We start from the raw sequence: 56,138 nt of genomic DNA on the forward strand, positions 1-56,138 counted from the left end.
GGTGCGCCGGGTGCTGGCGATCATCGCCATCACCATCTGCCTGGTCTTCGCCTTCCTGCTGCTGAAGGGCGCCTGGGACTACTGGGCCAACTTCGCCAACCTGCCGCAGACCGAGGGTCGCTGGTTCCCAACCGGTTTCGAGGAGAGCTTTCGCCCGAAATCCTGGTACGAGGTGAACGACATTCCCATGCCCGAATGGCTGCGCTTCCTGGAGGGCGCGATGAACGAGGGCGAGGAATACGAGAAGCTGCCGCGCTTCATCCCCTATGCCATCCTGCCGGCGTCCATGGCGCTGCTTCTGTTCCGTTTCGCCCAGGTCGCCGTCGGCATCTGGAAAGGCAAGTTCGACCGCATCGTGGCCAGCCACGAGGTCGAGGACGACATCGCGGAAGTCCGCGAACAGCGCGGGGAGTTCTGATCCATGTCCGTCGCCATTCTCTTCGGCCTCGTCGTGGGCTTCATGCTAATCGGCGTGCCGATCGCGGTTTCGCTGGGCATGAGCTCGGTCCTGTTCCTGCTGTTCTACTCCGACACCTCGCTGGCCTCGATTGCCCAGACCCTGATGGGCGCCTTCGTCGGCCATTTCACCCTGCTGGCGATCCCCTTCTTCATCCTGGCGTCGTCCTTCATGTCGACGGGGGGCGTGGCGAAACGGATCATCCGCTTCTCCATCGCCTGCGTCGGCCACCTGCAGGGCGGTCTGGCCATCGCGGGCGTCTTCGCCTGCATGATCTTCGCTGCCCTCTCGGGCAGTTCTCCCGCCACCGTGGTCGCCATCGGCTCCATCGTCATCGGGGCGATGACCAAGGCGGGCTATTCCAAGGACTTCGCCGCCGGGGTTATCTGTAACGCGGGCACCCTGGGCATCCTGATCCCGCCGTCGATCGTGATGGTGGTCTACGCGACCGCCACCGATGTCTCGGTCGGGCGCATGTTCCTGGGCGGCGTGATCCCGGGCATCATGGCGGGCCTGATGCTGATGATCGCGATCTGGGTCATGGCGCGGATCAAGAACATGCCCAAGGGCGAGTTCGCGGGCATGGGCGAGGTGCTGTCGTCCTTCCGCGAGGCCTTCTGGGGCCTGATGCTGATCGTCATCATCATGGTGGGCATCTACGGCATCCCGGGCGTCACCGGCGCGATCTTCACGCCGACCGAAGCCGCCGCCGTGGCCTCCGTCTATGCCTTCATCGCGGCCAACTTCATCTACCGCGACATGGGCCCGCTGGCGACCGAAGGGGAGGGGCGCAACAAGTCCCTGCTGCAGAAACCCATGGCCCTGGTCACCGCCTGGTTCCACCGCGACACCCAGAAGACCCTGTTCGAGGCGGGCAGGCTGACCATCACGCTGATGTTCGTGATCGCCAATGCGCTGATCCTGAAGCACGTGCTGACGGATGAGCAGATCCCGCAGATGGTGGCAGAGGCCATGCTCTCGGCCGGGTTCGGCAAGATCATGTTCCTGGTTGTCGTCAACGTCATCCTGCTGATCGGCGGGCAGTTCATGGAACCCTCGGGCCTGCTGGTCATCGTGGCACCCCTGGTCTTCCCGATCGCCATCGAGCTGGGGGTCGATCCGATCCATCTGGGTATCATCATGGTGGTCAACATGGAGATCGGCATGATCACCCCGCCCGTGGGCCTGAACCTCTTCGTCACCTCGGGCGTGGCGGGGATGCCGATGATGCGCGTGGTCAAGGCCGCGGCGCCCTTCCTGGCGGTGCTCTTCGTCTTCCTGATCCTGGTGACCTATGTGCCCGCGATCTCCACAGCCCTGCCGAACGCGGTGATGGGACCGGAGATCGTGACGAACTGAGCGTTTCAAAGGTGAGATGTTGTGTGGAAGCGGCGGTCCTTCGGGGCCGCCGTTTTTACATTCGCCGGGCGGGGGGGATCGGCCTTCGGCCGATGCCTCCGGCGGGAGTATTTGTGCCTCGGTGAAGGAGCGGGACAGCGCCCGGTGAGGCGGCCGACTTTCGCAGGAGGAGCGTGCCACGCGCCTCTTGCAAACGTCCGCCGCCCGGAGAGGCAGTTGCTGTGCCTGTCCGGGCGGGGAATACTGGTGGGGGGACGCGCGGCGGGGGCAAGGCCCCCCTTTGCGTCAGGCGTTTTCCAGCGCGGTGATGATCGGGGCAAAATCCGCGGCCTTCAGCGAGGCGCCGCCCACCAGGGCGCCGTCGACGTTGGAGATGGCGAAGATCTCATCGGCATTCGAGGCCTTCACCGAGCCGCCGTAGAGCAGGCGCACGGATTTGCCGACACCATAGCCGAAGCGGTTCTCCAGCCGGTCGCGCATGAAGTCATGCACCTCGCCGATCTGGTCGCTGGTGGGGACCTGGCCGGTGCCGATGGCCCAGACGGGTTCATAGGCCACCACCAGGTTTTCGCCGTTGGATCCGTCGGGGATCGACAGCGACAGCTGGCCGCCGATGATGTCCAGGGTGTTGGTCGCCTCGCGCTGGAACTCGCTTTCGCCGACGCAGATGATGGTGGTCAGCCCGACCTCCTGCGCGGCCTGGGCCAGCAGGCGCACCTCTTCCGAGGTCTCGCCATGATCGGCGCGGCGTTCGGAATGGCCCAGGATGACGGCGGTGGCGCCCACATCCTTCAGCATCTCGGCGGAGATGTCGCCGGTGTGCGGACCGGCCAGCTTGTGGTGACAGGTCTGACCGCCGACGAAGAGCGGGCTGGACCAGCACATGTCGACGGCCGGGGCCAGCAGCGTGGCGGGCGGGCAGATCAGGATGTCGCAGCCCGGATCGGGGTGTTCATCCTTGAGCTTCTCCAGCTCCTTCAGTGAGGCGCGGAGCCCGTTCATCTTCCAGTTGCCGGCGGCGAGTTTTCTGCGCATTCCCTGTTCCCTCTTCCGGGCGATTTCCACGGTCTCCCGGGGGCTTAGCCCGGGGCGCCGCGGGTCCGGGACGTGGCGCCCCGGTATCCTTGTCCGCATTCTTGCCCTTGGGAGGGCAAGGTCAAGGGGACGGTAGCGCTCACAGCCGGGCAATCCACCCCGGAGGCCGGCATGCGCCGATCGCGGCCGGCGATCAGCCCTTTTGACTGGCCGCCCTGCGCGCCTTGGCGGCCCGTTTCGCCAGTGCCGCCGCCCGCGCCGGACCAAGCGACAGCCGGGCCCAGTGCAGCGCCTCTTCGGGATCGTCGAGGGCGCTTTCGGGCAGGGACATCAGGCTTGGAACCACCCGCGGACCCGTCTTGCGGGCGTAGGTGAAGGGCTCAGATCCGGCGGTGCGGAAGGCGGCCTCGGTCGTGGCGTCGGATTTCATGTAGATCGTGCCGGAGGCGGAGATCATAGCGATCGTCACGTCCTCCTCGACGTAAAGTGCCGCGCCCGAGAACATGCGCCCGACCCGCAGCGGGCCGAGGTCGGCGAAAAGATCACGCAGGTGTTCGAGGAAGTCGGGATCGACGGCCATTGTGCCCTCCGGGATGCGGGCAGACTGGCCGGAGGGGGCGCGGCGCGCAAGAGGCGCGGCGCCCGGGGGTCACATATCGGCGAACTTGATCGACTCGCCGCAGCCGCAGGCCTCGGTGACGTTCGGGTTGTTGAACTTGAATCCGGATTCCAGCAGCGCGACCTCGTAGTCGATCTCGGTGCCGAAGAGGAACATCTGCGCCATGGGGGCGATCATCACCCGCGCGCCATCCTGTTCGACGACCTCATCGTTCGGATCGACGCTGTCCACGTAGTCCATGGTGTATTCCATGCCCGCGCAGCCGCCTTTCTTCACGCCGATGCGCAGGCCCTCGTGGCCGTCCTTCTTCATCAGCTTGACGATCTGCTGTGCCGCGCGCGGGGTCATGGTGACCGCCTGTTTGCCGGGAATGCTGAACATGGTGTCTCCTTTGGCGCCCGTTGGGGCGGGGCGCTTTGACCCCAAGATAAGGGGAGCGGGCGGCGATTCCAAGGGACCCTGGCGGGGGCGGGGCGTGCCTAGGCGCGCAACGGTCTGTGACCGGCCAGCAGATCCGCGTTGTCCCGGTAGAGCGCGGCGAGACGGGTGATCAGCCGCCGCAGGGGCGGGCGGTGGCGGTCGTCGGCGTGAAAGACGAGGTGCTGGGTTTCCTCCAGCGCCTCGATGGGCGGGCCGGCGCGGGTCAGGGCCGGATCGCGGTCGCCGGTCATGCAGGGCATGACGCCGATGCCGGCGCCGGCGCGGACCAGTTCGTGCACCGTTGCGACCGAATTGGCAAGCACGGCGACCGGCAGGTCCTGCTCGTGCAGCCAGCGGGCGGCGGGATGGCGGGCGTGGTCGGGATCCATGGCGACCCAGCCCAGCCCTTCCGCACCGGGCAGGGAGTGGCTGCGGTAGGGGGCGAAGCGCAGGCGACCCAGGGGGCGGGAGGCGAGGTTGCCGGCCTCCGGCGCGCGGTTGCGGATGCCCGCGTCGATCTCGCGGTGCGCGATGTCCAGCGTGGCCTCGGTAGTGATGAAATGCAGGCGGAAGTCGTCACCGGGGCGACAGATCTCGGCCACCCGGTCGGCCAGGAAATGCGCGGTGGCAGTCCCGGCGGAGAGGCGCAGGAACGGCGCCTCGGACGCGTCACCGAAAAGCGCCGCGACAGGCCGTGCCGCGGCCTGCATGGCGCGGACCCGCTCGTGCAGGGCGCGTCCCGCCGGTGTCAGCTCGTAGCCCGTGGGGCCGCGCCGAAAGAGGCTCTGGCCCGCCATCTCCTCCAGCGCCAGCATGCGACGCCCGATGGTGGGCGCGCTGAGACCGCAGCGTCGGGCGGCGCCGCTGAGGCCACCGGCCTCGGCCACGTGATAGAAGACATGCAGGTCGTCCCACTTCAAGTCTTTCATCAGTGAAAATCCTATTGCTGGATTAGGCGCAGAAAACCCTCTTTTGGCAGGCTACCTTTCCGCATGCGAAAAGGAAAGGACGGCCAATGCTACCACTCCTTCCACCCTCGCCGCGGCGTCTGCTGTCGGAACAGGAGGTCTGGGATCTGGGCGCGCGGACCCCGCGCAACCGGCTGCGCGCCCTGTACGCCTGGCTGCGCCGCAACGCGAAAAGGGCGACGCCGTGGCGCCGCCCTTCGCATACGTCAACCGATACGGTCGGTCAGGCCACGGCGCCCACGCGCTGCGGCGCCACCGGGGTCCCTTCGACCTCGGCCAGCGCCTCGGACAGGGCGGGGTAGCCCGCGCCCATCAGGGCCTGGCGCACGGCCTGGCGGGTGATCCCGAGGCTTTCGGCCACGGTGGAATGGGTTGGTGCGTCCTGCGACAGCATCGGCAGGACGGCCTTGGCCTGGGCCGCGGTCCAGCGGGCCGAGACATGGTCCACGAGCCGCGCCACGGCGGCCAGTTCAGATCCGTCGCCATGTCCGAAGCGCGCGCCGCGCAGACCGTCGAGGATGCCCAGCGAGGTCAGGAAGGCCAGCCCCTCGGCCTGGCCGAGGTCGCGGCTGGCCGGGATCTCGCCGGGGCCGCTGACCATGGCGATGGCGGTGTCGAATTGCCGGCCCTTCTGGCGGATGCCGGCGCGCATGGCCAGCGCCTCGCGCAGGGCAGGGCGAGCGGGACTGAGCACGAGTTGCCAGCCGTATTGACCGATGCGCGTGAAACAGACCGGCATGTCCTGCCAGGATCGGATCAGCCGGGCCGCCTGGCCCAGACCTTCGTAGCACTCCGCTAGGGCGGACTCGTCCATCTTCGCCCCGGCCTCGATGGTGCCGGAGAGGACGGTGATTTTCTGTGACATACTGCTCTACCTTGCCCGTTTTATATCTTGGTTGCCTGTTTGATTTTTTGGGGAAAGGTTAACCCCTTTCGCAGGATCTGGGAAGCCCGAAAGCTTCCTGTCAGGATCTGTGGCCCTGCCGCTACATCTCGCGTGGGCGCCAAAAGGCGCCGCAATGGATGGGCCCGGAGAGGCTGATTTTCAGGGGAAAGGCGCGATCACCGGGCGCAGAAACGCATCGTCGACCAGGGTCGGCGGTTGGGATCAGGGTGCGCGGGACGGGCGAATGGGCGCCCAAAAGAAAAGGCCCCGGGTCTGCCGGGGCCTTCGGATCACATGAAGCCCAGTTCCAGCCGGGCCTCGTCGCTCATCATGTCCATGCCCCAGGGCGGTTCCCAGGTCAGCTGCACATCCACCGTCTTGACCCCGTCCAGCGGCTCGACCGCATCGGCGATCCAGCCCGGCATGTCGCCGGCCACCGGGCAGCCAGGGGCGGTCAGGGTCATGATGATGCGGACGTCGTTCTCGTCCGTGATGTCGATGGTGTAGATCAGCCCCAGGTCGAAGATGTTCACCGGGATCTCCGGGTCGTAGACCGTGCGACAGGCCTCGGCCACCTTGTCGTAAAGCGGGTGGTCGGTCGAGGAGGGCGCGATCAGCGGGGCGCCTTCGAGGGGCTCTGATTGCTCGGTCATGGTGTCTCCGTCCTATTCCTGACCCGCCATATAAGGATTGCGCGGCGCGAGGTCCAGTGCCGCGCAGGCGTTCGGGCATGCTCAGAGCCGCTCGATGTCGCCCAGGGCGCGTGTGGCGTGGAAATCCTCTTCCCAGGCCTCGAAGCGGCCTGCGGCAATGGCATCGCGCATGCCCTGCATCAACTCCTGGAAGTAATGCAGGTTATGCCAGGTCAGCAGCATGCCGGAAATCATCTCGCCCGCGCGGTAGACGTGGTGCAGGTAGGCGCGCGAGTAGTGGCGGCAGGTCGGGCAGGTGCAGTGTTCGTCCAGGGGGCGGGGGTCGTCGGCGTGGCGGGCGTTCTTCAGGTTGACCTGACCGCGCCGTGTCCAGGCCTGGCCGGTGCGGCCGGACCGCGAGGGCAGCACGCAATCCATCATGTCGACGCCCCGTTTCACCGCGCCCACGATGTCGTCGGGCTTGCCCACGCCCATCAGGTAGCGCGGCTTGTCGACGGGCAATTGGCCGGGCGCGTAGTCCAGAACCTGGAACATGATTTCCTGGCCTTCGCCGACGGCCAGGCCGCCGATGGCGTAGCCGTCGAACTCGATACCCTTCAGCGCCTCGGCGCTTTCCGCACGCAGCTCTTCCACGTCACCGCCCTGTTGGATGCCGAACAGCGCATGGCCGGGCCGGTCGCCGAAGGCATCGCGCGAGCGCTGCGCCCATCTCATTGACAAGCGCATGCTCTCGGCGATGCGCTTGTGATCCGCCGGCAGGGCGGGGCATTCGTCGAAACACATGACGATGTCCGATCCCAAGAGCTTCTGGATCTCCATCGACCGTTCCGGCGTCAGCTTGTGCTTCGAGCCGTCCACATGGCTGCGGAAGGTCACGCCTTCCTCGGTCAGCTTGCGCAGCTCCGCCAGGCTCATCACCTGGAACCCGCCGCTGTCGGTCAGGATCGGCTTCTGCCAGTTCATGAACTGGTGCAGCCCGCCCAGGCGCGCGATGCGTTCCGCCGTGGGCCGCAGCATCAGGTGATAGGTGTTGCCCAGCAGGATGTCGGCGCCGGTGGCCGCCACGCTTTCGGGCATCATCGCCTTCACGGTCGCCGCTGTGCCCACGGGCATGAAGGCAGGGGTGCGGATCTCGCCCCTAGGGGTGGAGATCACGCCACTACGGGCGCGGCCATCGGTGGCCTGCAGGGAAAAGGAGAAACGCGTGCTCATGACGGGGCCATAGCGCGCGCTGCGGCGCTTGGCTAGAGGGAGGGGCGCTGCCCGACGGATCCTCATACCGCCCCCCCCTCTTCATACGTTGGCCGAAAATACTCCGGGGGAGTCTTCGCCTCGCGAAGACGGGGGGCAGCGCCCCCGCATCCGGCGCGCAGCCAGCGCGCCCTGTGGACAACTCGCTCCGGGCTGGTTTTTCCCCTGTGGCGCCTTATATCCCGCTTGCTGCCGCCTCGCCCCACGGGCAGGATGGCCGGAACCACGGTTGAAGATCGCGGGCCTCGCGCCCAGATTAAGAGACTGTAAACCGGAGAAGGCCATGGTTGCCGCCGCGCGGGGCCGGTGCCTTCTGCCCAAGATCAAGGATAGAGCATGCAAGAGCCTCTCAACCCGTCCTACGCCGTCCTGCCCCTGCGTGACATCGCGGTCTTCCCGCACATGATCGTGCCCCTCTTCGTGGGGCGCGACAAATCCGTGCGGGCGCTGGAAGAGGTGATGACGGAGAACAAGCAGATCCTGCTGGCCAGCCAGAAGGATCCGGCGGAGGACGATCCCACCGCCGAGGGCATCCACCGCACCGGCGTGCTGGCCAACGTGCTGCAGCTGTTGAAACTGCCCGACGGCACCGTGAAGGTGCTGGTCGAAGGCTCGATCCGCGTGCGGATCGCAGAATATCTGGACAACGACGACTTCTTCGAGGCCCGTGCCGAGCTGCTGGAAGAGGAGCCGGGCGACGAGGCGACCACCGAGGCGCTGCTGCGCACCGTGGCCGAGGAGTTCGAACGTTACGCCAAGGTGAAGAAGAACATCCCCGAGGAGGCGCTGACCGCCGTGGCCGAAAGCCATGAGCCCTCGCGCCTGGCCGACCTGGTTGCCGGCCATCTCGGCATCGAGGTGGAGCAGAAGCAGGAGCTTCTGGAGACCCTGTCGATCTCCGACCGGCTGGAGAAGGTCTATGGTCTGATGCAGGGGGAGATGTCCGTCCTGCAGGTCGAGAAGAAGATCAAGACCCGCGTCAAATCCCAGATGGAGCGGACGCAGCGCGAGTACTATCTGAATGAGCAGATGAAGGCCATTCAGAAGGAGCTGGGCGACGGCGAGGACGGCGAGGGCGAAATCGCCGAGCTGGAGCAGCGCATCAGCGAGACCAAGCTGTCGAAGGAAGCCCGCGAGAAGGCCGAGGCCGAGATCAAGAAGCTGAAGTCGATGTCGCCGATGTCGGCCGAGGCCACCGTCGTGCGCAATTACCTCGACTGGATGCTGTCGATCCCGTGGGGCACCAAGAGCCGCGTGAAGAAGGACCTCGGCCTGGCCGAACGGACCCTCGATTCCGATCACTACGGGCTGGAGAAGGTCAAGGAACGCATCGTCGAATACCTCGCGGTGCAGCAGCGTTCGAAAAAGCTGAAGGGGCCGATCCTGTGCCTCGTCGGCCCCCCGGGCGTGGGTAAGACCTCCCTGGGCAAATCGGTCGCCAAGGCCACGGGGCGCGAGTTCATCCGCATCAGCCTCGGCGGTGTGCGTGATGAAAGCGAGATCCGCGGCCACCGGCGGACCTACATCGGCTCGATGCCTGGCAAGATCATCCAGGCGCTGAAGAAGGCGAAGACGACGAACCCGCTGATCCTGCTCGATGAGATCGACAAGATGGGCCAGGACTTCCGCGGTGACCCGTCCAGCGCCATGCTGGAGGTGCTCGACCCGGAACAGAACGGCACCTTCGTCGACCACTACCTCGAGGTGGAATACGACCTCAGCAACGTGATGTTCCTGACCACGGCGAACTCCTACAACATGCCGGGCCCGCTTCTGGACCGGATGGAGATCATCAGCCTCGCGGGCTACACCGAGGACGAAAAGCGCGAGATCGCGCGGCAGCACCTGGTCGACCAGGAGGTCAAGAACCACGGCCTGAAGAAGGACGAGTTCGAGATCACCGACGGCGCGCTGACCGAGATGATCCAGCGCTACACCCGCGAGGCGGGTGTGCGGAACCTCAAGCGCGAGATCGCCAAGCTGGCGCGGAAGGCCGTGACGCAGATCGTCAAGAAGGAGACCGACAAGGTTGTCGTCACCGAGGAGAACCTCGATGACTTCCTGGGCGTGAAGAAGTACCGCTACGGCCTGGCCGAGAAGGAAGACCAGATCGGCGTCGTCACCGGGCTGGCCTGGACCAGCGTGGGCGGCGACCTGCTGTCCATCGAGGCGCTGCGCCTGCCGGGCAAGGGCCGGATGAAGACCACCGGCAAGCTGGGCGACGTGATGAAGGAGTCGATCGACGCTGCCTCCAGCTACGTCCGTTCGGTCGCGCCCGAGATCGGCGTCAAGCCGCCGCGCTTTGATCACTGGGACATCCACGTCCACGTGCCTGATGGCGCCACGCCTAAGGACGGCCCCTCGGCCGGCCTGGCAATGGTGACCTCCATCGTTTCCGTGCTGACGCAGATCCCGGTGCGCAAGGATGTCGCCATGACCGGCGAGGTCTCCCTGCGCGGCAACGCCATGCCGATTGGCGGGCTGAAGGAGAAGCTGCTGGCCGCGCTGCGGGGGGGCATCAAGACCGTCTTCATCCCCGAGGAGAACGAGAAGGATCTGGCCGACATTCCCGACAACGTGAAGGAAGGGCTGAAGATCATTCCCGTGACCCACGTGAAGGAGGTTCTGGAACAGGCGCTGGTGCGCCAGCCGGAGCCCGTGGAATGGGACGAGGAGGCCGAGGAAGCCGCCGCGGCGGCCCGCACCAAGGCCGCCGAGGAAGCCGCCCGCCAGGCGGTTGCCCACTGATCCAAGGGTCGGCGCCCCTGTGGCGGGCGCCGGCACCCCCGGGCATTTGATCAGGCCGCGCCTTCCCACCGGAGGGCGCGGCCTTTCTTATGGGCATCTGCCAAAGCGCCGCCACGGCAGGCGGGCGGGCAGGCATGAGGTGTTGGCCGCGCGGCATGTGGCTTGCTAGGCTGACAGGGAGCGAAGCCGGGAAATCGAGGGGGACAAACCATGGCCACCAAACCGACCAGCACCAGCGGCAAGACCGCCGCCAGCCGCGCGGCCACCGCCAGCCGGCGCGCCGCGCAGAGCAGCCGGGCCCCCCGGACCGATGCGCCCGACGGGGAAACGCCACTGGAGGACACGCCAATGGAGGCGGGGGCCGCGGAAGACGACATGAGTTCGGACAAGGGCGCTGAACAGACGCCTCTGAAGAAGAAAGAGCTGATCGACCGCGTCGTGGCTCGCTCCGGCATGAAGAAGAAGGACGCCAAGCCGGTGGTCGAGGCGCTGCTGACGGTTCTGGGCGAAACCCTGTCCGAGGGGCGCGAGGCGAACCTGCAACCGCTGGGCAAGATCAAGGTCACCCGGACCAAGGATCTGGCCAATGGCCGGGTCATGACTGCCCGGGTTCGGCAAAGCGGCCCGGCCCTGGCGGAGCTGGATCAGGCCGCGGCGACCGAGGGTGAAATTTTGTCGAATTCGCCTCTTGCAGACGGCGAAGAGTGACGGTAGAGAACGCGGCACGGCGGGTGATTAGCTCAGTGGTAGAGCGCTTCGTTCACATCGAAGATGTCAGGAGTTCAAATCTCTTATCACCCACCATCTAAAACGCTGCAGAGCCTCGGGTCCGCCCGGGGCTCTTCGCGTTTCAGGGAGCAAGTCGTGACGCATGCGTCCGGCAGCCCCTGAACACTGACTCCCGGCGTGGTGTCGGCAGTGCAGTGCACCTCCGCTCTTCTCCCTGCCGCGTCATCTGTGGTCTTCGATCCTATCAAGAACGGCGACCCGGCTCATTTCTGCTGTCTTCGACGCCTCCATCCCTGCGTGCGTCGTGCCCAGAGGCGCATAAGCAGGCGCTTAGGGTGGGCGAAAGCAGCGTGCGTGCAATCGACCCCATCCAAGAGAAGGGGCTTTCTGCGGATCAGCCGGGGCGACCTGCTGCCGGTGTCCAACGAAAGGATCCCTGACATGAAACTGCTCGTGACCACCTGTGCCCTGGCGCTGGCCCCGCTGGCCGCCGCCGCCCTGCCGGCCGTCGGCGACAGGGTCGGCACCGATCCCGCCACCGCCACCACCGCGCTGGAGGCCGCCGGCTGCATGGCGCCCCGGTTCGAGGCCGAGGACGGCAAGATCGAGGCCAAGTGCCATGACGCCGAGATGCGGAAGTGGGAGATCTACATCGACCCGGAAAGCGGCCAGGTGGCCAGGGTGAAGGCAGATGACTGACGCCCGTCAGCCGGGGAAGGAGGGCGGGGCCGTCGCGCCGCCCGATCCCTGGGATCCGCTGGTGCGGGTCACCCACTGGCTGATCGCCCTGGCCGTACTGTTGAACGCTGTTCTGGACGAGGGGGGCTCGGCGCTTCATGTCTGGGTGGGCTGGATGGTGCTGGCGGTGCTGGCGATCCGGCTGCTCTGGGGCGTCATCGGGCCGGCTGAGGCGCGGTTCTCGGCCTTCCCGCCCGCGCCGCGCGCGGCCCTGCGCCACATGAAGGCGCTGCTGCGCGGTCGCCCGCGCGAGCACCGCTCTCACAATCCGGCGGGGGCGCTGATGGTCTATGCGCTCTGGGCCTGCCTGGCGCTGATTTCCGTCACCGGCCTGGTGATGACAGATGCCCGCAGCCCCGTGACCATCGCCGAGGAAAAGGCCGCCGTGGCCGCAGGTGACTGGTCGGTGCTTGCCTCTGCCGACGACAGGGCGGAGAATGGCGAGATCAAGGAAATCGCCGAGGAGGTGCATGAGGTGCTGGCCAATCTGTTGCTTCTGCTGGCGGCGGTCCACGTGGCCGGGGTCGCGGTCGAAAGCCGCGCCCTGGGTCGCAACCTCCTGCGCCCGATGCTGACGGGATCGCGCCGGGGATGACCCTCGGCGCTGTCCCTCCCCGCGGGCCGCGCAGCGCGCGCCGATTCTCCGCCGCGCTGGCCGTCACCGTGGTCCTTCAGACCATGGCGGCGCTGTTCTTCGTGGCCGATGCCGTGGCGGACCTGGCAGAGGATCCGGCCGCCCCGCACAGCATCTTCGAGGCGCTGGTGGCGTTGGCACTGATCCTGGGCGTGGTCATGGGGGTCTGGCAATTGCGCCGGACCCTGGCGCAGATGCGGCAGCAGGAACGCGCCCTGGACACGGCGCGCGGATCTCTGGCGCAGGTGATCGAGGACCAGTTCGACGCCTGGAAGCTGACGCCGGCGGAACGCGACGTGGGGCTGCTGGCGCTGAAGGGACTGGACGTGGCGGGCATCGCCGAGATCCGTGGCGCGGCCCAGGGCACGGTGCGGGCGCAGCTGACGCGGATCTATGCCAAGGCCGGGGTCAGCGGGCGGGCGCAGTTCGCCTCCTGGTTTGTCGAGGACCTGCTGGACCCCGACCCAAGTTGATGGATGACGGGCCGGGACGAACCGGCCGAAAGGACGATCATGAAACGCAAGATACTTCGGACCCTCGGCGTGGCCTTCGCGCTGTTGCTGGTGCTGACCGCCGGGGAACAGCAGGTGTTCCGCTTCGGCGCGGATGAGGCCCGGGCTGCCATTCTTGGCGATTTTCCGGCCCGCGATGACCGCGCAACCCCGCAGCAGGTGCTGGACCAGGTGGTCGGGCAGGGCGACCGGCTGACCCTGTTGGCCGCGGGCGACGTGGCCGAATGCGGGCGGAAGGATACCCTCGGCCAGGTCTGGCCCGCGCTGACCTACGACCTGGGCCTGCCGGTCGAAGTGGATCGGGACGGGGCCGGGGCGCTGCAGACCGCCGCCCTCGCAGACCTCTATCCCGACGACCTCGTTCTGGGGCTGGGAGATCTGGCCTACCGCCGTGGCACGCGGGCGGAGTTCGACACCTGTTTCGACCCGCTCTGGGGCGCGCTGGCGCCGCGCCTGCTGCCGACACCGGGCAATCATGAGTATCGGGTGCCGGGCGCCAACGGTTATTATGAATACTGGGGGCAACAGGCGGGCGCGGACCGCACGGGCCACTATGCGCTGACATGGCGCAACTGGCTGTTGCTGTCGCTGAACTCGGAAGATGACGCCGACGAGGGCTCCGCGCAGCGCGCCTGGCTGGATGCCCAGCTGTCGGCGCACCCCGATGCCTGCGTTTTGGCCTATTTCCACAAGCCGGCCTGGTCGCTGCGGGACCGCCCGGGCAGCGAGGCGGCGCGGGCACTCTTCGCCCGGCTGGAGGAAGCTGGTGCGACCGCGGTGCTGAACGGGCACAATCACTTCTATGAACGTACGCGGCCCCTGGATGCGGCGGGGCAGCCGGTGGCGGACGGGCTGATCGGCTTCACCATCGGTGTGGGCGGAGAGACGAGCCACGCCACACCGGCAAAGGCCAGCACCGCGCGCGCCGTCTTCGGGGAAACCGGGCTGCTGCGTCTGACACTGGGGCAGGACAGCCTCGGCTGGGACTTCCTGTCGGCGGGTGGCGGTAAGGATCTGGACAGCGGCGTGATCCCCTGTCGCGCGCGCGGGCAGGACGCCTGAGCGTGGGCTGGGCCTGGGCGCAGGGCTGGTTCCCGGAAAGGGGGGCGGACATGAAAAGGGTCCGGGACCAACTGGCCCCGGACCTTGCCGGAAGTCGGCCGGACCCGAGGGGCCGGCCAGGGGCGCTCAGGCGCCGTATTCTTCGTCGGTGACCTTTTCCATCCAGGTGACGGGGGAGCCGTCGATGCTTTCCTGGATGGCGATGTGGCTCATGGCGTTCTCGGGGGAGGCGCCGTGCCAGTGCTTTTCGCCGGCGGGGAAGAAGACCACGTCGCCCATGGTCACTTCCTCGATCGGGCCACCTTCGCGCTGCACCCAGCCACGGCCGTAGGTGATGATGATGGTCTGGCCCGCCGGGTGGGTGTGCCAGGCGGTGCGGGCGCCGGGCTCGAAGGTCACATGGGCGCCGGAGGTGCGGCCCGGTTCATCGGCCTGGAACATCATCTCCAGCCGGACGGTGCCGGAAAAGGTCTCTTCGGGGCCGGGCATCGAGGGATTGCTGCCGCAACGAATGATTTTCATTTTTCTTCTCCTTGGTCTGTGGGCTGTCCGTCGGCGCGAGGCTCTCAGGACAACTTGTCGAAATTGTAAATCAGGGCCGGGCCGCCGGGCTGGACGTAGGCCAGCTCGACCGTCGCCATGGCGAAGGGTTCGATATAGCGCCCGTTGCGCAGCCCGCCTGCTTCCAGTGGCTCGAAGCCGATATCGCGGATCAGGGCGCCGGCCTCCTGCTTGGCCCCGGCATCGTCGCCGTAGGTCAGGACCTGGGGCGCCGGTGCCTGGCCCTTGCGATCGAACACCGGGCGGAAGCTCTCGGAAGGGGTGGTGTTGAAGCATGACACCCAGCGGGCGCCGGGACGCATCCGCGCCAGTTCCTCGGCACCGGAGGAGGTCCGGCCGACCACAAGGTCACGGTTCTGCTCATCCAGCGGCACGCAGCAGTTCAGCACCAGCTGCCCGTCCAGATCGCCCGCCTGGTCCAGCACGTCTTCGACGCGCGACCAGTGCACGGCCAAAAGCAGGGCATCAGCGTCACGTACGGCCTCGGCGACGGAGCCGCTGCGGCCTCCCGCGTCACGTGCAAGCCGGTCGAGTTTCGACTGGCTGCGGGAATAGGCGAAGGTCACCTCGTGGCCGCAGCTCGCCCAGAGCGTGCCCAGTTTGGCGCCCATCAGGCCGGATCCGAGAATGCCGATCTTCATTGCTAACTGCTCCTTGAAGGGGGGGAGGGCCGGACATTTCGTCCGGCCCACCAGTCTGTCTGTCTTATTCGGCGCGGCTGGCGAAAACCTCTTTCGCCACCGGCATGGCCGAAAAGACCTTGGGCCAACCGGCGTAGAAGGCCAGGTGCGACAGCATCGCGCCCGCTTCTTCCTGGGTCAGGCCGTTGTCCATGGCGCGGTTCAGGTGGAAGGTCATCTGTTCGGGCTGACCGGCGGCGATCAGGGCGGCCACGGTGACCATCGAACGGTCACGCGGCTCCAGCGCCGGGCGCAGCCACATGTCGAGGAACAGCAGCTCCTCGGTGGTGTCCACGACACCCTGGCTGACATTGCCGTAGTTGTCCTGCACCATGGTCTGGCGGGCGTCTTCGCTTTCCTGATCCAGCGGCAGCATCTCTTCCGGCTCGACCGCGGGCAGGTCCTCGGCGGTAATGCCGCGGGCCTCGTAGACCGGCGCCATGGCTTCGGCTGCGGCAGTGGCATTGCCCCAGCCGGTGTAGAAGGCCAGGTGGGTGATGGTTTCCGACAGTTCCGCCGGGGTCACGCCGGCGTCCAGCGCCAGTGCCACGTAGGAGCCCAGGTTCTCGGTCTCGTGACGGGTCATCAGCGCGGCGAAGGTGACCAGCGCACGGTCCCGCATCGACATGGCCTCGCCGCTCCAGACGGAGCCGAAAAGATCGTCGGTGGAATAGGCCTGCAGGGCGGGGGCCACCTGGCCCACGGCGTCGGGCAGGGTGGTCTCAAGCTCCTGTGCGGAAGCACCGGAGGCGAGCAGGGCGAGGGCAGAGGCGGCAAGACGGGTCTTCATGGAAAACTCCTTTGATGTCGATGTCGTACCTCTGATCTGGGGTTGTGGCCCTCTGTCTCAATGCGCCGGGACAGCAGCCCACTCATGAGGGGATTTCATCAATCCTCAGCGCCGGACGCGCAGGGCGTCCAGCACCACCTCGAAGGCCGACGACGGGCGCTGCCGCGAGGGGTAGTAGAGGTGGAAGCCGGGGAAGGCGGGGGAGTAATCGCCCAGGCACATCTGCAACCGGCCGTCGGCCAGCTCGGCCTCGACCATCTTGTCGGGCACCAGAGCCAGGCCGTGCCCGTCCATCGCGGCGCGCAGCACAGGGCCGATGGTATTGAAACAGGCCTGCCCCTGGACCTTGACCCGGATCTCGGTCCCGTCCTTCTCTTCGAATTCCCAGGCGTAGAGGGCGCCGTGGGTGGTCAGGCGCAGGTTGATGCAGGCGTGATCCGACAGGTCCTGCGGCGTCTGGGGGACGCCCGCGCGTTCGAAATACTCGGGCGTGCCGACGCAGACCATGCGTTCGTCCGGGCCGATGCGCATGGCGATCATCCCGTCGCTGACCTGGTCGCCGTACCGCACCCCCGCATCGCATTGCGAGCTGGCCAGGTCGGTGAAGCCGTAGTCGACCACCAGTTCCACGTTCACCGCCGGGTATTCCTTCAGCACCGGCGACAGTTTCGGCCAGAGGATGTAGTCGATGGCGTAATCGGTGGCGACGATCCGCACCGTGCCCGTGGGCTGGTCGCGCGAGTCGTTCAGCGCCTGAAGCCGGGCCTCGATCTTCTCCAGGCAGGGGTTCAGCGTCGCCAGCAGGTCTTCGCCTTCCAGTGTCGGCGCGACGGACCGGGTGGTGCGGGTCAGCAGGCGCAGGCCCAGCCGTTCCTCCAGCCCCTTGATGGTGTGGCTCAGCGCCGATTGCGACACGTTCAGACGTGCGGCGGCACGGGTAAAGCTGCGCTCTTCGGCCACGGCGGCCAGCGCAATGAGATCGTTAATGTTTTCGCGAAGCATCTGAGAGGCCTTGATCTGGGAACCGATGATCATCCGGTGGCCTCTCAGTCTATCTGGGGCGAGGGGGGGAGGTCCAACGCTATTCTGACCCAGGGTCAATTCGGAGCAGGGCGTCGTCCGAGGCCCCGTCGCGGCGCGGCGAGCGGTTGGTGGTGATCGCCAGGATCTGACCGTCGCGCAGGGCGATGTCGCGGGTCCGCTGGCCAAGGTCATGGGCCTCGCTGACCGTGCCGTCGGGCATGATACGCAGGATCCCCTGGGTCCGCAGACCCGCCAGAAGCAGATGCCCCTCCGCCCAGGCCAGCCCGGAAGGCGCCCAGGTGCTGCGGCCCGAATGGGCCAGGGGCGGGATCATGCCGTCAGCGGTTTCATCCCCTTGAACCAGCGGCCAGCCGTAGTTGCCGCCCGGCACGATCCGGTTCACTTCGTCGTGACCAGACTGGCCGTGTTCGGCGGCATAGAGCTGTCCGTCGTCATCCCAGGCCAGACCCTGCGGGTTGCGGTGGCCCAGCGAATAGACCGGCGAGCCGGGGAACGGGTTGTCGTCCGGCACCGCACCCTCGGGCGTTAGGCGCAGGATCTTGCCCGCCAGGCTGTCCATGTCCTGCGGCCGGGCGCGGTTCTCGGTCCAGCCGGTGGTGACATAAAGCATCCCGTCCGGACCAAAGCCCAGGCGCCCGCCATTGTAGAGCGGATGGCCCGGGATGCCGTCCAGCAGGACGCGCGTCTCGCGCCAGACCTCGCCGTCCAGCGCGATCTCGAGCACCCGGTTCTGCCGGGCCTCCGGGCTGCCGACATGCTGGTAGACCACGGCGCGGCGGGTCTCAGTGAAATCGGGGCGCAGGGCGAGGCCCAGAAGGCCACCGCCGCGGTCGTTGAGGGTGGGCACGGAGGTCTCCACCGGCATGCGGCTGAAGGTGGTCCCATCGAAGAGGCCAAGGGTGCCGGCCTTCTCAGTGATGTAGATGTCATCGCCCGCGGTCGCGATCGACCAGGGATAATCCAGCCCGTCCAGAACGGTTTCGCTGGCCTGCGGGGAGGCTGGCAGCAGCAAGGCCGCTGCCAGCGCCGCCAGCCCGAGGGGCTTAGTCGGCTGCATATTCTTCGTCCGTGACCAGCTCACCCCAGTTCACGCCCTTCTGGACGGCGTAGTGGGTGACGGAGGTCTCATCGGTGGCGCCGTGCCAGTGATCGACCCCCGGCGGGGCCCAGACCACATCGCCGGCACGCATGATCTGTTTCGGCTGACCGCGTTCCTGCACCCAGCCGGTGCCCTTGGTGACGATCAGCATCTGGCCTTCGTCATGGGTGTGCCAGGCGGACCGGGCGCCGGGCAGGAAGGTCACTTCGCCGATGCTGACGTCGCCGATCTCAGGCGGGACCACCGGGGCGACATAGGCCGTGCCGGCGAAGGTGTCCGAGCTGCCGATCTGGCCGGGGCGATCTTCGGCGCGGGTGATCTCCAGTGATTGTGCCGAGGCGGCGGCCGGGGCGGCCAGTGCCAGGGCAAGGGCGAGGGGGGCGAGTTTCATGGTCGTCTCCTTCATGTGGGGGACCCCGTGGTCCCGACCCGGGGGATCCGGGCCTGTGGGACAGCAGATAGGATAGAGGGGCTATCGGTTAATGCCGCATGCGCCGGACACATCCATGAGCGACCCTCATCAGTTCGTGCGCGTATGCGGGGCGCAAGGGAACCCGCCATCGCAGAATGATCGACATAGCGGCGGCAGGCGATTGATGAGTGCGCCTCATGAGTGGCAGTTCCGGCCCGGCTCTTCCCCTTGCCGCGATCCCGGCTAGATGCTGTCCTGTCCGAAGAGGAGACCGCCGGGATGATGCGCCGTGGCTTCATTGCCTTGCTGGCAGCGGCCAGCCTTCTGCAGGTGATCCCGGGGGGCCCTGCCATTGCCCAAACTGCGAAAGAGGGTGCCATGACCAAGATCACGATCACCGTGGGCGACGATGTTCTGACCGCGACGCTGGATGACAGTGCTGCCGGCCGCGATTTCGTCGCCATGATGCCCATGGACCTGGAACTCAGCGACTTCCACGGCATTGAGAAGGTGGCTGATCTGCCGCGCAAGCTGGACACCACCGGTGCCCCGGCCAGCTACAAGCCCGAAACCGGGGACATCACGCTTTACGCGCCCTGGGGCAACCTGGCGATCTTCTACAAGCCCTTCCAGTCCTCGCGGGGGCTGGTCCGGCTGGGGGCCTTCGACGGCCCGCTGGACGCCTTGCTGCAGGATGGCAGCTACACCGCCCGCTTCGAACTGGCGGACTGACCCGCGCCGGGCGTCTGGCCCGGGAAATGACACTTCAAAACGCCCCGAGGCGCCGCCCATGCGTGCGGCTCAGGGCGTCCTGCGGCCCGCAGTAAGGCGTGGCCGCACCAAAGAGAAAGGACCAACCGACATGACCGACAACATCAACGGCAAAGTCATCGTGATCACCGGCGCCTCCAGCGGCATGGGCGAAGCGACCGCCCGCGACCTGGCGGCCAAGGGTGCCAAGGTCGTCCTGGGCGCCCGCCGTGCCGAGCGCCTGGAAAGCCTGGTCAAGGACATCGAGGGCCAGGGCGGCACCGCCCTGGCCGTCGCCACCGACGTGACCAAGCGCGAGGAGGTGCAGCGCCTTGTCGATACTGCCAAGGAAACCTATGGCCGCGTCGACGTCATCTTCAACAACGCGGGCCTGATGCCCCTGTCGATGCTGGCCAGCCAGAAGGTCGACGAATGGGAGCAGATGATCGACGTGAACCTGAAGGGCACGCTGTACGGCATCTCCGCCGTGCTGCCGATCTTCCAGGAACAGAAGTCGGGCCACGTGATCAACGTGTCCTCCGTCTACGGCCACAAGACCGTGCCCACGGGTGCCGTATACTGCGCCACGAAACACGCCGTCCGCTCGCTGTCCGAGGGCCTGCGCCAGGAGGTGAAGGACTACAACGTGCGCGTCACCGTCATCTCGCCCGGTGCCGTGGATACCGAACTGACCAGCCATATCACCGAGGAAGGCACCGGCGACACGGTGCGCGATTTCGTCAGCCAGATCGCCATCCCGGCCAGCACCATGGCCGACATGGTCTCCTTCGCCGTGTCGCAGCCTGAAAACGTGGACGTGAACGAGATCCTGTTCCGTCCCACCGTGCAGCCCGAGTGATACCGAACGGGCGCCGGGCCTCTCTCCCCCTTCGTGGCCGGCGCCCCTGGCACCCGCTTCCCTCTGGCGGCGGGTGCCGCAAATTTTCAGTGAAAGACCTCTCCCATGAGCAAGAACAACTACATCTTCGAGCTGTCGGACAAGGTGACCCGCACCTCCGTCAGCTATACCACCCGCTATGGCATCGCCCTGGCCGCCGACCTCTACCGTCCCGCCGATTTCGACGAGACCAAGGAATACCCCGCGCTGATCGTCGGCGCCCCCTATGGCGGCGTGAAGGAACAGGGCCCCGGTATCTACGCCAATGAGATGGCGCAGCATGGCTATGTCGTGCTGACCTTCGATCCGGCCTACAACGGCTATTCCGAAGGCGAGCCGCGCCACCTCTCCTCGCCCGACCTCTTCGTCGAGGACTTCATGGCCGGCGTCGACTTCCTGGGCACCCGCGTCTTTGTCGATCGGGATCGCATCGGCGCCATCGGCATCTGCGGCTCGGGCGGGTTCGCCCTGTCGGCGGCGCAGGTCGATCCGCGCATTCAGGCCGTGGCCACCGTGTCGATGTATGACATCGCCCGCATGCACAAGATGGGCATGAACGACAGCATGTCCGACGAGGACCGCGCCGGTTTCCTGAAAATGGTCGCAGACCAGCGCTATGCCGACTTCGAGGCCGTCGATCCGGCCCTGACCGATCGCGGCGCCCTGCTGGGCTGGGACGAGGACAGCCACCCCGTGGGCATTGAGTTCGGCGAATTCTACTCGCGTCCGCGCGGCTATCACCCCAACTCGATCACCCAGTTCACGGTGACCAGCGCCGCCAGCTGGATGAACTTCGGCCTGCTGGACAACCTGTCCTGGCTGAACGGTCGTCCGATCCTGCTGGTGATGGGTGAAAAGGCGCATTCGGCCTACTTCAGCGAAGACGTCTACGAGGCGGCGGCGGAGCCGAAAGAGCTCTACACCGTGCCGGGGGCCAACCACGTCGATCTGTATGACAAGACCAACCTTATCCCCTTCGAGAAGCTGAAAGGTTTCTTCGACGACGCGCTGTAAGCGCCCCCTGTCAGGGTGAACGGCCCGGGCCTGATGCGCCCGGGAAAGGAAAGACCGGCGCCGGGCGCCGGTCTTTCGCGTTCCGGCCAGGCCGACCGGGAGTTCGGAGGCAGGGCGACCTGTCCGGGCGCGTCCGACCCGGGGCGGGGCCGGGCGCGCCGCGCATCGCCGGGAGGGGGGGCGATGCGCAATCCTGTGGCCGGACCCTCGCCCCTGGGACGAGGGCAGGGCCCGGCCTGATCGTCCCGCCGGTCTTGGATCGGGCCCGGACACCGGGGTTCGAGATGGAACGGCCACCCCGGTCTCCGGACCGCGCCAGCGGGACGACGCGGGCGCTGGCCTCAGAAAAAGCCCAGCTTGTTGGGGTTGTAGGACATCAGGATGTTCTTGGTCTGCTGGTAGTGATCCAGCATCATCTTGTGGTTCTCGCGCCCGATGCCCGACTGCTTGTAGCCACCGAAGGCCGCATGGGCAGGGTAGGCGTGGTAGTTGTTCACCCAGACCCGGCCCGCCTGGATGGCGCGGCCAACCCGGTAGCAGCGGCTGGCGTCGCGGGTCCAGACACCGGCGCCAAGGCCGTACATCGTGTCATTGGCGATCGCCAGCGCCTCTGCCTCGTCCTTGAAGGTACAGACCGAGACGACGGGCCCGAAGATTTCCTCCTGGAAGACCCGCATCTTGTTGTGGCCCTTCAGGATCGTCGGCTCGATGTAGTAGCCGCCATCCAGACCGTCGACTTGCGCGGCCTTGCCGCCGGTCAACACCTCGGCGCCTTCCTCGACCCCGATGGTCAGGTAGGACAGGATCTTTTCCTGCTGCTCGCGGCTGGCCTGGGCGCCCACCATGGTGTCCATGTCGCGCGGGTCGCCGCGCACGATGGCCTCGACCCGGGCGATGGCACGCTTGATGAACTCCTCATAGATGTCTTCCTGGATCAAAGCGCGGGACGGGCAGGTGCAGACCTCACCCTGGTTGAAGGCAAAGAGGACGAAGCCCTCGACCGCCTTGTCGAGGAAGGCATCATCCTCGGCCATGACATCGCTGAAGAAGATGTTGGGGGACTTGCCGCCCAGCTCCAGCGTCACCGGGATCAGGTTCTCGGTTGCGGCCTGCATGATCTTGCGCCCCGTCTCGGTCGAGCCGGTGAAGGCGATCTTGGCGATCCGCGGGGAGCTGGCCAGGGCCGCGCCCACCTCGCCGCCGAAGCCGTTGACGATGTTCAGAACGCCCGCGGGCAGCAGATCCTGGATCAGGTCCATCAGCACCATGATCGCGGCGGGCGTCTGTTCGGCGGGCTTCAGCACGATGCAGTTGCCGGCGGCCAGGGCGGGCGCCAGTTTCCACGCCGCCATCAGGATCGAGAAGTTCCACGGGATGATCTGGCCGACGACGCCCAGGGGCTCATGGTAGTGGTAGGCCACGGTATCCGCGTCGATCTCGGACATGTTGCCTTCCTGGGCGCGCAGCACACCGGCGAAATAGCGGAAGTGGTCCACGGCCAGGGGGATGTCGGCCAGGGTCGTCTCGCGGATCGGCTTGCCGTTGTCCCAGGTCTCGGCCCGGGCCAGCAGGTCCAGGTTCTCCTCCAGGCGGTCGGCGATCTTCAGCAGGGTGTTGGCGCGTTCGGTGGCCGAGGTGCGGCCCCAGGCATCCTTCGCCAGATGGGCGGCGTCCAGCGCCAGGTCCACGTCGGCCGCGCCGGAGCGGGCCACCTCGCAGACCACCTCGCCGGTGATCGGCGTGACGTTGTCGAAATATGTGCCGCTGACGGGGGCGGTGAATCGCCCGCCGATGAAGTTGTCATAGCGGCTCTGGAAGGGCGAGGTGCGGCTCAGGTCGGGTTGGCTCATCTCGTTCATGACAGGTCTCCTCCGTCTGTCGGAATTCCTCCGGCACCCTCCTCGGCGCCGGTGAAGGAGATCTGGCATTGTGGCGGCGGCGTTGTCAGCGGGGGCAGGGCGGCGGAGGGGGCAAAACTGTCTCAGGGGTGAGACACCTTGCGGCGGGCGGCCATGCTGCAGCTGCGAAATGCGGGGCGGCGCGGTCAGTCTGCGCCGGAGATGCCCAGCCGTTTCATCCGGCGGTAGAGCGTCGCGCGCCCGATGCCGAGCGCGCGGGCCGCGGCCGAGACATTGCCGTTGGCGCGCGCCAGGGCCCGGGTCAGTGCGGCCTTCTCGGCCCCCGACAGCCCCTCGGAGGTTTCCCCAAGAACGTCGCGCAGCGGCACCGGGCGCAGGGCGCCCTGGCGCGCCAGGCCGCAGCCGATCCGCGCGCTGCGCGTGGCGCCCACGACCAGACCATCGCGATCCACCGCCAGCAGGGCGGTGCCGGCGCGGTCATCGCCGACCAGAACGATCTGGCGGTCGCTGTGGATGTCACGGAAGAGGTCGATCTCGATCTTGCTGGCAATGCCGCTGACCATGGCGCCGATCAGCTGGTTGAACCCGTCGCTTTCGGCGCGGGGCGAGGACACGTCCAGCGCCGCGATCAGCGTGCCTTCGTGGTCGAAGACCGGCGCGTCGATGCAGCTCATGGCGATATTGCGCGCCAGGTAGTGCTGGTCGCGATGGATGATCAGGGGGCGTTTCTCGGTCAGGCAGGTACCGATGCCGTTGGTGCCCTGGGCCTCCTCGCTCCAGTCGCCGCCCGCGACCAGGCCGGAGCGGATGAAGTCGGCCTCGTCCGCCGCCCGTTGCCGCGCCCGCAGGATCAATCCGCGCGCATCGGTCATGAAGACGCCGTGGCCGCTTTGTCCGATGGTGGAAAACAGCTCGTCCAGGCGTGGGCTGGCGACATGCAGCAGCCGGCCCAGCACTTCCTCCTGTTCGGCCAGGCGCGCGGTATCGCGGTCCTGCGGCGGGGCGGCGGCCGGGTCCAGGCGGTGGTGGGCGAAGGACCGTTGCCAGGACGCGGCAAGACGGGAGCGCGCGGCGGAAGCGTCACAGCTGACGGTCCGCATCACGCGGGTCACATGGTCGTGGTCACGGCCGGTCATCGGGCGCCTCCTCCCTTCCTCCTGGGTGACCCGACCGTCGGCCGGGTGACCCGAGGTTAGAATATGACCGGGCCGATGCGGTCGAGGCAAGCCTCAGTTTGAGACAGCCGGGCAGGGCCGGGCGGGCCCGCTGGACAAGACGAAGGCGCCGCCCGGGGGGACGGCGCCTTGCGTACGTGGTCAGGCCTGCGCTTCAGCGCAGGATGTTCAGGCTGTCGAAGTCGATGCTGTCGGTGGCGCCGGCCAGGTCCTCGATCGAGTCGTAGAGCAGTTCCAGCGCGTAATGCGGATTGTGCGCGTAGATGCCCGGATCGGCGGTGACCAGCTTCCAGTTGTAGGCCGCTTTCAGCGAGCGCGGCGTCCAGGCGGCATAGTTGACACTGCTGCCGTCGACCTGGTCGGCCACCCCGTCGCCATTGGCGTCGGCGAAGAAGTAGGGGTAGTGCGGCTCAAAGACCAGCGCGGTGCCCGCGACCTCGCTGGTATAGGTCACCAGCGTTTCCATCAGCAGCTGCGCATTGGCCTCGATGTCCGAATGGATGCCGACCGTCAGGTTGCCGGAGCCGTCATAGCTTTGCTTGCGGATGCGGATCGCCTCCGAAGTTTCGGCATCGTGGCAGGTGGCGCAGGTCTCCACCTTCACCTCCAGGCTGTGCGGGTTGTGGCAGGACACGCAGGAAGCCACCGGGCGGGCATGGAAGAAACGGCCCGAGTAGGTCTTGCCCGGGTAGTGATAGCCCGCGCCCCCGTAACCGCCCAGCCAGCTGGCGGCGGCGGTGGCGTAGTGCGGGTTCACGAAGCGCAGCTCTGCGTCGACGGTGTCATCGGGTTTCGAGGCGGTCGCATTTTCGACAGTCGCCCCGGCGGCGCGCCCCTGGTGACAGGTCATGCAGGCGGCTTCGACGCCGACGACGGGATGCACGACGCCCGACGGCAGGGTCAGTTCAGAGATCGAGGCGAGGCCGTCGTTGTGGCAGGTCTCGCAATCCACGACGCCACCGGCGGGAATGGGCGCTTCGGGCAGGCCAGGTTCGCTGCCATCCAGCCCGTGGAAGCTGCGGAAGCCCGCCCCGGCGTGACAGACCGAACAGTTGGGCGGCACCGCGCCTTCGTCATCCCAATGCGTGAAGGCCTCGGCGGTGGCATCCGCATGGCCGCCCTTCAGCCAGGCGGTGATCGCGGCGGTGTTCTGTTCGCCCAGGGATTTCGGCTCGAACGGACCGGCGTCCGGCAACAGGAAGGGTGTGATCGCCTCCTCGCCGGAGGGGGCGGATGAGTCCTGTGCCTTTGCGCTCGGCGTTCCCGTCAGGAAACTGGCGAACAGCAGGGCGAGGACCGATGAAACGGTAATAATTTTCCCACGCATTGGTTTTTCCCGGCAGTTGGCTATCAATTGGGCTACGGGTCCGATGATACCTTGGGATAGCGTTCGAGCAATGACACGAACGTGAATGTGGCGAAAAAACTCTCATTCAAACATATGTTGCAAAAGCACTTTTTAATTATCGCGCGGAATTGTCAGGGTTTTGTGGACGTGGTGCTTAATTTGGCAGAAACCTGTTCCAAGGGTGAATGCAGGTAGGAGAGACAATGCTGTCGCAGCTCATGCAGGCAGGGCTTAATCCGACGGTGCGTTCGGCGCCGCTGACAGGCGGCGAGCCGGTGGAGCATTGGACGGAAGAGGCTGCGGTCCTGCCGCAGCATCGCGAACATCTGCGTGTCGACATGGTCGTGCGGGAAGGCGAGGCCGTGGCCGGTGGTGCGCCCGTGGCTCGCCTGCGGGACCACCCGGAGATCGCCCTGGTGGCGCCGATGCCCGGCCGTGTGGCGAAGGTGCACCTCGGCCCTGGGCGACAGCTGCATGAGATCGTGCTGTTCCGCGATGCGGGCGGAGACATGCGCCGCCATGACACCCAGGCAGCCGGGGCGGGCGATGGCAGTGCGCTGCGGACCCTGCTGCAGGACAGCGGACTATGGCGACAGTTCCGCGCCCGGCCTTTCGGCCGGATGCCCGCCCCTGGGGCCGTCCCGGCAGCGATTCTGGTCATGGCCGCGGACAGCCGTCCCCTGGCGCCCAACCCGCTGGCGATGCTGGAAGGGCGCGGGGAGGACCTGATGCGCGGGCTCGCCGCGCTTGGTCACCTGACCGAGGGGCCGGTCTACCTGTGTCAGCGCCGCGGCCCCGCGCTGGCCGGGCCGGGCGCGGTCGAAGGGCGGCTACGCCTGCTGCGCAGCGGGCCGCGTCACCCGCAGGGCCTGGCGGGGCACCAGTTGCATCATCATCACCCGGCGTCCGTCGAAGCCCCGGTCTGGGACATCCACGCCGAGGATGTGGCCGACCTCGGTACGCTGCTGGAGACCGGCCTGCGCCCCGCGCTGCGCACCGTTTCGGTGACCGGCCCGGCCCTGAGCGAGGCGCGGCTGCTGCGTTGCCAGGACGGGGCGCATCTGGCCGGGCTGTGCCACGGGCTGACCGTGCCGGGGCCGCATGATCTGGTGTCGGGCTCGGCGCTGGACGGGCACAGGGCGGTCTGGCTGGCGCCGCGGGATCGGCAGCTGTCGGTGATGACCCATCACCATGGCGCGCCCCGGGGCCACTGGTTCCGCAACGCGCTCAGCCGGGCCGCGCGGCCCGTGCCGCTGATCCCCACGGCCGCGCTGGAACAGGCTCTTGGCGGGGCCCTGCCGGCCGTCGCGCTGCTGCGGGCCCTGTCGGCCGGCGATGACGAGACCTTGGCGAAGCTGGGCGGCCTGACCCTGCTGGAAGAGGACCTGGCCCTGGCCGACTACGTCACCGGGGCCGAGCCACGGCTGTCCGCGCTCCTGCGCGGGGCGCTTGATCGGATCGCGGCGGAGGAGGGGGCATGATGCGCGGCATCTGGGATCGTGAAACCGTGGCCCTGCTGCTGCTGGCGGCGCTGATGCCGCTGGCGCTGGCCTGGCTGTGGTACGGTGGGATCGAGGCGGCGGGTCGGCTGGCGCTGACCCTGCTGGTCTCGGGCCTCTGGCACCTGATCTTCATGCTGGCCCGGGCCCAGCCTCCCAGCTTTGCCGGCGCCCTGACGGCGCTGGCCGTGGCCATGCTGGCGCCCGAGGATCTGGGGATCTTCCGCCTGGTCATGGGCATCAGCTTCGGCACCGTGATGGGGGAGCTGGTCTTCGGCGGCTGGGGGCGCAATGTCGTCAATCCGGCGACGATCACCCTGGCCTTCCTTGGCTTCGGCTTCCCGGCGGCGCCCTGGCCTGACTTCGTGCTGCCGGTTGCCTGGGCGGCGATCCCGGCGGCGGGGCTGGGGATCCTGCTGGGCGTGATATCGGGGCGCATCATCGCGGGGGCGCTGCTGGCGGCGCTGTTGGCCTGGGCGATCCCGGGCGGGGCCTGGCCCGCGGGGCTGGAAAAGGTGCTGCCGGTGGCCTGGATCGGGCTGATCCTGCTGGTCTGCGACCCCGTCGCCAGCGCCGCCACGCGGCCCGGTCGCTGGGGCAACGGCCTGCTTTACGGCGCGCTGATCGTGCTGTTCGCCACCGGCTGGGACGGCGGGGCGCCGGTGCAGATCACCGTTTCCGCCGCCCTTCTGGCCTCTCTCGCCGCCCCCATCCTGGACGAAGCCGCCATCGCGCTGTGGCGCGCAAGACGCCATCGCGCGCTGGCGCGCAAGACGGAGGACACATCTTGGCTGACCTGAACCCCTTCTCGGCCTGGCGCCGTCTGCTGGCCCTGCCGAATGAAAGCCGGACCAAGACAGTGCTGGTGGCCTTCCTGGTCTCCGCCTGCTGCGCGGTGATGGTCAGCGGCGCCACCGTCGTCCTGCGCCCGATCCAGGCGGCCAACCGCGCCGCCGAGGAACAGGCGCGGCTATCGGCGCTGGTGGCGGGCATCCCCGGCATGTCGACGCTGCTGGAACAATCGGGCGGCGCCCTGTCGACGGTGGTGATCGACCTGGACACCGGCCGCGCGGCGACCGAGGTGAGCCCGGCGACGCTGGAAACCACCCTGGCCGATGCCGGCAACTGGACGGTGCTGGACCCAGGCGCCGACATCGCGGGCCTCGTGCAGCGTCCCGATTACGCGCAGATCTACCTGCTGCGCAGCGAGGGCGAGGTGTCCCTGCTGCTGCTGCCCTTCAGCGGGCAGGGCTACAACGGGCGCATCGACGGCATCCTGGCCCTGAAGGGCGACATGCACACCATCGCCGGGCTGACCATCACCGGCCAGTCCGAAACCCCCGGCCTCGGCGCCCGGATCGAGGAACCGGCCTGGCAGGCGTCCTTCAACGGGGTGGAGACCACGGATGACAGCGGCGAGATCCGCTTTGCCGTCGCCCGTGGCCCGGCCTCGACCGAGTATGAGGTCGACGGGATCACCGGCGCCACCCGCACCTCCTCGGCGATGACGCGCATCATCCGCTTCTGGCTGGGCGAGGAGGGCTATGGCCCGCTGATCGAGGCCGTCCGGCGCGGGGAGTTCTGAGCCATGACCGCGCCGTCCCCTCTCTGGTCCACCTTCACCGATCCGCTGGTGCGGCAGAACCCTGTGACCCTTCAGATCCTCGGCATCTGTTCGGCCCTGGCGGTCACCACCTCGATGCCCACGGCGCTGACCATGGCGGCCTCGCTGACCACGGTGCTGGTGCTGTCGGCGGGGATCATCAGCCTGATCCGGCGGCATATCCCCGACACCATCCGGCTGATCGTGCAGATCGTCATCGTCGCCTCGCTGGTGATCGTCATCGACCAGCTGTTGCAGGCCTATCTGTTCGAGATCAGCCAGAGCCTGTCGGTCTTCGTCAGCCTGATCACCACCAACTGCCTCGTGCTGGGCCGCACCGAGAGCTTCGCGCGGCTGAACCCGCCGGGCCGCTCGATGATCGACGCGCTCGGCAACGGGCTGGGCTATTCGCTGATCCTGTGCCTTGTTGGCGCTCTGCGGGAACTGTTCGGCGCGGGCAGCCTGATGGGCCTGCAGGTGCTGCCGCTGGTTGAACAGGGCGGCTGGTTCACGCCGCTGGCGCTGATGCTGCTGGCGCCCTCGGCCTTCTTCATCCTGGGCGGGCTGGTCTGGGCCATCCGCTCGATCTGGCCAGACCAGGCGGAGGCGCCCGACACGGTGCCGCCCGAGGTGGAGGAGGGCGCGTGATGGCAGACCTCTGGTCCCTCTTCCTGTCGGCGGCCTTTGTCGAGAACCTGCCGCTGACCCTGTTCCTCGGCCTTTGCACCTTCCTGGCGCTGTCGAAACGGCCCGAGACGGCCGTGGGCCTGGGTATCGCCATGATTGCGGTCATGGGCGTGACGGTGCCGCTGAACCAGGTGATCTACACCGCCGTGCTGGCCCCCGGCGCCTGGGCCTGGGCGGGCTACCCTGAAATGGACCTCTCCTACCTCAGCCTGGTGGCCTTCATCGGGGTCATCGCGGCCATCGTGCAGCTGCTGGAAATGCTGCTGGACCGCTTCTTGCCCAAGGTCCACGCGGCCTTCGGGGTCTTCCTGCCGCTTCTGACGGTGCAATGCGCCATCCTGGCGGGCAGCCTCTTCATGGTCGAACGCAACTATGACCTGGCCGAAAGCTTCGTCTTCGGGATCGGCGGCGGCACGGGCTTTGCCATCTCGGTCATCATGCTCTCGGCAATCCGAGCGCGGCTGGCCTATGCCGACCTGCCCGCGGGGCTGCGGGGTCTGGGCATCACCTTCATCCTGGCCGGGCTGATGTCGCTCGGCTTCTCCTCCTTCGCACAGATGGCCGCGCAATGACCGACGAGATCCTCCTCGCCTCCCTCATCGTTGTCCTGCTGGTGGTGGGGCTGACCCTGGGCCTGCTGCTGGCGCGGCGGCGACTGGTGCCGCAGGGGGGCATCACCATCACCGTGAATGGCACGAAGGAGATCGAGGCACACCGCAGCGACCGCCTGCTGGGGGTGCTGCATGGCGCCGGCATCGGCATTCCGGCGGGCTGTGGCGGGTCGGGCACCTGCGGGCTCTGCCGCGTGGTGGTCGAGGGGGAGGGCGCAGGCGAGGCGGGCGCGACCGAACGTGGCATCCTGTCGGCGGCGGAACGCAAGGCGGGCAAGCGGCTGGCCTGCCAGACGCAGCTGCGCGGCCCCTGTTCCGTCACCGTCCCGGAGGATTTCCTGTCGGGCGGCGGCGGCTTTGAATGCACCGTGGTTTCGAACCGCATGATGGCCCCGCTGATCCGCGAACTGGTGCTGGAGCTGCCCAAGGGGCACGACTTCAACTTCCGCGCCGGGGGCTTCATGCAGCTGAACGCGCCGCCCTACAGCCTGAACTTCGCCGAGATGCCGGTGGATGAGACCTTCCGCGCCGCCTGGCACCAGGCCCGCTGGGACAGCCTGACCTCGGAGATCGACGATCAGGTGACCCGCGCCTATTCCATCGCCTCGCGCCCGGAGGATACCGCAGCCGGCCGTGTCGTCTTCAACATCCGTCTGGCGGTGCCGCCTGCGGGCCGCGAGGAAGAGATCCCGCCGGGGCAGGTGTCGTCCTGGCTCTTCGCCCGCCAGCCGGGCGACGTTGTCGAGGTGTCGGGCCCGTTTGGCGAGATCCATGTGCAGGACACCACCTCGGACATGGTCTTCATCGGCGGCGGCGTCGGCATGGCACCGCTGCGCGCGATGATCCACGAACAGATCGGGGCCGGGACCACGCGCAAGATGCGCTATTTCTACGGTGCGCGGTCGGTGGCGGATCTGTTCTACGTCGAGGAATTCGACGCCATCGCCGACGCGCACCCGAACTTCGACTGGACACCGGCCCTGTCGGACCCCGCGCCGGGCGACCGCTGGACCGGGGCCACGGGATTCATCCACGAGACGGTGATGCGCGCCATGCAGGGCCACCCTGCGCCCGAGGACTGCGAATACTACCTCTGCGGCCCGCCGGTCATGATCTCGGCCGTGCTGGCCACGCTGGAACGGCTCGGGGTCGAGCCGGAGAACATCTACAAGGACGATTTCGGAGCCTGAGCCATGCAAAGCGACTTCTCGAAACGACCGACCCGCCGCGCCCTGCTGGGCGGGGCCGCCGCGACCCTGGCCCTGCCGGGTCTGTTGCGCGCCGGCACCCGCGCGGTGGAAACGCTGAGCGGCCCGGCCTTCGGCACCAGCTGGCAGGTCACCTTGCCCGCGGGGCGGGGGATAGAGACGCTGCGCGCCCCGATCATGGATCTGCTGGCCGGGATCGACAGGCAGATGTCGCCCTGGCGCGCCGACAGCGACATCAGCCGCTTCAACGCCGCCGGGCCGGGCACCTGTGCGCTGCCCGCCGAGACGCTGGCAGTGACCCGCGCAGCGCTGGCGCTGGCCGAGCGGAGCGGCGGGCATTTCGACCCCACGGTCGGCCCGCAGGTCGCCCGCTGGGGCTTTGGCCCCATTGCGGGTGATGGCGCGGCTGACTGGCACGGGCTGACGGCGGACGACGGCGCCGTCATCAAGGCCCGGGCCGGTCTGACGCTGGATCTCTGTGGCATTGCCAAGGGCCTCGCGCTGGACCGGATGGTGGCGCTGGTTCGGGAAGTGGGCCACGATGATCTGCTGATCGACCTGGGCGGAGAACTGGCCGCGCGCGGACGGCACCCCGAGGGGCGCGCCTGGCAGGTGGCGGTGGAGGATCCGCGCCCCGAGACCACCGGCCTTGCGGGCATCCTGTCGCTGACCGGTGCCGTTGCGACCTCCGGCCTGAAGACGCAGAGCTATACCTTGGACGGCGCCCGCTACGGCCATATCATCGACCCGGAGACCGGCGCGCCCGTGGCGTCCGGCCCGTTGTCGGTTTCGGTTCTGGGGGCCTCCGCGATGGAGGCCGACGGCTGGGCCACCGCACTTTTCGCTGCAGGCGCCGCGGGACCCGCTCTGGCCCGCCGCGCCGGGATCGATGCGCTGTTTGTCAGCGCCGCGCCGGTCGGGCTGACGTCCGAGACCACCGGCACCTTCGCCACCCATCTGAAAGGGGCCTGAGATGGAACTTTTCCTCGTCCTCGCCATCTTCCTGCTGGCCGCCGGGGGCCTGGCCCTGGGCCTGGCCTTTGGGCGCGATCCCGTCCAGACCTCCTGCGGCGGCGCCGCGAAATGCGGCCGCGCCTGCGAGGTCTGTCCTAACCGGATCGCCGCGATGGAGGAGGAGGCATGAGCACCGAGGCCCGCGTCTCCGTCCTGATGCAGACCGACTGGGTGGAAGTGACGCCCGAAACGCCCATGCGCCGCGCCGCCGCCCTTCTGGTCGAGGGGCGGGCCGCGGCCGCTGCGGTGGTCGACGACGAGGGGCTGCTGGTCGGCATCCTCAGCCAGAAGGACTGTTTCCGGCCCGCGCTCTATGCCTCCTACTACCAGGAATGGAAGGGCAACGTGGCCGAGAACATGAGCCGGGGGGCCATCACCTGCAACGCCGAGGATGACCTGATCTCGGTCGCTGAGGCCTTCACCAACTGCCCGCACCGGGTCTTCCCGGTGGTGGAGGAGGGGCGCGTGGTGGGCATGCTGCGCCGCTCCGACGTGCTGGCGGCGCTGATGGACATGGGCTGAGACGGGGGAGAGACGGGCGGGCGCGCTTTGCGCCTTGCCGGTCTCCACCGGATCGGGTAGCCCGGCAAGCTCTTCCGACGCAGGAGCTTTCCATGTCCGCCCCCGATCCCGTCCTGGCAATCGATTTCGGCACCTCCAATTCCGCTGCGGCGATCCTGGAGGGAGGCACGCTACGCCGCATCGCCATCGAGGCGGGCGAGGAAACCCTGCCGACGGCGGTCTTCTTCGACAGTGATACCGGCGCCATGCTGATCGGCGCGGCGGCGGCGGAGGCGCTGATCGCCGGCGACGAGGGGCGCTACATGCGGGCGCTGAAGTCCGTGCTGGGCACCAGCCTGTTCCACGAAAAACGGCTGGTCGGCGGCAAGCGCCGCACCCTGGCCGAGATCGTCACGGCCTTCCTGGTGGCGGTGAAGAACCGCGCCGAGGCAGAGACGGGCCGGACCTTCACCCGCGCGCTGTCGGGTCGCCCGGTGCATTTTCACAGCAACGACCCAGAGCGTGATGCCCAGGCCGAGGCGGACCTGCGCGGCTGCTATGCCGCCGCCGGGTTCGAGGAGGTCCAGTTCATGTTCGAGCCCGAGGCCGCGGCCCTGGCCAGCCTGGGCGATGGCCACCCGGGCGAGGTCGGGTTGATCGTCGATATCGGCGGCGGCACCTCGGATTTCACCCTGTTCCGGGCCGAGGGCAACGGAATCGGCATCATCGCCAGCCACGGCATCCGCCTGGGCGGCACGGATTTCGACCACGCGGTGTCGATGACCCATGCCATGCCCGAACTGGGTCTTGGCGGAGAGCTGCGCCGCACCTTCGGCGAGGGGCTGCTGCCGGTGCCGAAGCCGATCTACGTGGACCTGGCGACCTGGGCCAAGATCCCCTTCCTCTACACCGCCGAGACCGCCCGCGCCGTGGCTGACATGGAGGCCCATGCGGTGGATGCCGCCCGCATGGCGCGCCTGGCCACGGTGATCGAGGACCAGTTGGGGCATGAGCTGGCCTTCGCGGTGGAACGCGGCAAGATCGGCGCCAACGGCCGCGAGGGGGCCGGGCAGATCGACATGGGGATGGTGGAACGCGGCCTGACGGTGCGCACCACCGCCGGGTCGGTCAATGCGGCGCTTTCGGAGGCGCGCGAGGCCTTGCGTGGCGCGATCTACGACACGCTGGTGGCGGGGGGCGTGGCGCCGGGGCAGGTGAGTTCCGTGATCCTCGTCGGCGGGTCGTCCCTCATGGGGCTGGTGCAGGAAGAGGCGCAGGGGATCTGCCCGGGCGCCAAGCTGCGCCGGTCCGAGGCCTTTACGGCCGTTGTGGATGGGCTGGCCCTGGCCACGGCCTGAGCGCTACAGCCCCGCCAACCGGTGCAGCGTGTCGCGGAGCGCGCCGAAGAGGTCGGGCAGGCCCATGGCCGCCTTCAGATCCTTGCCCCAGAAGACCGCATCCAGCAGCGGGTCCATCAGCGCATCGGGCAAGGGCAGCTCGAAGGCCCAGTCGACGATCCGCTCGCCCGAAAAGGCCCAGAGCAGGACCAGCGCGGCGCTGAGGGTGAGGAAGAAACGCAGGTTGCGGGCCATCGTCATCCCTCAGAACTGGAAGTAGATGAAGGGCGCCACGCCTTCTTGCGCCATGGCGAAACAGAAGATCAGCCCGGCGGCCAGTGCCAGGGCCTGCACCTCGGGCGCGACGCGCGCCAGGGCCTGGCCAGACCGGGTGAACCAGCTGAGCGGCAGGGCGTTCAGCGCCAGCCCGGCGGTGATGAGCATCAGGGCGAAGCCATGCAGCGGCACAGCGTAGTCGCTGGCGGGGCGGGTCAGCGCGGCCAGCATCTGGCCCACCTGGTCCAGGTCATGGGCGCGGAAGGGCAGCCACAGCAGCGTGACCAGCGCGAAGACCACCACGATCCGCAGCGCCCGCGCGCCTGTGGCGCGGTGCTGCCCGGTCAGCCGCTCGACGGCCACCAGCGCCCCGTGCGCCAGCCCCCAGAGGACGAAGGTCCAGGCGGCCCCGTGCCAGAGACCCGCCAGCCCCATGACCACCAGCAGCGTCACCGCCTGCCGTCCCTTGCCTCCCTTGTTGCCGCCCAGCGGGATGTAGAGGTAATCGCGGATCCAGGTGGACAGCGAGATATGCCAGCGCTGCCAGAACTCACGGAACGACGCCGCGCGGTAGGGCTGGTTGAAGTTGGCGTTAAAGCGATAGCCCAGCAGAAGGGCCACGCCGATGGCGATGTCGGAATAGCCCGAGAAGTCGCAATAGATCTGCACCGCATAGCCCAGCATGGCCGCCAGCGCCTGCGGCGCGGCCTGGGAGGCGGGATCGGTATAGACCGGGTCGACCAGCAGCACGGCGATGTAATTCGCGATCACCAGCTTCTTCACCATCCCCGCCAGGATCAGCGCCACGGCCATCCCGCGCATGGCGGCGTCGGGCCGTTCGGGCCGGTCGAGCTGCGGCAGGAAGTCGGCGGCGCGCACGATGGGGCCCGCGACGAGCTGTGGAAAGAAGCTGACATAAAGGGCCACGTCGAAGGGGTTGCGGCGCTCGGCGCAATCACCGCGCGCGCAGTCGACGATATAGCTGATCCCCTGGAAGACGTAGAAGGAGATCCCCACGGGCAGCACCACCTGCGCCCAGCTGAAATCCCGCGACAGGCCCGCATCCCCCAGCAGGTTGGAAAAGGACAGCAGGAAGAAGTTGAAATACTTGAAGAACGCCAGGCACCCAAGCAGCCCCGCGATGCAGAGCGTGCGCAGCGCCGTGGCCTTCCGCCGTCCCGGCAACCCGCCCAGCCAGGCCAGGAGGATCACCCCAGTCATCAGCGCCAGGAACCGCAAATCCCAGGCGGCATAGAACCAGTAGGAGGCCGCCAGCAGCATGCCCTTGCGCCAACCGTTCCAGGCAAACAGCGCCAGGTTCAGCCCCAGAACAGCCGTGAAGAACAGCACGAAGTCGAGTGTCGGAAAGACCATTGCCGGGGCTTACTGCAAGGCGATGAAGGCCAGCTGCTCCGGGGCCGGTGCCAGCGACGGGAAGCGCCGCACCAGGTCGTCCAGCACCAGGTCGGCGACCATTTGGTAACCGCGGATGGTGAAATGCGACCCGTCACCGGAACGGATGGTCAGCGTCTGCTCCCCCAGTTGCGTCGTCGGCACCCAGGTGAACCCCTCGCCGGAGGCATAGGGTTCCAGCGGGAAGTAGATCCCGCCGTTCTCCTGCGCGGCCTGGGCCAGCAGCGGGTTGATATGATCCAGATGGGCGTTGAGGTTGGTGTTCCGGTCGGGCGCCGGGCCAATCATGTAGAACAGGGTTCCGGCCTGTGCCGCTTCGGCCACGATGCCACTGGCGCGGGCCTTGTAGGCGGTGTCCCAGGCCTCGGTCTGGAAGGGCACGGTGCCCTCGGCGGTGCGGATCGACTGCATGTCGTTCGAGCCGAAATGCGCCACGGTGAAATCGGGCCGGGTGGCGGCCAGCATCTGGGAGAAGTTGCCGGGCCAGTCGTAGAAATCGCCACGGCTGAGCCCGGTGGAATTGCGCCCGCGATTGACGACCCGCAGGTGCAGCCCGCGCGCCTGGGCCCGCTGGATCAGCAGCATGCCGAAGCCGTCGGACAGGCTGTCGCCGATGACCAGAAGCGTCGCGGGGGCCTCCGCCGAGAAGCGGCGCGAGGGCTGGGCGACGGGTATGGCGCGGGCGCTGCCCTCGGGACGGGTGAGCAGCTGGCCCAGATCCTGGGCGGAGGTGCAGCCCGCCACCGGCAGCGTCGCCAGCAGCATCAGTCCGAAGGCGCGGCGGATCTTATTGAAGCGCTGCATTGCCGAAGATCGCCTTGCGTTCACGGGTGGCCATGGCGTCCTTGATCTCGGGCGCCAGGGCGGCGGCGATCAGCTCGTACCCCAACGGGGTGAAGTGGATCTTGTCGGGCGCGCGCAGCTGCCGGGTGCTGCCGTTGACCACGGCGTTCATGGCGAAATCCTCGGCGCCGAAACGCGACAGCTCGCGGATGTCGTGGAAGGGCAGGTTCAGCGCGGTCAGCGTCTGCGAGATCAGGGCATTGACGTGTTGGTACTCGGGTTCGAACTTGCCTTCGCCCACCACCGGCAGGCCGACCCAGAGGATGCGGTCGGCGCGGTCCGACAGGGCGCCGGCGAGCTCGCCCACGCGCTTGGCGTAGAGCGTGTCCCATTCGGGGGTGCCATAGGGCACGCGGCTGCGGTCATCGCGCAGGGGGCGCAGATCGTTGGCGCCGATCTGGACGATGAAAACGTCTTGCGCATCAGTGCTTTGCGTGGCGTCGTTGAAGCGCTGGATCCACTCCTCGGGGGGCGTGTGGGTCAGGCCGTCGCTGACCTGGGTGAGGCGCAGCACCTCGACGCTGCCGCATTGGCCAAGGGCGCGCTGCACGGCGCCCCAGAGGCCGTCGGCCAGGCTGTCGCCCAGCACGCCCAGGCGCACGGTGGAGCGCGGACAGGACAGGCTGTCGAGGCCCATGGTGGTGACGATGGGCACCACGCCCTGGGCGCGGGCCGCGTCGGGCGCCAGGGGCAAGGCCAGCGCGGCGGCGGCCAGCGTGCCCAGGGCCGCGCGGCGCAGGCGGGTCATGCGGTTTCGGTTCGATGTCATGCGTCTGTCCCCTGTTGGCCCGATCCCAAGCGGGCCGCTGTCTGTTTTGCTGATCCGGGCCTGTCGCGACCGCCGCCGGGGCGGGGCCGGGGGCCGGTGCTGTTGTGTCTCAATTGTCGGGCAGCGCCGCATAGGCCTGCACCGCGTTGATCGTGCCCGGCCCCGGCAGCCCGTCCAGGGCGCCCCGATAGACGCCGGCCTCCTGCAGGCGCGACTGCACGGCGCGCACCACGGCGCGGTTGCGTTCGCGCAGCTGGGTCGTCAGCTTCTCCAACGCCAGCCGGTCGTCTTCGTAAAGCGCATCGAGGTAGAGCGCGGCTGCCTCGGCGGCGGCCTCCGGCTCCTGCGCCACGGCGGTTTCCAGCGTTTCGGCCAGCAGGGTCATTGCCGGGACATAGCCCGCGTCGACCGAGTGCTGCAGCCACTCCCGTGCGGCCTCTGGATCGGGTCGGCCCGAGGGGCCATCGCCGCGCAGGAAGAAGAAGCCGAGGAAATACTGCGACACCGGATCGCCCTCGGCGGCGACGGTCTCGGCCACGGCGAAGGCATCATCGGCGCCCTTGCCCTCGATGAAATTCTGCGAATAGAGCAGGACCAGAAGCTGCTGCGACAGCCAGTCGCCCAGGACGGCACCGGCCAGGCCCAGTTCTTCAGCCCGGTCGTAGTCCGGGGCGCCGTCGCCCTCGGCCGGGTCGAACAGCATGTAGCCCGCCAGGCCATGCGCCATTGGTACGCCGGCCGCGATCCCGGCCTCATAGGCCTGTCGTGCGGCGGCGGTGTCTCCGGCGGCCTGGGCGATGCGGCCGGCAATGGTCCGGAAGGCGGGGTCGTTGGGGAAGGCGGCCAGGGCGGCGTCGCAGGCGCCGCGGGCCGCGGCCTGGTCGATGTCGCCCAGAAGGCGCGGCCCCCCCAGTTGCGGCACGGCGGCCGCGCGCCGGCAGGGGCCGGCCAGTTCGGCCCGGCGGGCGAGGTCGTCCAGCGCGGCTTCGGCCTGCGGGCGCCGGTCGCAGTAGGCGCAATCCTCGATCCAGGCGCGGATCGCGTCGGCGTCGCGGGCGCGGATCGCTTGCTCCAGCGCCTCGGCCTCGGCGTCGTAAGCGGCGTCTGCCTCGATCTCCGCGATGCGGGCCTGGGCGGGTTCGACATGTTCACAGGTCACGCAGCTCTCGACGTAATCGCGCAGGCCCTCCAGGTCGAAGGAGGCGGCGAGTTTCGCGTAGAGACGGCTTTCGGCCTCGGCGGCCTCCGCCTTGGCGGCCAGGCGGGCCAGGGTCTCTTCGGCCTCGGCGCGATGCGCGCAGAGCTCGCAGCGGTCCAGGTAGACCTGCAGGCGGGCGGCGTTCTCCGGCGCGCTGGTGATACGGGTCCAGATCTGGTCCTCGATCGCGGCCTGGGCGGCGCGGCGGTCGATTTCGGTCAGCCGGGCCTCCAGCTGCGGTGCCGTCGGGCAGAACCGGCAGCTGTCGAGGTAGGCGCGGATCGGGGCCGGGTCGGTGCCGGCGGCCAGGAACTCGGCCTCGAATTCCTCCAGCGTCAGGTCGGCCTGCAGCGCGGGGATGTAGACCGGGCTGTCGTGTTGCAGCACCGGCGCCGACGCTTCGCCGCCGTGGTCGAAGACGACCGCATAGGCGCCGGGGCAGCCGGTGTCCCGGGCCAGGGCGCGGGTCAGGCTGCGGGTCACGAAGGTTTCCGCCTCGGCGAAAGAGGTGGCGCCATCGCCGTCCCCGAAGGCCGGTCGATCGGCCACGCCCGCCATCAGCGACAGGGTGACGGCGCGCGCCAGCGGGGCGGCGCAGGTGGCTCGGGCCTCGGCCTCGGGGCCGGGGGCGATCAGCAGCACCCAGAGGCCGAAATCACTGACCCCCAGCATGTCGCGCAGCGGGCCGATCTGACCCGGGAACAGGTCCTGCGGATCGGACACGACGGCCACGGCGGCCGCCTGATCCCCGGGGACGAACCCGCTGGCGAGTGCCGCGATGCCCAGGCCGAAGTCCTCAGGCGAAAGGTCCTGTCCGCCCTGTCGCAGCCCAAGGGGCTGGTCCTGGCCGCCGGTCAGCTCAAAGGCGGTTTCCAGCACCAGCTGCTTGGGGGCGCTGGCGGCGGTCAGGCCACTGTCGCCGGTACCGGCGGCGCCGATGGTCGACACGGCGCGGCTTTGCAGCATGGTGGCGGTGATCAGGGTCGAGACGGCATCGGCGTCCGGCAAGGTGGTCAGGGGGTAGAACCCGATACCTTCCGCCTTCGGTGCGCTCGCCTCGGTGGCGAGGCTCAGCAGCGCCATCTCCGGGGCCGGGGGCGTCTGCGCCCGGGCCGCGGGAAGTCCCGACAGACCAGCCAGCAGGCCCGCGCCGAGAAGGGTGAGTGTGCTGAGACGGGACACGCGCGGCTTCGGGAAAAGCATGCCGGGGCCAAACCGCATTAAGAACCTCTTACGTCATTCCAGATCCGGCCGTTCGTTCCGTTCCGTCTGTCCCGCAGGCGGGCAGGAAGGCTAATGGCTCCGTCGCATTGGCCCGTGTTTGCGTCCGATCCGGCCGCAGGGCCTGTCGGGTGGTGCAGCCGGGGCGGACAAATGCCGGATAAACAACCGATAATTCCCGACATTGGGCGGAGCGCCCCGGCTTCTGTCAACCCTGTTTGGGTCCAGTTTCGCCCTTGCCGCCCCGGAACGTCACCCGGCAGACACGGGTTTCGTGCATCGGGGCGTGTAAAGCGGATATGCTTTCCCGCTGGCCGCAACCCTGACGTGCGGCGGGGCCAGGGCATGTAGTGCTGGACGGGGCGCGGCGGGCGGCACGGGGGCCACGGGGAATCGCGCGGCCCGGTGCGCGCTGAGGAGGGCTGTGCACAGGTTGCGGCCATTTGCAGCGCCTGCGGACCTTGCGAGAGGCCCAACCGGGGCCCGGCGGCGCTGCGCGCTTGAAACCCTGTGCGCGATCTGGGACATCAAGAGGACGTCACAAGGGAGCCACGCTCACATGACCGCAGAGTCCTCGTCGACTTTCCACCACAAGCTGGAAACGCTGGTGCGCCAGATCTATCCCGACCATGAGGTCGAGACCCTGGCAGAGGAGCTGGCCGAGGCCTTCTGGCCCGAGGGTACGACCCGCCGCCGCCGGGGCCGGGTGCCGGGAAACCGGCAATGGTCGGAACGGGATGCGCTGGTCATCACCTATGGCAACTCGATCGTCGACGGCCAGCACAAGCCGCTGGATCTGCTGCGCCACTTCCTGCACACGCATCTGTCGGGGGTGGTCAACGGGGTGCATATCCTGCCCTTCTTCCCCTGGACCTCCGACGACGGCTTCGCGGTGACGGACTACCGTGCGGTGAACCCGGTGCTGGGCGACTGGTCGGACATCCAGCGGATCGGGTCCGAGTTCCTGCTGATGTCGGACCTGGTGCTGAACCACGTCTCCAGCAGCTCCGCGTGGTTCAACGCCTACCGGCAAGGCCATGAACCTTATGACAAATTCTTCTTCGAGGCCTCGCCCGACGACGACCTCAGCGACGTGGTGCGTCCACGGACCCATCCGCTTCTGCGGGAGGTGAACACCTCGCGCGGGATCCGCCATGTGTGGTGTACCTTCAGCCATGACCAGGTTGACCTGGACTTCCGCAACCCGGAGGTTCTGAAGGAGTTCCTGCGGGTGATGCGCCTGCACGTGGACAACGGCGTGCGGATCATCCGGCTGGATGCGGTGGCCTTCATCTGGAAACAGATCGGCACCAAGTCGATCCACATGCCGCAGACCCACGCCATCGTGCGCCTGATGCGGCTGTTTGCGGATTTCGCCAGCGAATCCATTATCTTGCTGACCGAAACAAATGTGCCGAATGCCGAGAATCTCAGCTATTTCGGCAACCGCAACGAGGCCCATGCGGTCTACAACTTCTCCCTGCCGCCGCTGGTCCTGCATGCCATGCTGTCCGGCACGGCGAAGAACCTGATCCGCTGGCAGGGTTCCATGCCGCCGGCGCAACTGGGCTGCGCCTACCTCAACTTCACCGCCTCCCATGACGGGATCGGAATGCGCCCCGCCGAGGGCATCCTGACGCCGGAAGATACCGGCGAGGTGGTGCAGAAGATGAAGGACTTCGGCGGTCGCGTGTCGATGCGCGCGCTGCCCGGTGGAGGCGAGGCGCCCTATGAGCTGAACATCACCTGGTTCGAGGCGATGAAGGGCACCTTCGCGGGCGAGGACGCGCATCAGGTCGAACGCTTCCTCGCGTCGCAGTCGCTGGTCATGGCGCTGGAGGGCATCCCGGCCTTCTACATCCATTCGCTGCTGGCCACCCCCAACGACCAGGACGGGGTGGAGAAGTCGGGCCACAACCGCGCGATCAACCGTCACCGCTGGGATTACGAGGAGCTGCACGGGCTGCTGGAAGATCCTTCGACCACCCAGCATCAGGTGCTGGAGGAAATGCGCCGCCGGATCGGTATCCGCCGTCGTCAGCGCGCCTTCCACCCCAATGCCACGCAGTTCACCCTGCAACTGGACCACCGGATCTTCGGCCTCTGGCGGCAGAGCCTGGATCGCGACCAGTCGATCTTTGCCCTGCACAACGTCTCCGCCGATGCGCTGGAGATCGATGCCATGGCGATCAACCTGATCGACGGCGAGGACTGGGTGGACCTGCTCTCGGGCGAGACGATCCGCCCCGATGGCGGCCCGATCCCCTTCGCGCCCTATCAGTGCCGCTGGATCACCAACCGCGGCTAGGCCGCTCCGGCGCGCGATCCGGTCAAGGCGTGGGGCTGGCTGACACCTGCCTTCGGCGAGAGTATTTTTCCCGAGGTGAACGAGGGGGCGGGGACCGCAGAGGTGACCGCCTAGCGGGCGTCGGGCGTGGTACGCGCGCCTTGCGAAAGTGGGCCACGACGGGGGCCGCCGCCCCTCAGCTTCATCTCGTCTGAAATACTCCGGGGGAGTCTCCGGCACGGAGACGGGGGCAGAGCCCCCTGTCTTGGGGCGCCCTACTTGTACTCTTCGAGATCCGCGGCCACGCCCTTCAGCATGTCCGACATCAGGTCCGGGTCGGCGGCATGGACGCGGTTCCAGGTCGGGATGAAGGGGGTTTCGTGCGGGTTGGCGAGGAACATGTGCCCGGCGGCGATGATGTTCTCGGCAAACAGCTCCACCGCCGTTTCCTCGGCGTGGCGGTCGACGTAGAGGCCATTGGCCTTGGCGTCGTTGTAGTAGCTGTCCAGCAGGTCCAGGGCAGAGCGGTAGTACGTGGCCTTCAGCGTGCGGAAGACCTCCTCGTTGAAGACGGTGCCATCGGCGGCGAGTTTGCGGAACATGGCCTTGCAGATGTCGATGGACATGCGCGACAGCCCCTTGGTTTTGTCCTCCGGCGAGAGGTCCTGGTGCTTGTGGTCGTAATTGTCCGCGATCTCCACCTGGCAGACGGATTTTGGTGCCAGGTTGCGCCAGGCCTCCGACAGCACGCCGATCTCCAGCCCCCAGTCCGAGGGGATGCGCAGGTCGGGCAGGATCCCGGTGCGCATCGCCATCTCGCCCGACAGCGGGTAGCGGAAGGCGCGCAGGTAATCGAGGTAGTCGCGATCCCCGATGGTGCGTTTCAGGGCGATCAGGATGGGCGAGACCAGGGTGCGGCTGACCCGGCCGTTCATCTTGTTGCTGCCGACCCGCGCATAGAACCCCTTGGAGATCTGGTAGGGGAAGGAGGGGTTCGCCACCGGATAGACCAGCCGGTTGAGCAGGTCCTTTTCATAGGTGACGATGTCGCAATCATGGATCGCCACCACCGAGCTGTCGGCGCAGGCGATCAGGAAGCCCAGGCAGGACCAGACGTTCTTGCCCTTGCCGTTCTCGATCGGCCCCAGGCCCAGCCCCGCCAGACGATCCTGGATCGCCTGCATGCGGGGCGAGGAATTCCAGATTACCACGTGGTTCTTCGGCAGAACCGAGAAGAATTCCCGTGCGTGGCGGTACTGTTCTTCGGTCGCCTGGTCTAGGCCGATGACGATCCGGTGCAGATAGGGCACCTGAGCCAGTTCGTTGAGGATGTTGGGCAGCGCGTCGCCTTCCAGTTCGGAATAGAGCGAGGGCAGCACCAGGGAAATCTTGCGGCTGGCGCCGAAGCTGGTCAGTTCGCGGGTGATATCCTCGGACGAGCGCGTGCGCAGGTTGTGGATGGTGGCAATGTTGCCGTTCTGGTGAAAGTCTGCCACCGCGGGCCCCCTCGTCGTTCAGGTCAGTCTCGATATTAACTTCAGCATCATCTCGTTCCAGCCCGCAGGGCCGATCTTGCTGCTGCGCAGGATGGTGCCGTTACGTTCACCGCAAAGTTCGGGCATCGGCGCGCCATGGGGATTGGCGATGATGACGCCGATGTCGGCATGGTCCAGCATTTCGCGGTCATTGGGCGCGTCGCCAAGGGCGATGGTATGGGGCCGGTCGAAGAGGGCGCCGGCCTCGTCCATGCGATCGGCCTTGGTGCCGCCGAAGGACAGCGTCAGGTAGCGGCCGCCGCGCCGGGCGTGCAGGCCCCTCTCGGTCAGCGCCTCCAGGAAGGCGCGACGCTCTTCTGCGCTGCCGTCCCAGAGGCCAGGTTCGGAATAGGCGCGCTGGCAGGCCAGGCGGGCCTTGGCGGCCGGCAGCCCCGCATCTGCCATCACGCCTTCGGGCCCCATGTCACCGAAGCCACGGAAGTGGCGGCGCAGCGCGGGGTCAATCTCGTCCAGCGCGGCGCGCAGCCGCTGATAGGTCTCGGGCGCCTCGGGCGGGGCCTCGTGCGGCATCAGCAGCCCGGCGCCGTTTTCCACGATGGCCGGCGAGGCGGTCAGCCGCAGCTCCTCACGCAGGGCATGCAGCTCCGGCGCGGTCTTGGATGAGGCGAGGACCACGGGTACGCCACGTGCGCGCAGCTGGGACAGCGCGGGCAGGGCGGCCGCGTAGGAGTAGGTCTCGTGGTCCAGCAGGGTGCCATCGAGATCGGTGAAGACCATGAAGGGAGGTTTTGTCATGTCACCACTTGCACCCCTCTGCCGCTTTGGGGTAATCGGGCGTCCGTCGGGTGATTAGCTCAGTTGGTAGAGCGCTTCGTTTACACCGAAGATGTCGGGAGTTCGAGTCTCTCATCACCCACCATCTTTCACTCATATTATCAGTCACTTATTATTGCCTTGCTGCGCCTTCACGAAGTGCGCTCTGGTTCTTGAAGCCTAGTTCAGCTTGGAGATGGACGCGAAGTCCAGAATATTCATCGCATCCTGCATGTGTTCTGGCCGATATCTGCCAAAGGTCGAGTAGGTGCCGGATATGTTAGAGTGTCCGAGACCCTGCGCCACCTTCTCGATGAGGTTTCCTGCGAAAAGCAACGTGAGCGCCGCAGTCTGACGCAAATCATGGGTCCGAACCTGCCCGATTCCTGAGCGGTCGACGGCGTGCGAGACGCCCTTGTCGATGGATCTGACCTGCCGTTCGCCGTACCCGATCACGAAGTCCGATCGCGCAGCGCCGTGGGCGGCCTGCTGCCGTCCATCGGGACGATGGGGCGCTCTCCCCGGTGGCGGCATCCGTGCGCCGCAGATTGATCACTCTGCGCTCGACGTGGGGTTAGTCCCTGGTGAGCGCGAGCACCGTCGACACACGGGCGCCCCTGCCCAGGAGCGGGATCAGCGGAAGGCGGATATGAGGGTCAGGGGCTTCCCTTTCACGCCCGAGGGGCAGCATTCTTGCTCACGACCTGCGCACTCCCGGCTCACGTCGATCAGAACCCGTGTCGCTTTGTCTGCCAGGACTCTCCAGCCCTCATCGGTCTCGTCGAGTTCAAGTCCAAGGTGCGACGCGACGTCGCGCAGTGGATTTCATACGACCTCGCGGTCCTCGAGCCAGATTGCCTGCTGCAGTACGTTCTGCAGCGCCACTTCGCGCCGGAGTTCGAGGGGCGCTGCTTCATGACTGCGGAGGCCGGCATAGGCGCGCGCTCGAAGGCTTCGATCTCGAAACGCGCGAGGCTTTCCAACAGCCTTTCCTGAATGTCTGGCGCAATCGTCACAATCGTCTCCGCGTTTGCGGCGAAGACCTGATCGCTTATCTCGGTGAGGCGGCGAGCGAGGATCTTCGCGTCGCGAAGGAGATGGCTACGAAGCGCAAAGCACAGAAACGTTTTTTCGATCGCTTCACGTCTCCGGCTTCGGGCTGATCGGAGGAGAGGGGCCTTGCGCTGCTCTGGAGTGCCTTGGGCAGGCGTCTGCGCCAGAAGTAGCCGGACGAGCGGATTTCCAGATGGGGCGGCAGGCTTCGGTTCCGCAGCATCGACATGCCCTCCTGTGCACAGGTTGTGCACCGCCGTGTGCACCTCGTCGTCGAGCTCCGATTCCGAGAACTCAATGATTTCAGTGGCTTGCTGGAAGAATGGCTCCGGCGGTAGGGGCAGGTGCCGGTCAGCAAACACCTCTGAAAACAAAGGATAATTTCCTTCGAGTCTGCATTGGATGCGGCGGTGTGTAGGGGAATATGCAATGCCAGGTGCACGTCGTCAACATTTACACAAAGCATTGTGCAATTCGTTCAGGGGGACCATTCAGGATCACCGCAGAGTCAGTTTCTGGATCAGAAATGACCTGCCAGCATTTTCTGTACTGGATGTTCTATCATGACTGCTGGTGGAGCAGACCTATGACTTCATTCGCGTACACTGTCTGTGTTTCGTTCGAGTCTTACACTGATACGATAGGGCGCCGTTTCGGTGAAGATGACCAGATCGCCCGCTCTCGCTTCGGACATCGCGAAGAAACGTCGGACCCATCCTCTGGCGCGGAAGATCGACTTCGTCCCATCGATGTCCGTCCTGGTAGTTTCGGGCCCGCCCCAATCGATTTCTAAATGGCGCGGTGCGGCCTGCGCCTTGTTAGAGCCCCCGATTACGTCTCGAGGAAATGCAGGCATCAGGGATGACATTTTCATGTGATTGTTGCGGATGTTTCCGCCGCTCAGAACGCTCTTTCCGAGAAGTCTGTGCCTGCCCTCCGGAAATGGCGAAGCCTGACCGGTTTTCGCCGGAGTTCGATGAACAGAATTGGTAGCCGGGTCGACGGCGGTCGACAGGGGCTTGGAGTGGTCGACGGAGCGTTCCGGGGAAGGCGGGGTATCTTGCGAGGCGGCCCGGTGTGCGATGCTGGGCGCAAGGTCCTGACTTACGGTAGGCGAGAGGGTAACCCATGTGACAGCGCCGGCCTTGTGCTCGTAGGGGACGGGACGTGCGAGCACGATGACGTCCGCCAATTTCCAAGGCACGACCCACTTCGCGACTTCGCCACGGCGGATCATGTCAACGGGGATGCGGTGGTGATCGAAATTTGCGATCATCTCAGCCTGATCCAGAGCCCTGCCACAGTCCACGAGCCGGGCGAGCCCGACGACGGTGCCGCTTCCCTTGCGGATGAGGCCGAACCAGCCGCGTACCGACGTGGTCTGCGAACGCATTTCCCAGTCTTTCCGGCCGTCGAGGATATGACCGATCCAGGGATCGGCGATGATCAGGCCGCGCGTTACGGTCATCTGGAGTCCTTGTTGATGTCTTGTTCAGGGAAGTTCGTAGGAGCCGTCGGCGCCAGGTGAGACAGTCGTGATCCCATCGCGCCGGAATTGCTCGGCCATGATGTCGGAGATCACACCACGGTGTCCGCGCTGTGGCGAGGCCACGGCCTCGGTCAGCCCCATGACATCGGTCTTGCTGTCACCCATCGGCCAAAGCGCCTGTTCGGCCAGCCTTCGCTTGCGCTGCATGAGGCTCTGAAGCAGGCTATCGAAGCTCTGTGAGCCGAGATCGGGGTGAAGCGCCAACGGGATATGCACGGAGACCGGCCGCGTTTGGCCGATGCGGTGGACGCGGTCGTTGCACTGCTCCTCCACCGCCGGGTTCCACCACCGTGACAGGTGGATCACGTGAGTCGCCGCCGTCAGGGTCAGGCCCGTGCCCGCGGCCTTGGGGCCGAGGATCAGCATGTCGAAACCGCCATCCGTGCCAAGGTGTCGCTGGAAGCGATTGACGATGTCTTGGCGTCGAGGGATCGGCGTGTCGCCATTGATCACGTCGATCCGATCGAGGCCGAACATGTGACGCACGATCTCGGCGAAGCGGAATTGCATGTCTCGATGTTCGATGAAGACGAGCACGCGTTCGCCAGACTCGCGGATGCGGTGCAAAATGTCGATGACCGCTTCGAGCCGGGCGCTCTTCGCGATGAATTGCTCTGGCGGCTCGGCCCCGCTGTCGCCGGGATGTACCGAGACCGAGCGGATGTGGTGCAGCATCTTGAGGGCGGCGCCAGGTCCTCCATTGGCCAGCTTCAGCTGGGCAAGATCGTAGGCGTCGGCCTGAAACTTCGGCATCAGGCGCGGGTGCAGGAATCTGCGCTTCTGCGGCAGGTCGCGGGCCACCTCGTCTTTCAGGCGGCGCAGTCCAAGGGGCGGCTTTCTCCCACGTGACCTGAACACGCGGGCATGAAGGTCGGCCATGTTCTCGGCATTCGGCTCGGCATAGCGTGCGCGGAACTCGGCTCCGGAACCGAGGCAACCGGGTGCGATACGGTCCATGATCGTCCAGAGGTCAATTGCAGCGTTCTCGATCGGGGTGCCGGTTAAGCCGAGACGGAAATCGGCGTTCATTGCCTCGACGGCCCTCGAGGCAAGCGTGTTGCGGTTCTTGATGTTCTGGATCTCGTCCATGACCATCGCTGAAAAGGGCACGCGACCGAGAGAGTGCTGGTAGTTGGCGAGCGTCGTGTAGGTGGTCAGAAGCCAGTAGCGGTGGGCGCGTCCGTCTTCGAAGGCTTCGTCCAGCCACTCGAGGTCGAGCTGTGCCAGCCCTGACTGCGTTTCCGTGCCCCGCGCGTCGCGTTTCTTCTGGGAGCCGAGCGTCCCCCCATAGAGCCGGACCAGCGTGCCAAAGCCCCGACCTTCCACGTGGGTCTCTACCTCCTGCTCCCAGTTTCGCAACAAGGAAGTCGGCGCGACGATCAGGATCGGACCGCGGTTTGCCGCGGCTGGCTGTTTCATGTGCTCTTTCAGCCAGGTGAGGAAGGCGATGGTCTGCAACGTTTTGCCGAGGCCTTGCTCGTCGGCGTTTAGGACGCCGGGCAAGCCTGCCTGCCATGCCGCCAGTGCCCAGTCGAAGCTCTCGACCTGGTGTTGATGCAGCGGCGTGCGGACTGCCGCTGGTAGTGTCGTCTCGATTGCCGGGATTCGAACGGTGAACTGTGCCTCCCAAGAGAGCTCCTCGTAGTTGTCGAGCGTGTCGAGGATGATTGGGCCGTCCGCTTTCGGCGTTTCACACGGCTCCTCTTGAGGGGCATCCGGCGCGCTCAGTTTCTCGCGCCGTTCGATCTCGCCATCGATGGCGGCCAGGCGTGCCGGTGTCGCCTCCACGCTCTCACCGTTGATCTCGGCTGGGAGGCCCATGCCGCTTTCCAGGGCGGTGGCCATGTGATCGCGCAGGCCGTTCAGCTCGTCGACCGGCATGCTCTTGATCGCCTCCACGAGGTGCTGCGCGAATGCTTCGGGGAGCCACGTGGTGCCGCTGCCCTCGATCGGATCCTTCAGTCTCTCGAAGACGATCACTCCCTTGACCCTTTCCGAATATTCCCGGCTTTCGATAAGTGCTGGGCCGGCGATCGCTTCGACCATCTCCTCCTGATCGGCGGCATCAAGGCCTTCGAAGGCCCCGCTTTCCTCGAAGTGCCGGTTGATCGCATCGGTTATGAAGCTGCGTGGGTTCTCGATGAAGGCGCGACGTTCCTCGCGCGGGGCTTTCTGCGCCCGGACCAGTTCTTCGACCACCGGGGTCGCACCGCGGTCGATGACGAGATAGGAATTGTTCCCAAGCTGAAACGCTGGCCGTGCTCCGCGAGTGTGCAGGCGGTGCTGGAAAACGGCGAGCGCCTCGCCGGTCAGCTCGGCGTTCTGTTCCGAGATCTCGTCATCGGGAACGCCGTCGCTGTTGAGCCGCTCGGAGGAGTAGGGCACGATCTCGAATTGTCCCAGGGACGCGTCCGGTGCTATCGAGAAGCGATCGGCGATCCGCACCTCGAGCCCGCGCAGAAAGGCCGTCATCGACATCTGGGCCATCTCACGGTTGGCGGGCATCTCTGGATCGATCACATCGTCTGGCTCGATCGCGCGGCGGAATTCGGCAAGCGCTCGCCAGTGATCCTCTACCGGGCGGGTGGCGTCGAAGTCGTCGGCAAGATCCAACGCCCGCTTCATCCAGAGCGGCAGACGGCGCTGACCGTCGGAGGTCTTCAGGATGGCACCGCTGCGCCTCGGGTGTTCGCGGCGGCCGTTTCGGGACCATTCGTAGTGCAGCCGGAAGTCCGGACGGCCGAGCACGCCGGTCACGTCGGTCTTCAGGATAAGATCGACGGCGCGCGGCAGGCCGAGTGCGTCTGCCGCCGGTGCAGACAGGCTGGCGGCGGCGTCATGTGAGATGCGGAGGTGATCCGGTGCGACCGTCACCTCATCTGGATGGGTGTCGCCCCACGCACGAAGGTCTCCTATGGAAAAGAGCAGGTCCCGGTCCTCAGGTGCGAGCTCGGTGAAGCTGCGGGCGCTTGGCTTTGCCATTAATCTGGAAAGAAGGCCCTGCTTCACATCGGGAAAGCGGATTTCGATGGCATCGTCGGTGATTTTGCAAAGGGGGCGATTATCAGACATGGCGTTCCACCCAGTTTTCCCACACCGCCAACTTGCGACTCTCGCTCCAATAATGTGTCTGGGACAAGCGGGAGATGCGCCTGATCTTCACCGCGTCATACCTCGATTGGTATAGTTTCGGAGCGTTCGGGTCGTCGTCCCTGAAGATGTGAGTCTTGTAGCTGTGGCAACCATCAACAACGATCTTGTTGCCGATCCTCATGATGAGCAAGGAAAGGTCAGGTATCGCAGTTTGTCGCGCGAAACGTGATGTTGAACTTGTGTGCCGGAGACGGTTGAGTGCGACTCGGTAAGCGTCCGAGCTGAAAGCGACCCAAGCCTCGTCGATGCGTCCGTCGTCATGCAGACTGAGCCAGAAGTCGCGCCTCGGGGGCCACATGTGGTTGTCCTGGGACAGGCTTACGACATTGCAGAAGAATTCCATGTCTTCGCGGGTCAGCCATCGCAGGAGCACACCCTTCAAGGACGGGTCAAACCCCGTCCAGATGCCACCTGCATGCAGGCGCGGATCGTTCCAGCCCGCGATGATCGCTTCGCTCAGTTCGTTGCGCAGCGTGTCAGGCGGGTTGCGGTCTCGCCATGGGGCCAGCAGCGCTTCCACGGCGGGGCCGGCTCCTGCCTGAAGTACGGGGCCGTTCACGGGCGTCAGCCAGTTGAAGAGTTTCTGACGGGCTTCGGCCTTGTCGAGATCGGGTGCGAGGCGCTCGAAGAAGGTTCTCTGCGCCTCCCTGACAAGTCCTGAAGAATGGGGGGTGTTTAGTCCGATGGACTTCAGGTGCGCGTATGCGTCCTCCGCGACTCGCATGATCCGGGCCAGTGCAAGAGGCGCGGAATCCGGGCGGAAGAGCTCGGGCAGGGCGGAGATGAGCCGGCGGTGTCGAGCGCCGAGATCAGCGCCCCGTTCGACCAGCGCCTTAGCAAGATGTCGTGTGTGATCCGCGCCCGGGGCGAAGCTGTCGATATACACGCCCACCATCCCGTCAAGAAAGGCACCGGGCTCTCGCGTCGCGATTTCCGAGAGATAGAATTTTCGTACCGGCAAGAGATCCGGGCGCGACCGTCGCTCTTGGTCGAACACTGCGACTGCTGCCGAAGTCACGCGCTGCGTCGTGATATCCGTCCAGTCCCATTCCGAAACACGTCGCAACATCTCCTGGGCCAACCTCTCGCGATCGCGGTCCTCTGGCGCGCGAAAGGCATCTGGCCAACGGTTCAGGATACCATTGACGGAACGTCTGACCTGCTCGAGGGGAGGGAGTGAGCGGATACGAAAGGATTGGCCCCGGCTCAGCATCGCTCGCGTGGAGTTTCGGGCAGGCGTTTCGGATACGGTCGGCCCCGCAGCACTCATTGCTCTTCCTCGACGTTTTCCAAGGCTTCCCGAATGACCTCGATCCCATCCGTGTCCTGTGGGGTCACCATGATGAAACGAAGATCGATCCGGCGGTTTGTGGCGCGGCCTTCCGGCGTCTCGTTGGACGCAACTGGGCGGTCAGGCCCGTATGCAGCGACCGACAGCACGGGCTGCCTCTTAAGGTTCTGATGCTGCATGACCCGAGGAGCGGCCTGCGTCATGGCGAAAAAGGTGCTGTTTGCGCGTGCCGCAGACAGGTTCCGGTTCACGCGGTCCGTTCCCACATCGTCCGTGTGTCCTTCGATCTGTACCGCCTCGATCATGACGAGGCCGGGGTTGCAGCTTTGGTCGAAACGAGAGGCTTTGCCCAGTGTGAAGCAGGGAAGCACCTCGTCAAGCCGTTGCGCCAGCCGTGCGACAATCTCGCGGCGGTCCGCACTGAGGACTGCGCTGCTGCTTGCGAAAAGACCCTCTCCCTGGAACCGAAGCGCGTCGGATTCCTCGCTGAGTTCAACTTGGAGATCGGGGAAGTCCGCTCTGATCGCGTCGCGAAGGCGCCGAAGAACCTGGCGTCGCGCTTGGGAGACCTCAGCGAGGTAGGCTTCCAGTGGGTCGACCCGCTGCAGTTCGGCGAGTCGGCGGCGTAGGTCTGCGATATCGCCGTTAAGCTGCTCAACCTGTTGAAGGAGCTGCTGAATGCGTTCCTGCAGATCCGCGCTCCGGGACTGTTCGGCCTCGAGACTGGAGGTTAGCTCAGTCACTTTCGCACTCTCGGCAGCGAGCACGGCTTTCAGATCTCTGACCTGACTCTGCAGGCTTTCGCGTTGCCGCTCCAGGCTGGTGATCTCTTGCTGAAGGCGCTGAATGATCTCAGCGCGACCCTCGGCCCGTTGCTTCCAGGTGTCGCGCTCCTGAATGATCCGATCGTATTCCGAACGGGCGACCGCATCGGGGTCCCGGATCTGGCTGGCAAAGAAGGCAAGCAGGATCATCATGATGAAGAGGAAGCCGACAGTCATGTCGGTCATCGAGACGAAGGCGCTTTCTTCCTCCTCCTCGTGGCGGAGGCGCTTCGCCTGCGCTCTCATGAACGCCCCCGGCTCTGCGACGGCAGGAACGCCTCGGCTTGTTCGACCACGCTTCTGAGGGTTTGGAGGCCAGGATCAAGCGTCTCACTCATCTCCTTGACGTGATCCTGGGCTGATCCAAGGGCGGCTTCGAGCTTGGCATTGTATTCGGTCAGGGCACGGCCAAGCATCTCATCGATCTGGTCGAGCTTCTCGGCTTCGTTCGACAGCTGCGCCATGGCGGCGTGGGTGGCTTCAAGCGAGCGACGTATGCCCTCGCGCTCGTTGCCGAGGGCTGCCTGGGCCGTGTCCAGCACATGCGCTGCGTTCTCGGACACCGAGGCCGAATTCTGCATCAAGGTCTCGGAAACGGTTTCGACCAGGTCCCCGACCCGGCGTAGGATCGTCTCAATCCGCTCATGCGAAGCCCGGAGCGGTTCCGCGGCCGCAGTAAGGCCCTGGCTTGCCGTGCGGAACCCTTCGGAAGCGCCTTGGATCGCATCTGCGCCGGTGTTTAGGCCCTGTGCCGCGCTCTGTGCGCCCGAAGCGCCCCGCTGGACCGACTCGGCCATATCCTCGAGACGGAGGCTGATCGTTTCAAGGCGGCCCAGCAATTCCTCACTGATGACGCCACCCATTTCCGTGCCAAGCTTGGCGATATCGGTGCTGGTCTGATTGAAGCTGTCCAGCAGCGATTTCCCTGCGCCCTCGATCGCACGGCCTGCTTCGATGCTGCTTTCGGCCATGCGCTCTCGGGCGGCCCGACCACTTTCTTCGCTGGCCTCTGCCAGCGTATCTCGAAACCCTTCGGCGGCCGTGCGCATTTGCTCTGCGGCGGTTCGCATCGCCTGAGCTCCTTCGCCTGTATTGTCGCGGATACCGGCAAGGGTCTCGTTCATGACCGTAAGCAGTTTCCCGGCCCCCTCGCTCATGACTTCGGACGCGGTTCGTCCGCTGTCCGCAACCTCATTGCGCATTTCGGATATTGCCCGGGCCATCTGATCAAGAGCATCTCTCAGACCGCCGCCGGCTTGTTCGTTCGTCGTATTCATCCGGTCCACCATCAGGCCGATCCGGTCCGTCGCCTCGCCAAGAGACTCACTTGCTCGGGTGAGGGCATTTCCGACGGAGTGCGATAGCTGATCCGACAGATCCCCGACCAGGCCTTCCATGTTGCTCGTGCCCATGGAGCTGACGCGGTCGAAGATGGGATCCATTCTGTCGGCGATGGCGCCAGTGATGCGGTCGGGCAGGGCGTCCAGGGGCTTCTGAAGTTCTGCCACCATGCCCATGCCGATTTCGCGAAGATGTTCCCGTTGCTCTGTGGCTGCCCGAAGCTGGCGGAACCCGAGATCCTCGAGGCTGACGAAGACGAGACGCCTTTCGATCCCTATGCAAAGCCGATGCAGTTCAGAGTCGATCCTGTTCTGCCGGGTTCGGAGCAGGAAGGTGAAAATGATCGAACAGAACAAACCCACTAACGACATGACGAATTTCGCCGAAGCGATCTGCATGAAATCCTGCATCGCTCCTTCCATGCCATCGGCACCGACGTTCATCGATTGTGAGAACTGGTGGAGCGCCGCGACGAGGCCCAGGAAGGTCAGCAGCAGACCAGCCGAGACGAGGGTGTTGGGAAGGATGCGGAAGAATCCGGGCCCGAAGCCCAAGTCTTCCACGTTGAGGAAGGAGGCTGGCCGAATCGAGTTTCGGATGGTCGGTGGCCCATCGATATCATCTCGAACGACAGTCTCGTTAAACTCGTCGAAGGCTTCCCAGAGGGTTTCTCGCGGACCTTTCCTCGGAAAGCCGGAGCGTAGATCGTGAATGAGTTCATCGTGCCCCTCCGCGAAGGAACGAATGTCTGGGTGGGCCCTGATCTTTTTGTCGAGCGATCGAACCGCATTTATTTGACGGCGTGTCCGATTTAGGTACCAAACTCCAAGAATAGTGGTCATCAGAGCGAAGGCGCCCGCAATCTGGCCAGGCCGGCTGTCCGACAGCGTCAATGCCTCCGCCAAGGCAATGATTCCGTCTTTAATATAGAGGCCGGATAGATCGCCGAATTCGTTTAGCACTTAGCACTCCTACTCACTTTGTGCAGTTGCACAGATGCATGCGCGATCCTATTTGCGTTCGTTCAGTGCCTTCAAGCACTCGGGCTCTCGCTTTCAATATTATTTTCGCTGTTGTCCCTCATCAGCACTATTGGGGAGAGGTTTGAACGATATGTCGGAACAGGTAGTGAATAGGCAACCCCAGCCCGCCCAAATACAGAATGCAAGTTCTCGAGCCCATCCGCGCGCCAGTTTCTCGGGATGAGCTGTTCTGGGAAATGGGGCGCGCGGGTTCAGTGCAGTCTGTGCCGCAAAGCCCAAATGCGATCCCAAGCACTGTTCACACTGGCCTCAGGCTGATTTGGAGTTCGGAGAGGTCAATGTCCTCGCCGGACCTGTCCAGGCCTTCAAGGAACGAAATCAGATCGTCTTGGCGCGGCTGACCGAATGCCAGGCGATACAGCGCAACGGACCTTTTTAGCCACCCGAGAAGCGCAGCCTCGCGGCTGAAAGGGAGAGAGAGCGCGTAGCGTTCGATGCGCGTCGCGCCATCAAGCAGCCAGAACGGCTCCATCTCCCCCGGGCGGACGGCCTGATCCAGCGCTGCCCGGAACATGCTTCGCCATGGATCCATCAGAGGATCCCCGTTCCTGAGGGTGCTCTCGAATTTCGTTGCGAGGTTCAGCCTCACAGCATGGTTCTTGTATCGATGAACACGGCCTTCACGCTGCTCCAGATCCACAGGGTTCGTCGGCAGGTTCCAGTGCACCAGCCTGTGGCAGTAGGGGTGGAAATCCAGGCCCTCCTGTCCGACGGAAGTTGATGCAAGGACGAAGGGCCGGAACGGGGAGTTGAATGCGGTGCGAACCGTGTCGGTCCGCTGTGCCCCATCTTCCTGCGCCTGCTGCAACAGTCGCGTGGCAAATCGACCTCGCATCCGGATGGCGGTCGAGATATCTATGCGCTCACGCTTCGCGCGGTAGCGCTTGATCTCGATCTGTGCCGGTTTGAGTGAGAGAGCCTCGTCAATGGTTTGCGCAAGTCCGAAGACGGCCTGGGACGGGTCCGCGTCCATCAAACCTTCGGATTCCAGAAGCACGTGAACGTATTCGTCCATCACCGACTGCAGATCGTGGTCCACACAATGATGCAGGACCCACTGCCAATAGAAATCGCCAGTTTCGGCACGTAGCGCTGCCTGGCTTTCGGGCTGGTTGAAGAGACCGCGGAAGGCCATGCCGATCCGCGTGGCTGCGTTCAGCATGTCGGGGTGGTCGAGACGCAGATCGGGGGCCACGCGATGCAGGGCACGCAAGGCACAGGTCGCCGGACTGCCAAGGGCAAGGTCCGTCAGGTGGTCTGTGAGGGCCTGGCGGTCGGGCTGTCCGTGCAGGACTTCGGCATCCGCTGCCTCGAGGAGAGCGTTCAGATGGTCGTGCCAGCCGTCTTGCCCGTCGGCCCTGACCATGTCCGTCAGGATATCCCCCGACGAAAGCCATTCGGCGAATG

53 protein-coding genes and 2 tRNA genes (2 of these 55 only partly in view) are annotated in these 56,138 nt (G+C 66.4%); 25 read left to right on the forward strand and 30 right to left on the reverse strand.

Annotated features, from left to right (window positions below; genetic code table 11):
- Together LC066_RS06715 and LC066_RS06720 are read left to right on the forward strand one after the other, a co-directional pair.
- Positions 1-418 carry the 3' portion of a TRAP transporter small permease gene (locus LC066_RS06715; protein WP_222477129.1) on the forward strand. Its footprint begins 251 nt before the window's first position, so only the last 418 of its 669 coding nucleotides appear in the window; the start codon falls outside the window, past its left edge; the stop codon is at positions 416-418.
- Between the two features lie 3 nt (positions 419-421).
- Positions 422-1,816, forward strand: coding sequence for a TRAP transporter large permease (locus LC066_RS06720; RefSeq protein WP_224897399.1), 1,395 nt, complete (start codon positions 422-424; stop codon positions 1,814-1,816).
- Positions 1,817-2,101: 285 nt separating this feature from the next.
- Here the strand turns inward: LC066_RS06720 and tpiA are convergent, their stop codons facing one another.
- The 7 genes from tpiA to tgt form a co-directional block, all read right to left on the reverse strand.
- Positions 2,102-2,851: a triose-phosphate isomerase gene (gene tpiA / locus LC066_RS06725; RefSeq protein ID WP_222477131.1), complete on the reverse strand. Its 750-nt coding sequence runs from the start codon at positions 2,849-2,851 to the stop codon at positions 2,102-2,104.
- A 193-nt stretch (positions 2,852-3,044) separates the two neighbouring features.
- Positions 3,045-3,431 carry a TfoX/Sxy family protein gene (locus tag LC066_RS06730; RefSeq protein ID WP_224897401.1) on the reverse strand — a complete coding sequence of 129 codons (387 nt, stop codon included), beginning with the start codon at positions 3,429-3,431 and terminating at the stop codon, positions 3,045-3,047.
- A gap of 69 nt (positions 3,432-3,500) precedes the next feature.
- The gene (locus LC066_RS06735; protein WP_085888332.1) at positions 3,501-3,851 is read right to left on the reverse strand and encodes a HesB/IscA family protein; all 351 of its coding nucleotides are present in this window, start codon (positions 3,849-3,851) and stop codon (positions 3,501-3,503) included.
- 98 nt (positions 3,852-3,949) lie between these two features.
- The gene (locus LC066_RS06740) at positions 3,950-4,819 is read right to left on the reverse strand and encodes a LysR family transcriptional regulator (RefSeq protein WP_224897403.1); all 870 of its coding nucleotides are present in this window, start codon (positions 4,817-4,819) and stop codon (positions 3,950-3,952) included.
- A 262-nt stretch (positions 4,820-5,081) separates the two neighbouring features.
- A complete protein-coding gene (locus LC066_RS06745; RefSeq protein ID WP_224897405.1) occupies positions 5,082-5,723 on the reverse strand; it encodes a hypothetical protein in 642 nt (213 codons plus the stop codon).
- Between the two features lie 311 nt (positions 5,724-6,034).
- Entirely contained in the window at positions 6,035-6,397 is a 363-nt protein-coding gene (locus LC066_RS06750; RefSeq protein ID WP_085888329.1) for an SUF system Fe-S cluster assembly protein, read from the reverse strand.
- Positions 6,398-6,478: 81 nt separating this feature from the next.
- Complete coding sequence (gene tgt, locus LC066_RS06755) at positions 6,479-7,609, reverse strand: tRNA guanosine(34) transglycosylase Tgt (RefSeq protein ID WP_224897407.1); 1,131 nt, start codon at positions 7,607-7,609, stop codon at positions 6,479-6,481.
- A 375-nt stretch (positions 7,610-7,984) separates the two neighbouring features.
- Here tgt and lon point away from each other — a divergent pair, with 375 nt between their 5' ends.
- The 7 genes from lon (at position 7,985) to LC066_RS06790 (ending at position 14,071) form a co-directional block, all read left to right on the forward strand.
- Entirely contained in the window at positions 7,985-10,396 is a 2,412-nt protein-coding gene (gene lon / locus LC066_RS06760) for an endopeptidase La (protein ID WP_224897410.1), read from the forward strand.
- Between the two features lie 210 nt (positions 10,397-10,606).
- Entirely contained in the window at positions 10,607-11,104 is a 498-nt protein-coding gene (locus tag LC066_RS06765; RefSeq protein WP_224897412.1) for an HU family DNA-binding protein, read from the forward strand.
- A gap of 21 nt (positions 11,105-11,125) precedes the next feature.
- Positions 11,126-11,200 (forward strand) — tRNA-Val (locus LC066_RS06770).
- Positions 11,201-11,566: 366 nt separating this feature from the next.
- On the forward strand, positions 11,567-11,824 hold the full coding sequence (locus tag LC066_RS06775; RefSeq protein ID WP_224897414.1) for a PepSY domain-containing protein: 258 nt from the start codon (positions 11,567-11,569) through the stop codon (positions 11,822-11,824).
- Entirely contained in the window at positions 11,817-12,458 is a 642-nt protein-coding gene (locus tag LC066_RS06780) for a cytochrome b/b6 domain-containing protein (protein ID WP_224897416.1), read from the forward strand. Before LC066_RS06775 ends, LC066_RS06780 begins: the two co-directional genes overlap by 8 nt.
- Positions 12,455-12,970 carry a helix-turn-helix transcriptional regulator gene (locus LC066_RS06785; RefSeq protein WP_224897418.1) on the forward strand — a complete coding sequence of 172 codons (516 nt, stop codon included), beginning with the start codon at positions 12,455-12,457 and terminating at the stop codon, positions 12,968-12,970. Before LC066_RS06780 ends, LC066_RS06785 begins: the two co-directional genes overlap by 4 nt.
- A 39-nt stretch (positions 12,971-13,009) precedes the next feature.
- A complete protein-coding gene (locus LC066_RS06790) occupies positions 13,010-14,071 on the forward strand; it encodes a metallophosphoesterase family protein (protein WP_224897420.1) in 1,062 nt (353 codons plus the stop codon).
- Positions 14,072-14,197: 126 nt separating this feature from the next.
- On the opposite strand, the gene LC066_RS06795 is transcribed toward LC066_RS06790, so the two are convergent.
- The 6 genes from LC066_RS06795 to LC066_RS06820 all read right to left on the reverse strand — a co-directional run bounded on the left by LC066_RS06795 (position 14,198) and on the right by LC066_RS06820 (position 18,636).
- Positions 14,198-14,593 carry a cupin domain-containing protein gene (locus LC066_RS06795; RefSeq protein ID WP_224897422.1) on the reverse strand — a complete coding sequence of 132 codons (396 nt, stop codon included), beginning with the start codon at positions 14,591-14,593 and terminating at the stop codon, positions 14,198-14,200.
- Positions 14,594-14,637: 44 nt separating this feature from the next.
- The gene (locus LC066_RS06800; RefSeq protein WP_224897424.1) at positions 14,638-15,273 is read right to left on the reverse strand and encodes an NADPH-dependent F420 reductase; all 636 of its coding nucleotides are present in this window, start codon (positions 15,271-15,273) and stop codon (positions 14,638-14,640) included.
- Positions 15,274-15,337: 64 nt separating this feature from the next.
- Positions 15,338-16,102 (reverse strand): carboxymuconolactone decarboxylase family protein, encoded by a 765-nt coding sequence (locus LC066_RS06805; RefSeq protein WP_224897426.1) that lies wholly within the window; start codon positions 16,100-16,102, stop codon positions 15,338-15,340.
- A 105-nt stretch (positions 16,103-16,207) separates the two neighbouring features.
- The gene (locus LC066_RS06810; protein ID WP_318246705.1) at positions 16,208-17,137 is read right to left on the reverse strand and encodes a LysR family transcriptional regulator; all 930 of its coding nucleotides are present in this window, start codon (positions 17,135-17,137) and stop codon (positions 16,208-16,210) included.
- Positions 17,138-17,183: 46 nt separating this feature from the next.
- Positions 17,184-18,203 (reverse strand): PQQ-dependent sugar dehydrogenase, encoded by a 1,020-nt coding sequence (locus LC066_RS06815; protein ID WP_224897428.1) that lies wholly within the window; start codon positions 18,201-18,203, stop codon positions 17,184-17,186.
- Positions 18,190-18,636 carry a cupin domain-containing protein gene (locus LC066_RS06820; RefSeq protein ID WP_222479542.1) on the reverse strand — a complete coding sequence of 149 codons (447 nt, stop codon included), beginning with the start codon at positions 18,634-18,636 and terminating at the stop codon, positions 18,190-18,192. The genes LC066_RS06815 and LC066_RS06820 overlap by 14 nt, the downstream gene beginning before the upstream one ends.
- A 399-nt stretch (positions 18,637-19,035) precedes the next feature.
- On the opposite strand from LC066_RS06820, the gene LC066_RS06825 reads away from it, so the two are divergent.
- The 3 genes from LC066_RS06825 to LC066_RS06835 all read left to right on the forward strand — a co-directional run bounded on the left by LC066_RS06825 (position 19,036) and on the right by LC066_RS06835 (position 21,319).
- Entirely contained in the window at positions 19,036-19,389 is a 354-nt protein-coding gene (locus tag LC066_RS06825; protein ID WP_224897430.1) for a cyclophilin-like fold protein, read from the forward strand.
- A gap of 130 nt (positions 19,390-19,519) precedes the next feature.
- Positions 19,520-20,266 (forward strand): SDR family oxidoreductase, encoded by a 747-nt coding sequence (locus LC066_RS06830; protein ID WP_224897431.1) that lies wholly within the window; start codon positions 19,520-19,522, stop codon positions 20,264-20,266.
- Positions 20,267-20,371: 105 nt separating this feature from the next.
- Positions 20,372-21,319: an alpha/beta hydrolase gene (locus LC066_RS06835; RefSeq protein ID WP_224897433.1), complete on the forward strand. Its 948-nt coding sequence runs from the start codon at positions 20,372-20,374 to the stop codon at positions 21,317-21,319.
- Between the two features lie 341 nt (positions 21,320-21,660).
- Here LC066_RS06835 and adh read toward each other — a convergent pair whose 3' ends face one another.
- The 3 genes from adh to LC066_RS06850 all read right to left on the reverse strand — a co-directional run bounded on the left by adh (position 21,661) and on the right by LC066_RS06850 (position 25,680).
- The gene (gene adh / locus LC066_RS06840; protein ID WP_224897435.1) at positions 21,661-23,178 is read right to left on the reverse strand and encodes an aldehyde dehydrogenase; all 1,518 of its coding nucleotides are present in this window, start codon (positions 23,176-23,178) and stop codon (positions 21,661-21,663) included.
- A gap of 185 nt (positions 23,179-23,363) precedes the next feature.
- Positions 23,364-24,314, reverse strand: coding sequence for a helix-turn-helix domain-containing protein (locus LC066_RS06845; protein WP_222479532.1), 951 nt, complete (start codon positions 24,312-24,314; stop codon positions 23,364-23,366).
- 193 nt (positions 24,315-24,507) lie between these two features.
- Complete coding sequence (locus tag LC066_RS06850) at positions 24,508-25,680, reverse strand: cytochrome c3 family protein (protein WP_224897437.1); 1,173 nt, start codon at positions 25,678-25,680, stop codon at positions 24,508-24,510.
- A gap of 224 nt (positions 25,681-25,904) precedes the next feature.
- On the opposite strand from LC066_RS06850, the gene LC066_RS06855 reads away from it, so the two are divergent.
- The 10 genes from LC066_RS06855 to LC066_RS06900 all read left to right on the forward strand — a co-directional run bounded on the left by LC066_RS06855 (position 25,905) and on the right by LC066_RS06900 (position 34,182).
- Entirely contained in the window at positions 25,905-27,182 is a 1,278-nt protein-coding gene (locus tag LC066_RS06855) for a Na(+)-translocating NADH-quinone reductase subunit A (protein ID WP_224897438.1), read from the forward strand.
- Positions 27,179-28,000 (forward strand): RnfABCDGE type electron transport complex subunit D, encoded by an 822-nt coding sequence (locus LC066_RS06860; protein ID WP_224897440.1) that lies wholly within the window; start codon positions 27,179-27,181, stop codon positions 27,998-28,000. Before LC066_RS06855 ends, LC066_RS06860 begins: the two co-directional genes overlap by 4 nt.
- Positions 27,988-28,785: an FMN-binding protein gene (locus tag LC066_RS06865; protein WP_224897442.1), complete on the forward strand. Its 798-nt coding sequence runs from the start codon at positions 27,988-27,990 to the stop codon at positions 28,783-28,785. Before LC066_RS06860 ends, LC066_RS06865 begins: the two co-directional genes overlap by 13 nt.
- A gap of 3 nt (positions 28,786-28,788) precedes the next feature.
- Positions 28,789-29,451 (forward strand): NADH:ubiquinone reductase (Na(+)-transporting) subunit D, encoded by a 663-nt coding sequence (locus LC066_RS06870; RefSeq protein ID WP_224897444.1) that lies wholly within the window; start codon positions 28,789-28,791, stop codon positions 29,449-29,451.
- A complete protein-coding gene (nqrE, locus tag LC066_RS06875; RefSeq protein ID WP_224897446.1) occupies positions 29,451-30,062 on the forward strand; it encodes an NADH:ubiquinone reductase (Na(+)-transporting) subunit E in 612 nt (203 codons plus the stop codon). The genes LC066_RS06870 and nqrE overlap by 1 nt, the downstream gene beginning before the upstream one ends.
- Entirely contained in the window at positions 30,059-31,291 is a 1,233-nt protein-coding gene (gene nqrF, locus LC066_RS06880) for an NADH:ubiquinone reductase (Na(+)-transporting) subunit F (RefSeq protein WP_224897448.1), read from the forward strand. The genes nqrE and nqrF overlap by 4 nt, the downstream gene beginning before the upstream one ends.
- 3 nt (positions 31,292-31,294) lie before the next feature.
- Positions 31,295-32,281, forward strand: coding sequence for an FAD:protein FMN transferase (locus LC066_RS06885; RefSeq protein ID WP_224897450.1), 987 nt, complete (start codon positions 31,295-31,297; stop codon positions 32,279-32,281).
- A gap of 1 nt (position 32,282) precedes the next feature.
- Positions 32,283-32,453, forward strand: a complete 171-nt coding sequence (locus LC066_RS06890; RefSeq protein WP_224897452.1) for a hypothetical protein — start codon at positions 32,283-32,285, stop codon at positions 32,451-32,453.
- Entirely contained in the window at positions 32,450-32,845 is a 396-nt protein-coding gene (locus LC066_RS06895) for a CBS domain-containing protein (RefSeq protein WP_224897454.1), read from the forward strand. Before LC066_RS06890 ends, LC066_RS06895 begins: the two co-directional genes overlap by 4 nt.
- Positions 32,846-32,937: 92 nt before the next feature.
- Positions 32,938-34,182, forward strand: coding sequence for an Hsp70 family protein (locus tag LC066_RS06900; protein ID WP_224897456.1), 1,245 nt, complete (start codon positions 32,938-32,940; stop codon positions 34,180-34,182).
- Between the two features lie 3 nt (positions 34,183-34,185).
- Here the strand turns inward: LC066_RS06900 and LC066_RS06905 are convergent, their stop codons facing one another.
- The 5 genes from LC066_RS06905 to LC066_RS06925 all read right to left on the reverse strand — a co-directional run bounded on the left by LC066_RS06905 (position 34,186) and on the right by LC066_RS06925 (position 39,842).
- Positions 34,186-34,416, reverse strand: coding sequence for a hypothetical protein (locus LC066_RS06905; RefSeq protein ID WP_224897458.1), 231 nt, complete (start codon positions 34,414-34,416; stop codon positions 34,186-34,188).
- A gap of 9 nt (positions 34,417-34,425) precedes the next feature.
- Complete coding sequence (locus LC066_RS06910; protein WP_224897460.1) at positions 34,426-35,811, reverse strand: MBOAT family O-acyltransferase; 1,386 nt, start codon at positions 35,809-35,811, stop codon at positions 34,426-34,428.
- Between the two features lie 9 nt (positions 35,812-35,820).
- The gene (locus tag LC066_RS06915; RefSeq protein WP_224897462.1) at positions 35,821-36,654 is read right to left on the reverse strand and encodes a DUF459 domain-containing protein; all 834 of its coding nucleotides are present in this window, start codon (positions 36,652-36,654) and stop codon (positions 35,821-35,823) included.
- On the reverse strand, positions 36,638-37,462 hold the full coding sequence (locus LC066_RS06920; RefSeq protein WP_224897464.1) for a GDSL-type esterase/lipase family protein: 825 nt from the start codon (positions 37,460-37,462) through the stop codon (positions 36,638-36,640). The genes LC066_RS06915 and LC066_RS06920 overlap by 17 nt, the downstream gene beginning before the upstream one ends.
- Positions 37,463-37,571: 109 nt before the next feature.
- On the reverse strand, positions 37,572-39,842 hold the full coding sequence (locus tag LC066_RS06925; protein WP_224897466.1) for a hypothetical protein: 2,271 nt from the start codon (positions 39,840-39,842) through the stop codon (positions 37,572-37,574).
- Between the two features lie 598 nt (positions 39,843-40,440).
- Here LC066_RS06925 and LC066_RS06930 point away from each other — a divergent pair.
- Positions 40,441-42,189, forward strand: a complete 1,749-nt coding sequence (locus LC066_RS06930; RefSeq protein ID WP_222479498.1) for a sugar phosphorylase — start codon at positions 40,441-40,443, stop codon at positions 42,187-42,189.
- Between the two features lie 254 nt (positions 42,190-42,443).
- On the opposite strand, the gene LC066_RS06935 is transcribed toward LC066_RS06930, so the two are convergent.
- Both LC066_RS06935 and LC066_RS06940 read right to left on the reverse strand, forming a co-directional pair.
- The gene (locus LC066_RS06935; protein ID WP_224897468.1) at positions 42,444-43,664 is read right to left on the reverse strand and encodes a glycosyl transferase; all 1,221 of its coding nucleotides are present in this window, start codon (positions 43,662-43,664) and stop codon (positions 42,444-42,446) included.
- Between the two features lie 18 nt (positions 43,665-43,682).
- Entirely contained in the window at positions 43,683-44,459 is a 777-nt protein-coding gene (locus tag LC066_RS06940) for an HAD-IIB family hydrolase (protein ID WP_224897470.1), read from the reverse strand.
- 48 nt (positions 44,460-44,507) lie between these two features.
- Between LC066_RS06940 and LC066_RS06945 the strand changes: the two genes are divergently transcribed.
- Positions 44,508-44,583: transfer RNA gene (locus LC066_RS06945), tRNA-Val, on the forward strand.
- A 74-nt stretch (positions 44,584-44,657) separates the two neighbouring features.
- Here the strand turns inward: LC066_RS06945 and LC066_RS06950 are convergent.
- The gene (locus LC066_RS06950; RefSeq protein ID WP_224897472.1) at positions 44,658-44,933 is read right to left on the reverse strand and encodes a tyrosine-type recombinase/integrase; all 276 of its coding nucleotides are present in this window, start codon (positions 44,931-44,933) and stop codon (positions 44,658-44,660) included.
- A gap of 237 nt (positions 44,934-45,170) precedes the next feature.
- Here LC066_RS06950 and LC066_RS06955 point away from each other — a divergent pair, with 237 nt between their 5' ends.
- Positions 45,171-45,473, forward strand: a complete 303-nt coding sequence (locus tag LC066_RS06955; protein ID WP_224897473.1) for a hypothetical protein — start codon at positions 45,171-45,173, stop codon at positions 45,471-45,473.
- Between the two features lie 649 nt (positions 45,474-46,122).
- Here LC066_RS06955 and LC066_RS06960 read toward each other — a convergent pair.
- The 6 genes from LC066_RS06960 to LC066_RS06985 all read right to left on the reverse strand — a co-directional run.
- Positions 46,123-46,998 carry a hypothetical protein gene (locus LC066_RS06960; protein ID WP_224897475.1) on the reverse strand — a complete coding sequence of 292 codons (876 nt, stop codon included), beginning with the start codon at positions 46,996-46,998 and terminating at the stop codon, positions 46,123-46,125.
- A gap of 24 nt (positions 46,999-47,022) precedes the next feature.
- The gene (locus LC066_RS06965; RefSeq protein WP_224897477.1) at positions 47,023-50,151 is read right to left on the reverse strand and encodes a DEAD/DEAH box helicase; all 3,129 of its coding nucleotides are present in this window, start codon (positions 50,149-50,151) and stop codon (positions 47,023-47,025) included.
- Positions 50,144-51,502: an EH signature domain-containing protein gene (locus LC066_RS06970; protein WP_318246706.1), complete on the reverse strand. Its 1,359-nt coding sequence runs from the start codon at positions 51,500-51,502 to the stop codon at positions 50,144-50,146. The genes LC066_RS06965 and LC066_RS06970 overlap by 8 nt, the downstream gene beginning before the upstream one ends.
- Positions 51,499-52,593 (reverse strand): flagellar motor protein MotB, encoded by a 1,095-nt coding sequence (locus LC066_RS06975; protein ID WP_224897478.1) that lies wholly within the window; start codon positions 52,591-52,593, stop codon positions 51,499-51,501. The genes LC066_RS06970 and LC066_RS06975 overlap by 4 nt, the downstream gene beginning before the upstream one ends.
- On the reverse strand, positions 52,590-54,650 hold the full coding sequence (locus LC066_RS06980) for a hypothetical protein (RefSeq protein ID WP_224897481.1): 2,061 nt from the start codon (positions 54,648-54,650) through the stop codon (positions 52,590-52,592). The genes LC066_RS06975 and LC066_RS06980 overlap by 4 nt, the downstream gene beginning before the upstream one ends.
- A 319-nt stretch (positions 54,651-54,969) precedes the next feature.
- Positions 54,970-56,138 carry the 3' end of a helicase-related protein gene (locus LC066_RS06985; protein WP_224897483.1) on the reverse strand. The gene runs 2,020 nt beyond the window's last position, so 1,169 of the gene's 3,189 nt are visible here — the last part of the coding sequence; its start codon lies beyond the right edge, outside the window; the stop codon is at positions 54,970-54,972.

Origin of the sequence: Pseudooceanicola marinus, from assembly GCF_020177265.1 — a bacterium.
Taxonomy (GTDB): domain Bacteria; phylum Pseudomonadota; class Alphaproteobacteria; order Rhodobacterales; family Rhodobacteraceae; genus Pseudooceanicola; species Pseudooceanicola marinus_A.

Bases quoted from the DNA above. Each gene is read 5' to 3' on its own strand.
- LC066_RS06720 (WP_224897399.1), top strand. From the start codon at position 422: ATGTCCGTCGCCATTCTCTTCGGCCTCGTCGTGGGCTTCATGCTAATC.
- tpiA (WP_222477131.1), bottom strand. From the start codon at position 2,851: ATGCGCAGAAAACTCGCCGCCGGCAACTGGAAGATGAACGGGCTCCGC.
- LC066_RS06730 (WP_224897401.1), bottom strand. From the start codon at position 3,431: ATGGCCGTCGATCCCGACTTCCTCGAACACCTGCGTGATCTTTTCGCC.
- LC066_RS06735 (WP_085888332.1), bottom strand. From the start codon at position 3,851: ATGTTCAGCATTCCCGGCAAACAGGCGGTCACCATGACCCCGCGCGCG.
- LC066_RS06740 (WP_224897403.1), bottom strand. From the start codon at position 4,819: ATGAAAGACTTGAAGTGGGACGACCTGCATGTCTTCTATCACGTGGCC.
- LC066_RS06745 (WP_224897405.1), bottom strand. From the start codon at position 5,723: ATGTCACAGAAAATCACCGTCCTCTCCGGCACCATCGAGGCCGGGGCG.
- LC066_RS06750 (WP_085888329.1), bottom strand. From the start codon at position 6,397: ATGACCGAGCAATCAGAGCCCCTCGAAGGCGCCCCGCTGATCGCGCCC.
- tgt (WP_224897407.1), bottom strand. From the start codon at position 7,609: ATGAGCACGCGTTTCTCCTTTTCCCTGCAGGCCACCGATGGCCGCGCC.
- lon (WP_224897410.1), top strand. From the start codon at position 7,985: ATGCAAGAGCCTCTCAACCCGTCCTACGCCGTCCTGCCCCTGCGTGAC.
- LC066_RS06765 (WP_224897412.1), top strand. From the start codon at position 10,607: ATGGCCACCAAACCGACCAGCACCAGCGGCAAGACCGCCGCCAGCCGC.
- LC066_RS06775 (WP_224897414.1), top strand. From the start codon at position 11,567: ATGAAACTGCTCGTGACCACCTGTGCCCTGGCGCTGGCCCCGCTGGCC.
- LC066_RS06780 (WP_224897416.1), top strand. From the start codon at position 11,817: ATGACTGACGCCCGTCAGCCGGGGAAGGAGGGCGGGGCCGTCGCGCCG.
- LC066_RS06785 (WP_224897418.1), top strand. From the start codon at position 12,455: ATGACCCTCGGCGCTGTCCCTCCCCGCGGGCCGCGCAGCGCGCGCCGA.
- LC066_RS06790 (WP_224897420.1), top strand. From the start codon at position 13,010: ATGAAACGCAAGATACTTCGGACCCTCGGCGTGGCCTTCGCGCTGTTG.
- LC066_RS06795 (WP_224897422.1), bottom strand. From the start codon at position 14,593: ATGAAAATCATTCGTTGCGGCAGCAATCCCTCGATGCCCGGCCCCGAA.
- LC066_RS06800 (WP_224897424.1), bottom strand. From the start codon at position 15,273: ATGAAGATCGGCATTCTCGGATCCGGCCTGATGGGCGCCAAACTGGGC.
- LC066_RS06805 (WP_224897426.1), bottom strand. From the start codon at position 16,102: ATGAAGACCCGTCTTGCCGCCTCTGCCCTCGCCCTGCTCGCCTCCGGT.
- LC066_RS06810 (WP_318246705.1), bottom strand. From the start codon at position 17,137: ATGATCATCGGTTCCCAGATCAAGGCCTCTCAGATGCTTCGCGAAAAC.
- LC066_RS06815 (WP_224897428.1), bottom strand. From the start codon at position 18,203: ATGCAGCCGACTAAGCCCCTCGGGCTGGCGGCGCTGGCAGCGGCCTTG.
- LC066_RS06820 (WP_222479542.1), bottom strand. From the start codon at position 18,636: ATGAAACTCGCCCCCCTCGCCCTTGCCCTGGCACTGGCCGCCCCGGCC.
- LC066_RS06825 (WP_224897430.1), top strand. From the start codon at position 19,036: ATGACCAAGATCACGATCACCGTGGGCGACGATGTTCTGACCGCGACG.
- LC066_RS06830 (WP_224897431.1), top strand. From the start codon at position 19,520: ATGACCGACAACATCAACGGCAAAGTCATCGTGATCACCGGCGCCTCC.
- LC066_RS06835 (WP_224897433.1), top strand. From the start codon at position 20,372: ATGAGCAAGAACAACTACATCTTCGAGCTGTCGGACAAGGTGACCCGC.
- adh (WP_224897435.1), bottom strand. From the start codon at position 23,178: ATGAACGAGATGAGCCAACCCGACCTGAGCCGCACCTCGCCCTTCCAG.
- LC066_RS06845 (WP_222479532.1), bottom strand. From the start codon at position 24,314: ATGACCGGCCGTGACCACGACCATGTGACCCGCGTGATGCGGACCGTC.
- LC066_RS06850 (WP_224897437.1), bottom strand. From the start codon at position 25,680: ATGCGTGGGAAAATTATTACCGTTTCATCGGTCCTCGCCCTGCTGTTC.
- LC066_RS06855 (WP_224897438.1), top strand. From the start codon at position 25,905: ATGCTGTCGCAGCTCATGCAGGCAGGGCTTAATCCGACGGTGCGTTCG.
- LC066_RS06860 (WP_224897440.1), top strand. From the start codon at position 27,179: ATGATGCGCGGCATCTGGGATCGTGAAACCGTGGCCCTGCTGCTGCTG.
- LC066_RS06870 (WP_224897444.1), top strand. From the start codon at position 28,789: ATGACCGCGCCGTCCCCTCTCTGGTCCACCTTCACCGATCCGCTGGTG.
- nqrE (WP_224897446.1), top strand. From the start codon at position 29,451: ATGGCAGACCTCTGGTCCCTCTTCCTGTCGGCGGCCTTTGTCGAGAAC.
- nqrF (WP_224897448.1), top strand. From the start codon at position 30,059: ATGACCGACGAGATCCTCCTCGCCTCCCTCATCGTTGTCCTGCTGGTG.
- LC066_RS06885 (WP_224897450.1), top strand. From the start codon at position 31,295: ATGCAAAGCGACTTCTCGAAACGACCGACCCGCCGCGCCCTGCTGGGC.
- LC066_RS06890 (WP_224897452.1), top strand. From the start codon at position 32,283: ATGGAACTTTTCCTCGTCCTCGCCATCTTCCTGCTGGCCGCCGGGGGC.
- LC066_RS06895 (WP_224897454.1), top strand. From the start codon at position 32,450: ATGAGCACCGAGGCCCGCGTCTCCGTCCTGATGCAGACCGACTGGGTG.
- LC066_RS06900 (WP_224897456.1), top strand. From the start codon at position 32,938: ATGTCCGCCCCCGATCCCGTCCTGGCAATCGATTTCGGCACCTCCAAT.
- LC066_RS06905 (WP_224897458.1), bottom strand. From the start codon at position 34,416: ATGGCCCGCAACCTGCGTTTCTTCCTCACCCTCAGCGCCGCGCTGGTC.
- LC066_RS06910 (WP_224897460.1), bottom strand. From the start codon at position 35,811: ATGGTCTTTCCGACACTCGACTTCGTGCTGTTCTTCACGGCTGTTCTG.
- LC066_RS06915 (WP_224897462.1), bottom strand. From the start codon at position 36,654: ATGCAGCGCTTCAATAAGATCCGCCGCGCCTTCGGACTGATGCTGCTG.
- LC066_RS06920 (WP_224897464.1), bottom strand. From the start codon at position 37,462: ATGACATCGAACCGAAACCGCATGACCCGCCTGCGCCGCGCGGCCCTG.
- LC066_RS06930 (WP_222479498.1), top strand. From the start codon at position 40,441: ATGACCGCAGAGTCCTCGTCGACTTTCCACCACAAGCTGGAAACGCTG.
- LC066_RS06940 (WP_224897470.1), bottom strand. From the start codon at position 44,459: ATGACAAAACCTCCCTTCATGGTCTTCACCGATCTCGATGGCACCCTG.
- LC066_RS06960 (WP_224897475.1), bottom strand. From the start codon at position 46,998: ATGACCGTAACGCGCGGCCTGATCATCGCCGATCCCTGGATCGGTCAT.
- LC066_RS06965 (WP_224897477.1), bottom strand. From the start codon at position 50,151: ATGTCTGATAATCGCCCCCTTTGCAAAATCACCGACGATGCCATCGAA.
- LC066_RS06970 (WP_318246706.1), bottom strand. From the start codon at position 51,502: ATGAGTGCTGCGGGGCCGACCGTATCCGAAACGCCTGCCCGAAACTCC.
- LC066_RS06975 (WP_224897478.1), bottom strand. From the start codon at position 52,593: ATGAGAGCGCAGGCGAAGCGCCTCCGCCACGAGGAGGAGGAAGAAAGC.